Annotated in this window: 54 protein-coding genes, 2 tRNA genes and 2 pseudogenes (2 of these 58 cut by a window edge); 24 read left to right on the top strand and 34 right to left on the bottom strand. The window is 67.6% G+C overall.

Annotated features, from left to right (window positions below; translation table 11 throughout):
• Positions 1-334: the 3' portion of a DUF190 domain-containing protein gene (locus tag WS92_RS24410; RefSeq protein WP_006025568.1), read on the top strand. 23 nt of this gene lie to the left of the window's left edge; the window shows 334 of its 357 coding nt (coding positions 24-357); its start codon lies beyond the left edge, outside the window; the stop codon is at positions 332-334.
• 13 nt (positions 335-347) lie between these two features.
• Here WS92_RS24410 and WS92_RS24405 read toward each other — a convergent pair whose 3' ends face one another.
• Together WS92_RS24405 and WS92_RS24400 are read right to left on the bottom strand one after the other, a co-directional pair.
• Positions 348-911, bottom strand: a complete 564-nt coding sequence (locus WS92_RS24405; RefSeq protein WP_009917458.1) for a YggT family protein — start codon at positions 909-911, stop codon at positions 348-350.
• Positions 912-993: 82 nt separating this feature from the next.
• A complete protein-coding gene (locus WS92_RS24400; RefSeq protein WP_059931384.1) occupies positions 994-1,998 on the bottom strand; it encodes a Rossmann-like and DUF2520 domain-containing protein in 1,005 nt (334 codons plus the stop codon).
• Positions 1,999-2,400: 402 nt separating this feature from the next.
• Between WS92_RS24400 and WS92_RS24395 the strand changes: the two genes are divergently transcribed.
• Positions 2,401-2,697, top strand: a complete 297-nt coding sequence (locus WS92_RS24395) for a hypothetical protein (protein WP_009913340.1) — start codon at positions 2,401-2,403, stop codon at positions 2,695-2,697.
• Between the two features lie 163 nt (positions 2,698-2,860).
• Positions 2,861-3,844, top strand: a complete 984-nt coding sequence (locus WS92_RS24390) for a threo-3-hydroxy-L-aspartate ammonia-lyase (RefSeq protein ID WP_015601167.1) — start codon at positions 2,861-2,863, stop codon at positions 3,842-3,844.
• A 187-nt stretch (positions 3,845-4,031) separates the two neighbouring features.
• Here the strand turns inward: WS92_RS24390 and WS92_RS24385 are convergent, their stop codons facing one another.
• Both WS92_RS24385 and WS92_RS24380 read right to left on the bottom strand, forming a co-directional pair.
• On the bottom strand, positions 4,032-4,706 hold the full coding sequence (locus WS92_RS24385; RefSeq protein WP_059931398.1) for a LysE family translocator: 675 nt from the start codon (positions 4,704-4,706) through the stop codon (positions 4,032-4,034).
• A 40-nt stretch (positions 4,707-4,746) separates the two neighbouring features.
• Positions 4,747-6,306 carry a UbiD family decarboxylase gene (locus tag WS92_RS24380; protein ID WP_059931386.1) on the bottom strand — a complete coding sequence of 520 codons (1,560 nt, stop codon included), beginning with the start codon at positions 6,304-6,306 and terminating at the stop codon, positions 4,747-4,749.
• A gap of 579 nt (positions 6,307-6,885) precedes the next feature.
• Between WS92_RS24380 and WS92_RS24375 the strand changes: the two genes are divergently transcribed.
• A complete protein-coding gene (locus WS92_RS24375) occupies positions 6,886-7,983 on the top strand; it encodes a lytic transglycosylase domain-containing protein (protein ID WP_015600530.1) in 1,098 nt (365 codons plus the stop codon).
• Between the two features lie 421 nt (positions 7,984-8,404).
• Here WS92_RS24375 and WS92_RS24370 read toward each other — a convergent pair whose 3' ends face one another.
• From WS92_RS24370 to WS92_RS36790, 10 genes and pseudogenes are all read right to left on the bottom strand, one after another.
• Entirely contained in the window at positions 8,405-9,598 is a 1,194-nt protein-coding gene (locus WS92_RS24370; protein ID WP_015601166.1) for a pyridoxal phosphate-dependent aminotransferase, read from the bottom strand.
• Between the two features lie 64 nt (positions 9,599-9,662).
• Entirely contained in the window at positions 9,663-10,100 is a 438-nt protein-coding gene (gene nusB / locus WS92_RS24365; RefSeq protein WP_006025577.1) for a transcription antitermination factor NusB, read from the bottom strand.
• Positions 10,097-10,627, bottom strand: a complete 531-nt coding sequence (gene ribH / locus WS92_RS24360) for a 6,7-dimethyl-8-ribityllumazine synthase (protein WP_015601516.1) — start codon at positions 10,625-10,627, stop codon at positions 10,097-10,099. The genes nusB and ribH overlap by 4 nt, the downstream gene beginning before the upstream one ends.
• Positions 10,628-10,706: 79 nt before the next feature.
• On the bottom strand, positions 10,707-11,843 hold the full coding sequence (gene ribBA, locus WS92_RS24355) for a bifunctional 3,4-dihydroxy-2-butanone-4-phosphate synthase/GTP cyclohydrolase II (RefSeq protein WP_006025579.1): 1,137 nt from the start codon (positions 11,841-11,843) through the stop codon (positions 10,707-10,709).
• 223 nt (positions 11,844-12,066) lie between these two features.
• Positions 12,067-12,884, bottom strand: a protein-coding gene (locus tag WS92_RS33220; protein WP_085954781.1) for an IS5 family transposase whose coding sequence is annotated in 2 segments (ribosomal slippage) — positions 12,067-12,536 and positions 12,536-12,884 — 819 coding nt in all. Because the reading frame shifts where the segments join, the coding sequence is not laid out codon by codon here.
• 357 nt (positions 12,885-13,241) lie between these two features.
• Positions 13,242-13,856, bottom strand: a complete 615-nt coding sequence (locus tag WS92_RS24350) for a riboflavin synthase (protein WP_015602247.1) — start codon at positions 13,854-13,856, stop codon at positions 13,242-13,244.
• 14 nt (positions 13,857-13,870) lie between these two features.
• Positions 13,871-14,995: a bifunctional diaminohydroxyphosphoribosylaminopyrimidine deaminase/5-amino-6-(5-phosphoribosylamino)uracil reductase RibD gene (gene ribD / locus WS92_RS24345; RefSeq protein WP_006025581.1), complete on the bottom strand. Its 1,125-nt coding sequence runs from the start codon at positions 14,993-14,995 to the stop codon at positions 13,871-13,873.
• A gap of 28 nt (positions 14,996-15,023) precedes the next feature.
• Complete coding sequence (hemL, locus tag WS92_RS24340; RefSeq protein ID WP_059934115.1) at positions 15,024-16,307, bottom strand: glutamate-1-semialdehyde 2,1-aminomutase; 1,284 nt, start codon at positions 16,305-16,307, stop codon at positions 15,024-15,026.
• A gap of 276 nt (positions 16,308-16,583) precedes the next feature.
• The gene (locus WS92_RS24335; protein ID WP_006025583.1) at positions 16,584-17,042 is read right to left on the bottom strand and encodes a hypothetical protein; all 459 of its coding nucleotides are present in this window, start codon (positions 17,040-17,042) and stop codon (positions 16,584-16,586) included.
• 89 nt (positions 17,043-17,131) lie between these two features.
• Positions 17,132-17,471: pseudogene (locus tag WS92_RS36790) on the bottom strand (hypothetical protein); the annotation flags it as partial.
• A 220-nt stretch (positions 17,472-17,691) separates the two neighbouring features.
• Here WS92_RS36790 and WS92_RS24330 point away from each other — a divergent pair.
• Entirely contained in the window at positions 17,692-18,927 is a 1,236-nt protein-coding gene (locus WS92_RS24330) for a Bcr/CflA family multidrug efflux MFS transporter (protein WP_015601338.1), read from the top strand.
• A gap of 146 nt (positions 18,928-19,073) precedes the next feature.
• Here WS92_RS24330 and WS92_RS24325 read toward each other — a convergent pair.
• The 3 genes and pseudogenes from WS92_RS24325 to WS92_RS24315 all read right to left on the bottom strand — a co-directional run.
• Positions 19,074-19,312, bottom strand: a pseudogene (locus WS92_RS24325) (ATP-binding cassette domain-containing protein); the annotation flags it as partial.
• 59 nt (positions 19,313-19,371) lie between these two features.
• Positions 19,372-20,031 carry an amino acid ABC transporter permease gene (locus tag WS92_RS24320; RefSeq protein WP_006025587.1) on the bottom strand — a complete coding sequence of 220 codons (660 nt, stop codon included), beginning with the start codon at positions 20,029-20,031 and terminating at the stop codon, positions 19,372-19,374.
• Positions 20,032-20,116: 85 nt separating this feature from the next.
• Positions 20,117-20,917, bottom strand: coding sequence for a transporter substrate-binding domain-containing protein (locus WS92_RS24315; protein WP_006025588.1), 801 nt, complete (start codon positions 20,915-20,917; stop codon positions 20,117-20,119).
• Here WS92_RS24315 and WS92_RS35965 point away from each other — a divergent pair.
• Both WS92_RS35965 and WS92_RS24310 read left to right on the top strand, forming a co-directional pair.
• Positions 20,892-21,272 (top strand): hypothetical protein, encoded by a 381-nt coding sequence (locus WS92_RS35965; protein WP_171845238.1) that lies wholly within the window; start codon positions 20,892-20,894, stop codon positions 21,270-21,272. The genes WS92_RS24315 and WS92_RS35965 overlap by 26 nt on opposite strands.
• Positions 21,273-21,403: 131 nt before the next feature.
• Complete coding sequence (locus tag WS92_RS24310; RefSeq protein WP_009913328.1) at positions 21,404-21,634, top strand: hypothetical protein; 231 nt, start codon at positions 21,404-21,406, stop codon at positions 21,632-21,634.
• Between the two features lie 123 nt (positions 21,635-21,757).
• Here WS92_RS24310 and WS92_RS24305 read toward each other — a convergent pair whose 3' ends face one another.
• The 3 genes from WS92_RS24305 to zwf form a co-directional block, all read right to left on the bottom strand.
• A complete protein-coding gene (locus tag WS92_RS24305; protein WP_015602046.1) occupies positions 21,758-23,677 on the bottom strand; it encodes a bifunctional transcriptional regulator/glucokinase in 1,920 nt (639 codons plus the stop codon).
• Positions 23,655-24,335, bottom strand: coding sequence for a 6-phosphogluconolactonase (gene pgl / locus WS92_RS24300; protein WP_015600696.1), 681 nt, complete (start codon positions 24,333-24,335; stop codon positions 23,655-23,657). Before pgl ends, WS92_RS24305 begins: the two co-directional genes overlap by 23 nt.
• A gap of 90 nt (positions 24,336-24,425) precedes the next feature.
• Positions 24,426-25,895: a glucose-6-phosphate dehydrogenase gene (gene zwf / locus WS92_RS24295; protein WP_006025591.1), complete on the bottom strand. Its 1,470-nt coding sequence runs from the start codon at positions 25,893-25,895 to the stop codon at positions 24,426-24,428.
• A gap of 458 nt (positions 25,896-26,353) precedes the next feature.
• On the opposite strand from zwf, the gene WS92_RS24290 reads away from it, so the two are divergent.
• The 4 genes from WS92_RS24290 to ugpC all read left to right on the top strand — a co-directional run bounded on the left by WS92_RS24290 (position 26,354) and on the right by ugpC (position 30,749).
• The gene (locus tag WS92_RS24290) at positions 26,354-27,601 is read left to right on the top strand and encodes an ABC transporter substrate-binding protein (protein WP_009913323.1); all 1,248 of its coding nucleotides are present in this window, start codon (positions 26,354-26,356) and stop codon (positions 27,599-27,601) included.
• 143 nt (positions 27,602-27,744) lie between these two features.
• Positions 27,745-28,683, top strand: coding sequence for a carbohydrate ABC transporter permease (locus WS92_RS24285; protein ID WP_006025593.1), 939 nt, complete (start codon positions 27,745-27,747; stop codon positions 28,681-28,683).
• The gene (locus tag WS92_RS24280; RefSeq protein WP_009913322.1) at positions 28,673-29,530 is read left to right on the top strand and encodes a carbohydrate ABC transporter permease; all 858 of its coding nucleotides are present in this window, start codon (positions 28,673-28,675) and stop codon (positions 29,528-29,530) included. The genes WS92_RS24285 and WS92_RS24280 overlap by 11 nt, the downstream gene beginning before the upstream one ends.
• A gap of 100 nt (positions 29,531-29,630) precedes the next feature.
• On the top strand, positions 29,631-30,749 hold the full coding sequence (ugpC, locus tag WS92_RS24275) for an ABC transporter ATP-binding protein (RefSeq protein ID WP_009913321.1): 1,119 nt from the start codon (positions 29,631-29,633) through the stop codon (positions 30,747-30,749).
• Positions 30,750-30,952: 203 nt separating this feature from the next.
• On the opposite strand, the gene WS92_RS24270 is transcribed toward ugpC, so the two are convergent.
• Positions 30,953-31,690 carry a Smr/MutS family protein gene (locus tag WS92_RS24270; RefSeq protein ID WP_006025596.1) on the bottom strand — a complete coding sequence of 246 codons (738 nt, stop codon included), beginning with the start codon at positions 31,688-31,690 and terminating at the stop codon, positions 30,953-30,955.
• Positions 31,691-31,866: 176 nt separating this feature from the next.
• Positions 31,867-32,829, bottom strand: a complete 963-nt coding sequence (gene trxB, locus WS92_RS24265) for a thioredoxin-disulfide reductase (protein ID WP_059934113.1) — start codon at positions 32,827-32,829, stop codon at positions 31,867-31,869.
• Positions 32,830-33,146: 317 nt separating this feature from the next.
• Between trxB and WS92_RS24260 the strand changes: the two genes are divergently transcribed.
• The 3 genes from WS92_RS24260 (at position 33,147) to WS92_RS24250 (ending at position 37,735) form a co-directional block, all read left to right on the top strand.
• Positions 33,147-35,453, top strand: coding sequence for a DNA translocase FtsK (locus tag WS92_RS24260; protein WP_006025598.1), 2,307 nt, complete (start codon positions 33,147-33,149; stop codon positions 35,451-35,453).
• A gap of 57 nt (positions 35,454-35,510) precedes the next feature.
• Positions 35,511-36,221, top strand: coding sequence for an outer membrane lipoprotein chaperone LolA (gene lolA, locus WS92_RS24255; RefSeq protein WP_006025599.1), 711 nt, complete (start codon positions 35,511-35,513; stop codon positions 36,219-36,221).
• A 203-nt stretch (positions 36,222-36,424) separates the two neighbouring features.
• Positions 36,425-37,735: a replication-associated recombination protein A gene (locus WS92_RS24250; RefSeq protein WP_059934111.1), complete on the top strand. Its 1,311-nt coding sequence runs from the start codon at positions 36,425-36,427 to the stop codon at positions 37,733-37,735.
• A gap of 40 nt (positions 37,736-37,775) precedes the next feature.
• Here WS92_RS24250 and WS92_RS24245 read toward each other — a convergent pair whose 3' ends face one another.
• A complete protein-coding gene (locus tag WS92_RS24245) occupies positions 37,776-38,042 on the bottom strand; it encodes a DUF2164 domain-containing protein (protein ID WP_006025601.1) in 267 nt (88 codons plus the stop codon).
• A 157-nt stretch (positions 38,043-38,199) separates the two neighbouring features.
• Here WS92_RS24245 and serS point away from each other — a divergent pair, with 157 nt between their 5' ends.
• Both serS and WS92_RS24235 read left to right on the top strand, forming a co-directional pair.
• Positions 38,200-39,501, top strand: coding sequence for a serine--tRNA ligase (serS, locus tag WS92_RS24240; RefSeq protein WP_059934109.1), 1,302 nt, complete (start codon positions 38,200-38,202; stop codon positions 39,499-39,501).
• Between the two features lie 110 nt (positions 39,502-39,611).
• A tRNA-Ser gene (locus WS92_RS24235) sits at positions 39,612-39,702 on the top strand.
• Positions 39,703-39,928: 226 nt separating this feature from the next.
• Here the strand turns inward: WS92_RS24235 and WS92_RS24230 are convergent.
• Positions 39,929-40,159, bottom strand: coding sequence for a hypothetical protein (locus WS92_RS24230; RefSeq protein ID WP_059934107.1), 231 nt, complete (start codon positions 40,157-40,159; stop codon positions 39,929-39,931).
• A 1,031-nt stretch (positions 40,160-41,190) separates the two neighbouring features.
• Here WS92_RS24230 and WS92_RS24220 point away from each other — a divergent pair.
• The 5 genes from WS92_RS24220 (at position 41,191) to WS92_RS24200 (ending at position 44,296) form a co-directional block, all read left to right on the top strand.
• A complete protein-coding gene (locus WS92_RS24220; protein WP_006025604.1) occupies positions 41,191-41,688 on the top strand; it encodes a GNAT family N-acetyltransferase in 498 nt (165 codons plus the stop codon).
• A 153-nt stretch (positions 41,689-41,841) separates the two neighbouring features.
• Positions 41,842-42,618 carry a septum site-determining protein MinC gene (minC, locus tag WS92_RS24215; RefSeq protein WP_059934105.1) on the top strand — a complete coding sequence of 259 codons (777 nt, stop codon included), beginning with the start codon at positions 41,842-41,844 and terminating at the stop codon, positions 42,616-42,618.
• Between the two features lie 58 nt (positions 42,619-42,676).
• Positions 42,677-43,492, top strand: a complete 816-nt coding sequence (gene minD / locus WS92_RS24210; protein ID WP_059934103.1) for a septum site-determining protein MinD — start codon at positions 42,677-42,679, stop codon at positions 43,490-43,492.
• Positions 43,493-43,504: 12 nt separating this feature from the next.
• Positions 43,505-43,759, top strand: a complete 255-nt coding sequence (gene minE / locus WS92_RS24205) for a cell division topological specificity factor MinE (RefSeq protein WP_004186076.1) — start codon at positions 43,505-43,507, stop codon at positions 43,757-43,759.
• Between the two features lie 120 nt (positions 43,760-43,879).
• Positions 43,880-44,296, top strand: a complete 417-nt coding sequence (locus tag WS92_RS24200) for a YXWGXW repeat-containing protein (RefSeq protein ID WP_006025607.1) — start codon at positions 43,880-43,882, stop codon at positions 44,294-44,296.
• 117 nt (positions 44,297-44,413) lie between these two features.
• Here WS92_RS24200 and WS92_RS24195 read toward each other — a convergent pair whose 3' ends face one another.
• Positions 44,414-46,111 carry a chloride channel protein gene (locus tag WS92_RS24195; RefSeq protein ID WP_061083880.1) on the bottom strand — a complete coding sequence of 566 codons (1,698 nt, stop codon included), beginning with the start codon at positions 46,109-46,111 and terminating at the stop codon, positions 44,414-44,416.
• A 125-nt stretch (positions 46,112-46,236) separates the two neighbouring features.
• Between WS92_RS24195 and waaC the strand changes: the two genes are divergently transcribed.
• On the top strand, positions 46,237-47,259 hold the full coding sequence (gene waaC / locus WS92_RS24190; protein WP_059934099.1) for a lipopolysaccharide heptosyltransferase I: 1,023 nt from the start codon (positions 46,237-46,239) through the stop codon (positions 47,257-47,259).
• Positions 47,260-47,275: 16 nt separating this feature from the next.
• On the opposite strand, the gene WS92_RS24185 is transcribed toward waaC, so the two are convergent.
• From WS92_RS24185 to WS92_RS24175, 3 genes are all read right to left on the bottom strand, one after another.
• Entirely contained in the window at positions 47,276-47,458 is a 183-nt protein-coding gene (locus WS92_RS24185; RefSeq protein ID WP_009913304.1) for a hypothetical protein, read from the bottom strand.
• Between the two features lie 140 nt (positions 47,459-47,598).
• Complete coding sequence (locus WS92_RS24180) at positions 47,599-48,912, bottom strand: MFS transporter (protein WP_059934097.1); 1,314 nt, start codon at positions 48,910-48,912, stop codon at positions 47,599-47,601.
• A 388-nt stretch (positions 48,913-49,300) separates the two neighbouring features.
• Positions 49,301-49,795, bottom strand: a complete 495-nt coding sequence (locus tag WS92_RS24175) for a TonB family protein (protein WP_015601272.1) — start codon at positions 49,793-49,795, stop codon at positions 49,301-49,303.
• 289 nt (positions 49,796-50,084) lie between these two features.
• On the opposite strand from WS92_RS24175, the gene WS92_RS24170 reads away from it, so the two are divergent.
• Positions 50,085-50,507 (top strand): GFA family protein, encoded by a 423-nt coding sequence (locus WS92_RS24170; protein WP_006025612.1) that lies wholly within the window; start codon positions 50,085-50,087, stop codon positions 50,505-50,507.
• 88 nt (positions 50,508-50,595) lie between these two features.
• Here the strand turns inward: WS92_RS24170 and WS92_RS24165 are convergent, their stop codons facing one another.
• From WS92_RS24165 to rph, 6 genes are all read right to left on the bottom strand, one after another.
• Entirely contained in the window at positions 50,596-50,970 is a 375-nt protein-coding gene (locus tag WS92_RS24165) for a hypothetical protein (RefSeq protein ID WP_059934095.1), read from the bottom strand.
• A gap of 118 nt (positions 50,971-51,088) precedes the next feature.
• Complete coding sequence (locus tag WS92_RS24160; protein WP_059934093.1) at positions 51,089-51,364, bottom strand: hypothetical protein; 276 nt, start codon at positions 51,362-51,364, stop codon at positions 51,089-51,091.
• A 780-nt stretch (positions 51,365-52,144) separates the two neighbouring features.
• Positions 52,145-52,232 (bottom strand) — tRNA-Ser (locus WS92_RS24155).
• 110 nt (positions 52,233-52,342) lie between these two features.
• Positions 52,343-53,560, bottom strand: a complete 1,218-nt coding sequence (gene hemW / locus WS92_RS24150) for a radical SAM family heme chaperone HemW (RefSeq protein ID WP_059934091.1) — start codon at positions 53,558-53,560, stop codon at positions 52,343-52,345.
• Positions 53,557-54,183 carry an RdgB/HAM1 family non-canonical purine NTP pyrophosphatase gene (gene rdgB, locus WS92_RS24145; protein WP_059934087.1) on the bottom strand — a complete coding sequence of 209 codons (627 nt, stop codon included), beginning with the start codon at positions 54,181-54,183 and terminating at the stop codon, positions 53,557-53,559. The genes hemW and rdgB overlap by 4 nt, the downstream gene beginning before the upstream one ends.
• A gap of 2 nt (positions 54,184-54,185) precedes the next feature.
• A complete protein-coding gene (gene rph / locus WS92_RS24140) occupies positions 54,186-54,917 on the bottom strand; it encodes a ribonuclease PH (protein ID WP_059934085.1) in 732 nt (243 codons plus the stop codon).
• Between the two features lie 171 nt (positions 54,918-55,088).
• Between rph and WS92_RS24135 the strand changes: the two genes are divergently transcribed.
• Positions 55,089-55,623, top strand: partial view of a YicC/YloC family endoribonuclease gene (locus WS92_RS24135; protein ID WP_006025618.1) — the 5' portion only. Its footprint extends 389 nt past the window's final position; only the first 535 of its 924 coding nucleotides appear in the window; the start codon lies at positions 55,089-55,091; its stop codon lies beyond the right edge, outside the window.

Genomic DNA, 55,623 nt, shown 5'->3' with positions numbered 1-55,623 from the left:
CTACGTACACGAGAATCACCGGCTGCACTGGAAGCCGCTCTGGGAGTGGCTGCTGGAGGAGGCGAACCGGATGGGCGTCGCGGGCGGCTCCGCGTTTCGCGCGATGGCGGGGTTCGGCCAGCACCGGGTGCTGCACGAGGACCGCTTCTTCGAGCTGCAGGGGTCGCTTGCGATCGAGGTCGAATTCGTCGTCACGGAAGACGAGGCGCGGCGGCTCATCGAGCGCGTGTCGCGCGAGAAGGTGCGCGTGTGCTACGCGACGATTCCCGCGCGTCTCGGCGTGATCGACAATCTCGGCGACGGCGCGCCCGGCGCCGCGCCGCCTGCCGCATAGCGCTTGCCGCCGGTCAGATGCCGAACAGCGTGAGCGACACCGCCGCGCGCGTGACGATCATGATCAGCACCTGAACGATCACGAACAGCAGGATCGGCGACAGGTCGATGCCGCCCAGATGCGGGATCAGCCGGCGCAGCGGGTTCAGGAACGGCGCCGTCAGTTGATACAGGATCGCCATCGCGGGGGAGCGCGGGTTCAGCCACGACAGCAGCGCCATCAGGATCGTGAGCCACAGCACGAGATTGAGCGCCCACTTGACGACGGTCAGCAGCGCGACGACGAGGATCGTCGGGATGATCGACAGCGCGTCGACGCCCGCCATCGTCACCATCAGCGCGACGTAGACGAGCGACGTGACGACGGCCGCGACGATGCTCGCCCAGTCGACGCCGCGCACGCCCGGGACGATGTGCCGCAGCGGCAGCACGAGCCAGTTCGTCACCTGCAGCACGGCCTGCGTGACGGGGTTGTACGGCGGCACGCGCACAGCCTGCAGCCAGACGCGCAGGATCAATGCGGCGCCGAACAGCGTGAAGATGGTATTGAGCAGAAAACGGGCGATCTCGCCGAACATCTTTGAATCCTTTTCGTTATCCAGTCCAGTCGGGTAGCGTGCCGACGCCGCCTTCGGGCGGCGTGCATCGGGCGTCACCTTATCACGGCTCGTCGCGGGCGGGGCGCGCGAGGTCGAGCGAACGGGCGAGCGATGCGTCGAGCGCGTGCTCTAGCGCGTCGAGTGACGGGGGCGGCGACGCGCGCCTGCGCGCGAGCGCGACCGCGCGGCGGGTGTGGAGCGCGTAGAACGCCGCGTGGTCGCCGCCGCGCGATTCGAGCAGCGCGAGCTGCCGCTCGACGATGCCGACGTCGCCGCGCGACACGGGCCCGGCGAGCGCGTTCGCGAGCCCCTTGTCGCGCGCGGTCTCGATCGTGCCGGCGAGCATCGGCAGCAGCGCGCGCAGCGCCTCGTCCTCGGCGAAGCCGAGCGCGCGCCACAGCTCGACGCATTCGGCGAGGTTGCAGAGCGCGAAGCTCGCCGCGTAGTTCGCGGCCGCGTGGTAGAGCATCCGGCCGCCCGCCGGGATCGACAGCGGATGGCAGCCGAGCGCCGCGGCGAGTGCGGCGAGCACGTCCTTCAGCGCGCCGTCGGCTTCGATCGTCACCGAGCACCCGTCGATTCGCGCGAGATCGGCGTCGCCGCCGCCGAACAGGTAGAGCGGATGGAAGCCGCCCGTCGCCGCGCCTTGCGCGCGCGCGGGATCGAGCAGGTCGACGCCCGACGCGCCGCTGCAATGGACGAGCGCCTGGCCGCCGGCGCGCGCGGGGGCGAAGCGCAGCTCGGCGGCGATTCGGCCGAGCGCGTCGTCGGGCGTGGTGACGAAGATCAGGTCGGCTGCGTCGACGACTGCCTGCGGCGTATCGAGCGCGGCGCAGCGCGTGCGGCCGCGGTCGGCGTCGGAAGCGGCGTGCGGGGCGGCACGCGCGGCGGCGGCGTGCGCGGCTCGCTCGGCGTCGATTTGCGCGGCGAGCGCGGCGGCCGACGCGCTTGAGCGGCTCGTGATCGCCGCGACGTCATGCCCGGCGCGCGCGAAGCGGCGGGCAACGCAGCGGGCGAGGCGGCCGGCGCCGATGAAGCCGATGCGGGGCGTAGCGGAAAGGGACATGGAAGCGATCCGTCATCTGCGGTAAACCATCAGTATCGCGTATTCGGCCGTGACGGCGTTCGGTCTGGCCCCAAATATGCATCGATGACGGGGGCGGAGCATGCGGCGGCGTCCTTCCGTGTCGCGCCGTCCGCATACTGTCTCTAATTTGTAATCGTTCATTACCGCGCGCCGAACGAGCGGCGCGGCGGCGTCCGCGGCGGCGCCCGCGATGTCTCGCGATCCGCCGAACGGCCGCCGGACCGCGCCCGCGCCGCCGTGCCGCAGAGCTTTGTGCAATTGCAATTTGCAACAAATGGGCGTGGCTCGCGATTCCGGATTTCGCTACATTCGTCTCATACGGCAAGGATGCCGTCGCTGTCGATACGGCGAGCGCCGCCGCCCGCCGTCAGGAGAACCAAAGTGAAAAAGCTCATTCCGTTGATCGCCGTCGCAGCACTGGGCCTCGGAGCTGCGAGCGCCGCCCAGGCGCACGTGTCGATCGGTGTCGGCATCGGGGTGCCGATCGCGCCGGCGTATCCGGTCTACGCGCCGCCGCCGCCCGTTTATTACGCGCCGCCTCCGCCCGTCGTCTACGCGCCAGCGCCCGTGTACTACGGGCCGCCCGCCGTCGTGGTCGGCGGCGGCTATTACGGCTACGGCCGTCCGTACTGGCACCATCACCGCGGCTACTACGGCCGTCCGTACTGGCGCTACTGATTGATGACGTCGACGCGCCGCCTGGCGGGCGGCAGCGTCTGACGCTGCGGCGCGTCACGGCGAAGTCCGTGCCGCGCCGTTTTCTTTTCCGGTTGCTGCGCGAGTCGAGCGAAGCTGGGACAATGGCCGCTTCCTTGTCCAATGCGTTTTCGCACTCGCTGCCATGCCTGTTCAATCCGCCTCCGACCTCGTTCTCCCGACCTTCGACGACGTGACCGACGCAGCCGCCCGGCTCGCCGGCGTCGCGCATCGCACACCCGTCCTCACGTCCAGCACGGCCGATGCGCGCACGGGCGCGACGGTCTTCTTCAAATGCGAGAACTTCCAGCGGATGGGGGCGTTCAAGTTCCGCGGCGCGTACAACGCGATCTCGCACTTCGACGCCGAGCAGCGCCGCGCGGGCGTGCTCACGTATTCGTCGGGCAACCATGCGCAGGCGATCGCGCTCGCCGCGCGTCTCGCGGGCATTCGCGCGACGATCGTGATGCCGCACGACGCGCCGGCCGCGAAGGTCGCGGCCACGAAGGGCTATGGCGGCGAAGTCATCACCTACGATCGCTATACGGAGAGCCGGGAGGAGATCGGCGCGCGGCTCGCGCAGGAGCGCGGCATGACGCTCGTGCCGCCTTACGATCATCCGCACGTGATCGCCGGGCAGGGGACGGCCGCGAAAGAGCTGATCGAGGAAGTCGGCGAGCTCGACATGCTCGTCGCGCCGCTCGGCGGCGGCGGGCTGATGGCGGGCACTGCGCTGTCGGCCGCCGCGCTGTCGGCGGGCTGCGCGGTGATCGGCGTCGAGCCGGAGGCGGGCAACGACGCGCAGCAGTCGCTCGAGCGCGGCGAGGTCGTGCGCATTCCGGTGCCGCGGACGATCGCGGACGGCGCGGCGTCGACGCACGTCGGCGCGTACAACTTTCCGATCCTTCAGCGGCTCGTCAAGCGAATCGTCACGGCGAGCGACGCGCAACTCGTCGACACGATGCGTTTCTTCGCGGAGCGGATGAAGATGGTCGTCGAGCCGACCGGCTGCCTCGGCGCGGCCGCGGTGCTCGACGGCGTGCTGCCCGTCGCGGGCAAGCGTATCGGCGTGATCCTGAGCGGCGGCAACGTCGATCTCGCGCGCTACGGCGAGTTCCTGCGCGGGTGAGCGTGGATGCGGACGGCTGGCGGCGTGCGTTGCCGCGCCGGCCGGAATGCGTTGCGTCGATTCAGGATTGCGGCGCGCGCCTGACCCGATCGGCCGGCGCGCGCGGGCGAGCCGTGCCGCGCGCGCACGCTCACCGACGCGCATCGCGCCGCCCGCCCGCGAGGGCGGCGAGCCGCGCCGCATTGCATCAAGCCGCCGCGTTCAGGATCAGGTCGCGATAGCCGCCGACGATCACGCTGTACGAGAAGTACGCAAAAAGCAGCGCCGACACGACGTGGCACGCGCGCATCAGCCCCGCGCCCGCGCGCTTGCGGCCCTGGCTCGCGAGCGTGCAGAGGAAGAGCGTCCACGCGAGCCCGCCGAGGAAGAAGCCCGACAGGAACACCGATGCGGTCGCGGGCGTCGTCGCGCCGGCCTTCGCGATCAATGCGCCGCCGACCGCCGCGAACCACAGGATCGCCGACGGCGACGACATCGCGAGCAGCATCCCGCGCGCGAAGTTGCGCCACGTGCCCTTCCGGGCAAGGGCGGCGGGCGCATCGTCGCCGATGTCGCGCGCCGGCTCGGGAAGGAGCGCCTCGCGCGCCATCTTCCAGGTGAGGAACAGCAGCGCCGCGCCGCCGCCGAGCCACACGACCCAACGCACGGCCTCGAACTGCAGCAGCACGGCCATGCCGGCGAGCGCGAGCGCCGCATAGACGAGATCGCCGACGCACGAGCCGACGCCGAGCCAGAAGCCCGGTTTGAATCCGTGCGACAGCGTGAGCGACAGCATCGCGACATTCACGAGGCCGATGTCGAGACACAGGGAAAGCGACAGGAAAAAGCCGTCGGACAGCATCGACGTGGGGGTGAAGCTCATCATGTGCGGTTGTTATTGAACATGTTCGACGCGCGAGCGTTCACGACAGGCCGATTTCGGTCCACAGACGATCGACGCGCGCTTTCACGGCGGCGTCCATCTCGATCGGCTGGCCCCATTCGCGCTGGGTTTCGCCCGGCCACTTGTTGGTCGCGTCGAGCCCCATCTTCGAGCCGAGACCGGCGACGGGCGACGCGAAGTCGAGATAGTCGATCGGCGTGTTCTCGACGAGCACCGTGTCGCGCGCCGGATCGACGCGCGTCGTGATCGCCCAGATCACTTCCTTCCAGTCGCGCACGTTCACGTCCTCGTCGACGACAACGATGAACTTCGTATACATGAACTGCCGCAGGAAGCTCCAGACGCCGAACATCACGCGCTTCGCGTGCCCCGCGTAGCTCTTCTTCATCTGGACGATCGCCATCCGGTAGCTGCAACCCTCGGGCGGCAGATAGAAGTCGGTGATCTCGGGGAACTGCTTCTGCAGCAGCGGCACGAACACCTCGTTCAGCGCGACGCCGAGCACGGCCGGCTCGTCGGGCGGTTTGCCGGTGTACGTCGAGTGATAGATCGCGTCGCGGCGCATCGTGATCCGCTCGACCGTGAAGACCGGAAACCACTCCTGCTCGTTGTAGTAGCCGGTGTGGTCGCCGTATGGGCCTTCGAGCGCATGCTCGTAGCCGGCCGCGGCGCCCGCCGTCGGCCTCGGCGGCGCGCCTTCCGGCGCCGGTGCGGGCGCGCCCCGCTGCGGATGAATGAAACCTTCGAGCACGATCTCCGCGCGCGCCGGCACCTGCAGCGTGTCGACGCCGGGCGTCAGGCATTTCGCGAGCTCGGTGCGCGCGCCGCGCAGCAGGCCTGCGAACTGGTATTCGGACAGCGTGTCGGGCACGGGCGTGACGGCGCCGAGCGTCGTCGCCGGATCGGCGCCGAGCACGACGGCGACGGGATAGGATTGGCCCGGATGCTTCAGCGCGAATTCGCGGAAGTCGAGCGCGCCGCCGCGATGCGCGAGCCACCGCATGATCAGTTTGTTGCGTCCGATCAGTTGCTGCCGATAGATGCCGAGATTCTGGCGCGTCTTGTTCGGCCCGCGCGTGACGGTGAGGCCCCACGTGAGAAGCGGCCCGGCGTCGCCCGGCCAGCAGGTCTGGATCGGCAGCTTGTGCAGATCGACGTCGTCGCCTTCCCAGACGATCTCCTGGCACGGCGGCGCGGACACCGTCTTCGGGCCCATGTCCCACACGGCCTTCGCGAGCGACAGCAGCTTGCCCGCGTCCTTCAGGCTCTTCGGCGGATCGGGCTCCTTGAGCGCCGACAGCAGGCGGCCGATGTCGCGCAGCGACGCGAGCGCCGCGTCGTCGGCGGCGTCGACGCCCATCCCGAGCGCGACGCGCCGCGGCGTGCCGAACAGGTTGCCGAGCACCGGAAACCGGTAGCCGGCCGGCGCGTCGAACAGCAGCGCGGGACCGCCGGCGCGCAGCACGCGGTCGCAGAGCTCGGTCATTTCGAGGACGGGCGACACGGGTTGCGTGACGCGCCGTAATTCGCCGCGCTGCTCGAGGCTGTGAATGAAATCGCGTAAATCTTTGTATTTCATGAAGGATGTCCAGGCCGCGCGCGACAGGCGGCGGCGGTGGGGGCTGGGCACGGAGCACGCCCGAACGAGCGCCGATTTTACCCGGCCGGACGGCCAGGCGATGAAAACGTAGAAAATGGCGGCGGATCCGAACGCCAGACGGCATGCGGTTTCCGATTCCGATCCGTAACAAATCATTACTTTTTGTTATGAAATTGCATTTCTATAGTGTTGACGATCTATAAAACCCTGCTAGAATCCGCTCACATTGGTTGCAGGCCCCTGTAGTTGAACCATCAATCCCCGGCCCTATAGACGCAGCGCGTCGCCGTCCGCCGATACCTGCACGGCCTTCTGACGGTCTGTTTGTTGTCCTAGCCAGCGCCCAGTCGACGCTGGTTTTTTGCGTAGGAGCCTCGCGCGTCCGCCTGCCGCAAGTGCAGGCCCTGTTTCGACGTGGCTCCGAACGGTACTTATACCGTTTCTCCGATACCGAGGCGGTCCGACCAAGACGCTCGGTGTCTTGATTCCGCGGCAGCGCGCCATGTCTCGCTTCGAGCGCCGAGCGAGCCGCACGAATCATGTCCGTGGAGGATCTGAATGAACGCTTGGTTAACGTGGCGTCCCAATGAGCGGCATGCGCAGATGTTGCGCGCAGCGCTGCGTCGCGGGACGCGTGTCAGTCACCATCTATTCAGCGTGGTCGGTTGCTGCGCGGTCGCGATCGCGCTGGCGCTGTGGCTGCTGCCCAATGTGCGCGGCACGCTCGCGGCCAAAGTGATGCCGTTCGTGTCGGCCGCGGTCCAGGCCGGTCCTGCGCGGCTGCTGAGCGGCCATCCGCTGCCGACTTTCGGCCCGGCGAACGCCGACGAGAGCGAGTCGATCAATGCGGACGCGTCGCCTTCGACGGCAGCTACCCCGGCCGACGCCGGCGCGACGTTCGACGCGACGCGCATCAGCCCGTCGCCCGTGTCGCTCGCGAAGCTCATTCCGACGCAGCGCGTCGCCGCCGACGCGCGCGACGACCGCGCGCTCGCGTCGAACCGCGAACAGGCGCTCGTCGCCACCTATCTCGCGCGCCGCTACCGTGTCGCGCAGGAGCCCGTCGGCCAGCTCGTGAAGGCGGCGTTCCAGACGGGCCGCGACGTCGGGCTCGACCCGCTCCTGATCCTCGCCGTGATGGCGATCGAGTCCGGCTTCAATCCGTATGCCGAAAGCGGCGTCGGGGCCCAGGGGCTGATGCAGGTGATGTCGAAGGTTCATTCGGACAAGTTCGAGTATTTCGGCGGCACCGACGCGGCGCTGCAGCCGGTCGTCAACATCCAGGTCGGCGCGCTCGTGCTGAAGGACTGCATCGCGCGCGGCGGCTCGCTCGCGGGCGGGCTGCGTCTGTACGTCGGCGCGACGACGCCCGACGACGGCGGCTACGGCGGAAAGGTGATCGGCGAACGCGACCGGCTGCGCGATGTCGCGCGCGGCCGCAAGGTGTCGATCTATGCGTCGCAGCAGCCGGCGCAGGGCGCGGTGACGACGGTGTCGACTTCGGGCGCGACGCAAAAGCGCGTGCGCACGACGCTCGACGGCGCGCACCCGCTGACGATCAAGGCTGCCGCCGCGCCGAAGGCGCCGCAGCAGGACGACGCGAGCGTCGACACGACATCGAAGCACGAAGCCTCCGCCTCGGAGCTCGGCACCTGACGACGCGGATCGGCGCGTGCCGGAGCGGTTGGCCGCCTCGGCTGCGATGGCCGCCGGGCATCGAAGACTGGGAATCATTGAAAAAGCCGGGTCCTGCGTTGAGCGGGACCCGGCTTTTTTTCGTTTGGGCGAGCGGTGTTTGCAGTATGGTTTTTTTGATGCAACTAACGGCAAGTTTGAGCAGCCGCTGTTGCGGCGGATGGTTATGGCTCGTCGCGCTTGGTGTGGGGCGGGTTCCCGGATTACGCTGAAGTCCGGGGCCGAATCTCAAACCGCATACGCCGACGCCATGCCCGAACGCCGAAGCGTGGCGCTGAGGCGTTGGACGAACGCCGCGCCGCGCGAGACCGGCCGCAACGGACGTCGGCCTCCAGCGCACCGGCTGGAGGCCGAGTGGACGGCGGCGAGGCGTCCTTCCGTCCTATCGACCGAACAGCTTGCCGAGACGCTCGACCGCCTCTTCGAGCCGCGAGTATGCGGTCGCATAGGACAGCCGGATATAGTCGCGCGGCGCATGAACGCCGAAATCCATCCCCGGCACGAGCACGACGCCCGCGTCGTGCAGCATCGCGCTCACGAGCGCGGCGCTGTCTCCCGACGACGGATGCGCGACGCCGCCGCATTGCGCGTAGACATAGAACGCGCCGTCGGGCATCACGGGCACCTTGAAGCCGAGCGATTCGATCGCCGGCACGATGAAATCGCGGCGGCGCTTGAATTCGGCGCGGCGCGCCTCGTAGATCGCGAGCGTGTCCGGCTCGAAGCACGCGAGCGCCGCGTGCTGCGCAAGTGCGGACGGGCAGATGAACAGGTTCTGCGCGAGCTTCTCGAACGTGCCGACGAGTGCCGGCGGCACGACGAGCCAGCCGAGCCGCCAGCCCGTCATGTTGAAGTATTTCGAGAAGCTGTTGACGGTGACGACGTCGTCGCCGAACGACAGCGCCGACACGGGCGCGCCGTCGTAGCTCAGGCCCTGGTAGATCTCGTCGACGATCGAGAAGCCGCCGCGTGCGCGAACGGCGTCGACGATCCGGCCGAGCTCGGCGGGTTCGAGCGACGTGCCCGTCGGGTTCGACGGCGACGCGAGCAGCACGCCGCGCGTGCGCTCGCCCCAGCGCGCCTTCACGTCGTCCGCGGTCAATTGGAAACGGGTTTCCGGGCCGCTCGGCACGAGCACCGCGCGGCCCTCGGCGGTCGCGACGAAGTGGCGGTTGCACGGATACGACGGGTCGGGCATCAGCACTTCGTCGTCGCGGCCGACGAGCGCGAGGCACGCGAGCAGCAGCGCGGCCGAAGCGCCCGCCGTCACGACGATGCGCTCCGGCTCGATCGCGAGCCCGTACGCACGCGCATAGTGCGCGGCGATCGCCTCGCGCAGCGGCGCGATGCCGAGCGCGCCCGTGTATTGCGTGACGCCGCGGCGCAGCGCTGCGGCGGCCGCGTCGACGACGGGCTCGGGCGCCGTGAAATCCGGCTCGCCGATGCTCATATGGATGACGTCGCGGCCTGCGCGCTCGAGCACGGCGGCCTCCTTGACGATTTCCATCACGTAGAACGGCTCGATCGCGTCGACGCGCGACGCGAGTCTCAGGAGCGAATCGGCAGCGGCATTCATCGTCGAATCAAAACGGTGGGGAAGGTGAAAAGCGGGCGCGCGCCGCGCGCCCGCGAACGGAGGATTACGCGTTGCGCCGCGCCTGCGTTTCGGCCGGGCGCAGCTTGACAGCCAGCTTGTCGAGCACGCCGTTGACGTACTTGTAGCCGTCCGAGCCGCCGAACGTCTTCGCGAGCTCGACGGCTTCGTTGATGATCACGCGGTACGGCGTTTCGATCTGGTGCGTGAGCTCGTACGTCGCGATCAGCAGCACCGCCCGTTCGACGGGCGACAACTGATCGATCGGACGGTCGAGGCTCGGCGAGATCGCCTCGGCAAGCGTCGCATGCTCGCGGATCACGCCATGCAGGATCGTGTCGAGCAGCGTCTTGTCGGCCTTGTCGTAACCCAGCGCGCCGCGCAATTGCGCGTCGATCTCGCCCGGCGCCGCGTTCGACAGCAGCCACTGATACAGGCCCTGCGTCGCCAGCTCGCGCGATTGTCGGCGGGCGCTCTTCTTCATGCGCGCTCCTCTTCGTCTTCGTCGTCCTCGTCCTCGTCCTCGTCTTCGTCCTCTTCGTCGTCGCTCAGTTGATCGAGCGTCATCGTGAGGTTCGCCATCTCGATGGCGACGCGCGCGGCATCGCGCCCCTTTTCGGTCATCCGCGCGATCGCCTGCTCGTCGGTCTCGGTCGTGAGCACGGCATTCGCGATCGGCGTGTTGAAGTCGAGCGCGATGCGCGTGATGCCCGCGCCGCTCTCGTTCGACACGAGCTCGAAGTGATACGTCTCGCCGCGGATCACCGCGCCGAGCGCGATCAGCGCGTCGAACTGGTTGCTTTCCGCGAGCTTTTGCAGCGCGAGCGGGATTTCGAGCGCGCCCGGGACGGTCACGAGCAGCACGTCTTCGCCGGAGACGCCGAGGCGCTCCAGCTCTTCGACGCATGCGTCCGCGAGGCCGTTGCAGACAGGCTCGTTGAAGCGCGATTGAACGATGCCGATACGCAGGCCATCGCCTTCGAGGTTCGGTTGATATTGTCCGATTTCCATATTCTTTCCGTAGAGTGGATGAGCGGTGATAGGGGCTGCAGCACAGGCTGACAACAGTACGGCGATGACGCGAAACCCGCTATGCGGCGTCGGACGCGGACGTTGCGCTCCCCGGCATCGGCGCGAAGCCGGTGACTTCGAGCCCGTAGCCCGACATGCTGCCGAGCTTGCGCGGATTCGACAGCACCTGCATCTTGCCGACACCGACGTCGCGCAGGATCTGCGCGCCGATGCCGAACGTCTTGAAATCGACCGGCCGGCGCTTGAGCTCGGCCGCCTTTTCCTTCTCGTCGAATGCGAGGAACACGTCGACGAGATGCTCCTTCGTGTCGCCGCAATTCAGGAGCACGATCACGCCGAGCTCACGTGCGGCGATTTCCTTCATTGCGGCGTCGAGCGTCCACGAGTGGGTCGACACGCCGGTCTCGAGCAAGTCGAGCACGGACAGCGGCTCGTGCACGCGCACGGGCGTCTCGTCGTGCGGCGCGGGCGTGCCGCGCACGAGCGCGATGTGCGGCGAGCCAGTCGGGTGGTCGCGATACAGCACCGTCTTGAACGGGCCGTGCGCCGTCTGCATCGTGCGCTCGGCGACGCGCTCGACGATCGATTCGGTGCGGCTGCGGTAGTGGATCAGATCGGCGATCGTGCCGATCTTCAGGCCGTGCTCCTTGCCGAATTCGAGCAGGTCCGGCAGGCGCGCCATCGTGCCGTCGTCCTTGATGATCTCGCAGATCACGGCGGCGGGCGTGAGGCCCGCGAGCGCCGTCAGATCGCAGCCCGCCTCGGTGTGGCCCGCGCGCACGAGCACGCCGCCCGGCTGCGCCATGATCGGGAACACGTGGCCCGGCTGCACGATGTGCTCCGGACGCACGTCGTGCGCGACCGCGGTTGCGATCGTGCGCGCGCGGTCCGCGGCCGAGATGCCCGTCGTCACGCCTTCGGCCGCCTCGATGCTGACCGTGAACGCGGTGCCGTACTGGGTGCCGTTGCGATACGTCATCAGCGGCAGGTTGAGCTGCTTGCAGCGCTCCTGCGTGAGCGTGAGGCAGATCAGGCCGCGGCCGTAGCGAGCCATGAAGTTGATCGCTTCCGGCGTGACGAACTCGGCGGCGAGCACGAGGTCGCCCTCGTTCTCGCGGTCTTCTTCGTCGACCAGGATCACCATCCGGCCGGCTTTGAGCTCGGCAATGATGTCGGGCGTGGAGGCGAGCGTCATAAAAAGATCAGGGGGAAGGGAAAGCGCGTATTTTACGCCACGCGCGGCGGGTTTTAGCCGGACGCGGCGTGACGGGCGGCCGCGTTGGCCGGATGGCCGATGGCGGGGCGCCGGGCGGCGCGTCCGGATCGACGGGCAGCGGCCTTTCGGCGGGCGCCGGCGGATATTGGCGCGGTATCCGGCGCGTTTTCCGGTGCGTTTTCCGGTGCGGTAAGAGACGGTTTCATAAAGACTGCTGGGCTCGCCGCAGGGTATTCCAGCAGATCAGGCAGCAGCCGAGTTTGAGGAACGCTTCGTGAATGTCGGCGCGACGTTCAAAGCGAATACGTAGACGGCGGAAATGATGCAGCCAAGCATGAGTACGTTCGACGACCCAACGGACTTTTCCAAGGCCACTACCGTGCGGCTGACCGCGCCGCGCGATGCTGGTGGGGATGTTGCGCTCGTGAAGGATGCGTCGGTATTTGTCGTGGTCGTAACCACGGTCGGCGTAGACGCGGGCAGGACGGCTCAGAGGCCGTCCACGCACCCCGCCGATCGGCACAATGGCCTCGATCAGCGGAACCAGTTGGGTGACGTCGTTACGATTGGCGCCGGTCAGGATTGCCGCGATCGGCGTTCCGTTGGCGTCGGTGGCGATGTGGTGCTTCGACCCGGGTCGAGCTCGATCGGTGGGGTTCGGGCCAGTTTTTCGCCCGCCCCAACCGCACGAATCGACGATGAGTCGACGACCACACGGGAGAAGTCGATCTTCTCGGCTGCTCGCAGTTTCGCCAGCAGCACCGCGTGCAGTCGATCCCACACACCGGCTTGCTGCCAATCGCGCAGCCTGCGCCAACAACTTACGCCTGAGCCGCATCCCATTTCGGACGGTAAGTCGCGCCAACGAATGCCCGTCTTCAGCACAAAAAGGATGCCCGTCAAAGCCGCACGGTCCGCTACCGGCTTGCGACCGGGGTACTTGAAGCGGCGCGGCTTTGGCGGAGGTAGCAGTGCTTCGATCAGTGCCCACAGTTCGTCATCAATGATTGGCTTACCCATCTCCTTGGCCCGTCTGTCACGACGGCCAAGGTTAACAGGATGCTGAAAAAGTTAACAGCCCCTTGGACTCTTTTTGAAACCGTCTCTAAGGGCGCAGCGGTTGCGGCGCGGCGGTCAGGCGCGAAGAGGGCCGAAACGGGGCCCAAAGATGCCCCAAGCAGGCCACACGCAGGCCCCAAACGAGGCCCCGAAAAACGGGCCCGAAAAGGCGCAAATGCGCGGGCCGGACTGCTGCTCGCTCGAGCATCAGCTCGTCCGATCGATCGTCGGATAGCCGTCCGGGAGTCGGATCGAACGAACGCGCGTCGCGCTGCGGCAATTCCGGCCGCCCGACGCGCGTGCCGTGCCGATCCGCGCTTATTTCGGCGCGTTCGTCATCCGCTCGACGTACCGCGCGATCATGTCGATCTCGAGATTGACCTTCGCGCCGGCCGTCAGATGCCGCAGCGTCGTCACCTCGACCGTGTGAGGAATCAGGTTGATCGAGAATTCGCAGCCGTCGTCGCGGTCTTCGACCGAATTGACGGTGAGGCTCACGCCGTTGACGGTGATCGAGCCCTTGTACGCGAGATAGCGGCCGAGCGCGCGCGGCGCGAGCACGCGCAACTCGTGCGATTCGCCCACGGGCGCGAAGCGCGTGACGGTGCCGAGTCCGTCGACGTGCCCGGACACGATGTGGCCGCCCAGGCGATCGTGCGCGCGCAGTGCCTTTTCGAGATTCACGTCGCCCGGCTCGGCGAGGCCGACCGTCTTGTTCAGGCTTTCGCGCGACACCTCGACGTCGAACGTGCCGGCCGTCTTCGCGACGACCGTCATGCACGCGCCCTGGATCGCGATGCTGTCGCCGATCGCGACGTCGGCGAGGTCGAGCCCGCCCGCGCGCAACGTGAGGCGCACGCCCGCGTCGGGCGCGGAGGCGATCGGCTCGATCGTTTCGATGCGGCCGACCGCCGCGACGATTCCGGTAAACATCGTGTCGGATTCCGTTATGAATGGGTAGGGGAGGCGTTCGCGAAGCGCGCGAGGATGCGCAGGTCGTCGCCGACGCGCTCGACGCTATGGAACGCAAGCCGCGTGCGGTCGACGAGCGACGCCGGCGCGGCGAGATCGAACATCGCTGCCGCGTCCGCGCCGAGCAGGCTTGGCGCGAGATAGACGAGCAGCTCGTCGACGCAGCGCTCGCGCAGCAGCGAGCCGTTCAGCTTGTGGCCCGCCTCGACATGCAGTTCGTTGATGCCGCGCTCGCCGAGCGCGGCGAGCATCGCGGGCAGATCGACCTTGCCGCGCGCGTTCGCGAGCGGCACGATTTCCGCGCCGCGCGCGCGCAGCGCCTGCGCTCGCGCTTCGCTTTGCGAATCGAGCGCGCCGCAGAAGATGAGGAGCGAGCCGCCTTCGAGCAGGCGCGCGGCGAGCGGGATGTCGAGACGGCTGTCGATCAGCACGCGGCGCGGCTGGCGCGGCGTGTCGACGCCGCGCACGTTGAGCTGCGGATCGTCTTCGCGCACGGTGCCGATGCCCGTCAGGACCGCGCAGGCGCGCGCGCGCCATTTGTGGCCGTCTTCGCGCGCGGCGTCGCCCGTGATCCATTTGCTTTCGCCGGACGCGAGCGCGGTGCGGCCGTCGAGCGACGCGGCCGTCTTCATCCGTACCCACGGCCGGCCGCGCGTCATCCGCGACACGAAGCCGATGTTCATTTCGTGCGCCTCGTGCGCGAGCAGGCCGCAGCGCACGTCGATGCCCGCGTCGCGCAGCATCGCGAGGCCGCGTCCGGACACCTGCGGGTTCGGGTCTTCCATCGCCGCGACGACCTTGCCGACGCGCGCGTCGATCAGCGCGTGCGAGCACGGCGGCGTGCGGCCGAAGTGGCTGCACGGCTCGAGCGTCACGTAGACGGTCGCGTCGCGCAGGTCGTTGCCGCGCGCGCGCGCGTCCTTTAACGCCTGCACCTCCGCATGATCCTGGCCCGCCGGCTGCGTGAAGCCCTCGCCGATCACGACGTCGTCCTTGACGATCACGCAGCCGACGCGCGGATTCGGCGTCGTCGTGTACATCCCGCGCGCGGCGAGCGCGAGCGCGCGCTGCATGTGGGTGAAGTCGCTTTCCGAGAACATCGGTTCGTCCTGTCAGTCGTGCGGCGGATCAGGCTCGCAGCGCGGCGAATGCGCGGCGCGCGGCGTCGAGCGTCGCGTCGAGCGTCGCGTCGTCGTGCGCGCTCGACACGAAGCCCGCTTCGTACGCGGACGGCGCGAAGTACACGCCGGCGTCGAGCATCAGATGGAAGAAGCGGTTGAAGCGCTCGATGTCGCTCTTCGTCACGTCGGCGAAGCTCGCGGGCACCTGCTCGGTGAAGTAGAGGCCGAACATCCCGCCGATCGCGTCGGCCGAGAACGGCACGCCGGCCGCGCGCGCCTCGGCCGCGAGGTCGTCGGCGAGCCGGCGGGTCTTGTCGGCGAGCGCGTCGTGAAAGCCCGGCGCCTGGATCAGCCTGAGCGTCGCCAGGCCCGCCGCGACCGCGACCGGGTTGCCCGACAGCGTGCCCGCCTGATAGACGCCGCCGAGCGGCGCGAGGTGCGACATGATGTCGCTGCGGCCGCCGAACGCGGCGGCCGGCATGCCGCCGCCGATCACCTTGCCGAGGCAGGTCAGGTCCGGCTTGATGCCGTAGTGCTGCTGCGCGCCGCCCAGCGCGACGCGAAAGCCGCACATCACTTCGTCGAAGATCAGCACGGCGCCGTGCTTCGTGCAGAGCGCGCGCAGCGCGTTCAGGAATGCGGGCGTGCCGCGCACGAGGTTCATGTTGCCCGCGACGGGCTCGACGATCACCGCCGCGATCTCGTTGCCGAACGCGGCGAATGCCTCTTCGAGCGCCGCGACGTTGTTGTACTCGAGCACGGTGGTGTGCTTCGCGACGTCGGCCGGCACGCCTGCCGACGTCGGATTGCCGAACGTGAGAAGGCCGGAGCCCGCCTTCACGAGCAGGCTGTCCGCATGGCCGTGATAGCAGCCTTCGAACTTGACGATCCGGCTGCGGCCGGTGAAGCCGCGCGCGAGGCGCAGCGCGCTCATCGTCGCTTCGGTGCCGCTCGACACCATCCGCACCTGCTCGATCGACGGCACGAGCTTGCAGATCTCCTCGGCGATCTCGATTTCGGCTTCGGTCGGCGCGCCGAACGAGAAGCCGTCGGCGAGCACGCGCTGCACGGCCGCGAGCACGTCGGGGTGCACGTGGCCGACGATCATCGGGCCCCACGAGCCGATGTAGTCGATGTAGCGCTTGCCGTCCGCGTCCCAGAAGTACGCGCCCTGCGCGCGGGCGACGAAGCGCGGCGTGCCGCCGACCGAGCGGAACGCACGCACCGGCGAATTGACGCCGCCCGGAATGGTCCGCTGAGCGCGTTCGAAGAGAGTTTGATTGTTCGACATGAATTTGGACCTGCGAGAGAGTGCGCGCGAGCGGCGAAGCGCTGCGGCTCGCGTCGGGCGTATCGATCCGACTGATTGTACCGGAGACGCGGGGAGCGGGTTTCGCCGGTGATTCGTCGGCGCTTCGTCGTCTTGTGGTATCGGCGGTTATCGGCGGTTGGGTGCGACGCGGCACGGCGGCGTCCGCCGAGATTCGTCGCCGTGACGCGCGGGGCGAGATGCCCCCGGCACATGCGCTCCCGCGCGTGCTTCGCGCGTCGCGGCGGGCTACGCGGGCTACGCGCGTTTCGGCGGCTTGCGCCTGCCGGTGAGTTCGGCCCAGCGCTTTTCGAGCGCGCCTTCGGCGACCGGCTTGATCGAGATGCCGGACGTCTGCGCGTCCCACGTCTGGACCGAGAACGGATGCGCGCGCAGCGCGTCGCGCGGGATCACCACTTCGCGGTGGCCGTCGACGAGCCAGTCGTAGACGAAATCGATGCAAAGCCGGTAGCCGCGCTTCATCTGCGGATCGGCCACCTCGTACGGCCCGCGCGCGACGTAGCCGGAGCCGAACACGCCCTTCGGCTCCTTCGCGACGCGATGCAGGAACACCCGGTCGCCCGGCAGGATGCTGCGCGAGAAGCCGCAACCCCAGACGTCCGCGACCGCTTCGCCCGCCTTCACGCGCGCGGCCATCTCGGGCAACTCGGGCCACGGCCATTTCTTGGGGCTCCAGATCAGCAGGAAGGCGGTCATGTCGCTCACTCGAACAGATGAATTGAATGGAAAGCGCGAGCTTGACCGGAGCGCCGGCAAGCTCGCGCGCGGCGCGCGGCGGATCGTTGGCCCGTCAACTGGAACCCGAGCGGCATCCCGCTCAGAATGCTCATGGCGGCGCCGTCGAGGCGCGACTGTCCGGGCGCGATGAGCGGGTTGACCACCGCCGCTTCCCCGACGCACAGCCGGTAGGCGCAGGAAAAAAGCGAACTTGATCGCATGCACGGAACCGCCCGACACCGCCGCGACAACCGCCACGCCGGCGACGACCGACGCGGCGGTCACGGCGAACGACGCCGCCCGTTGCGCGACGTGGGCGATCAGCTTGCCGGGCGTCGGGAATTCCCGTTTGCGCTTGATGCGCAGCCACTCGGCCGGATCTCGGACGAGCCGGATTGCGGATATCGCTGCTCGTCGGCATCCAGCGCGTCTGCCGCCCGCCTTTCATCGCGATTCTCCCGTCGCTTCGTGTCGAACCCGCAATATACCTGTTGGCGGCGCGTTCGGCGGCCGGGCGAAGGCACGCGTACAATCAGGACCTTTCGGCGTCGACCCGACCGGCCGCCGTCCTCCTTGTCTGACCGTCTGCGCGCCACCGGCGCGAGGCGCCGCTTTTCGTGGAATTCCAATGCCTCACGTCGCAAGACGCCGGCCCGACGGCCGGCTGATCCTCTTGCTCGGCGCGCTTGCCGCGTGCGGGCCGATCGCCACCGACATGTATCTGCCGAGCCTGCCCGCGATCGCGGACGGCTTCGGCGTGACTGCCGCCGCCGCGCAGCGCACGCTGACGAGCTTCATGGCCGGCTTCTCGATCGGCATGCTGCTCTACGGCCCGCTGTCCGACACTTACGGCCGCCGTCCCGTGCTGCTCGGCGGCATCGCGCTCTTCACGCTCGCGAGCATCGGCTGCTTCGTCGCCGCATCGATCGACATGCTGATCGCCGTCCGCTTCCTGCAGGCGTTCGGCGCGGGCGCCGCGTCGGTGCTCGCGCGCGCGATCGCGCGCGACGCGCACGAGCCCTCCGACGCCGCGAAGGTGCTGTCGATGGTCGCGATCGTCACCGCGATCGGGCCGCTCCTCGCGCCGCTCGTCGGCGGGCAGGTGCTGCGCTTCTCCGGCTGGCGCGGCGTGTTCGTGGTGCTCACGCTGTTCGGCGCGGTCTGTGCGACTGCCGCGTTCCTGCGCGTGCCCGAGACCTGGCCGCGCGAGAAGCGCGCGAGCTCGGCCGTGCTGAATTCGTTCGCCGCGTATGGACGCATCCTCGTCGATCCCGTCGCGTGGGGCCATATGCTGTGCGGCGGAATGGCGTTCGCGTCGATGTTCGCGTACATCACCGCGACGCCGTTCGTCTACATCGACTACTTCCACGTGTCGCCGCAGCATTACGGGCTGCTGTTCGGGCTGAACGTCGCCGGCATCATGACCGGCAACCTCCTGAACACGCGCCTCGTCGGCCGTGTCGGCTCGCTGAAGATCATCGCGGGCGCATCGCTGCTGAGTTGCGCGGCGTCGTTCTGCGTTGCGTTCTTCGCGCTGACGGGGCTGGGCGGACTGTGGTCGATCGTCGCGAGCCTCTTCTTCGTCGTTGGCGTGGTCGGAATCCTGTCCGCGAACTGCACGACCGACCTGATGCTGCGCTATCCGCACAATGCGGGCGCCGCGGCCGCCGTGTTCGGCGCGATGCAGCTCGCGCTCGGCGCGCTCGCGAGCGTCGCGATTGGCGCGCTCGCCGACGGCACCCCGTTCGCGATGGGCGTGACGATCGGCGTCACCGGGCTGCTGTGTCTCGGCGGGCGGGCGCTCGTGCTGCGCTGGCACGGCCGGCCGGTGAAGGGCAGGCTCGGTAGCGCCGACGTCGCGTAACGCGGCCGGCGGCGCGGGCGCGCAGGCCGGCGATGTGCGCCCGCGCCGCGCGTCATCGGTTCGCGCGGCACGCGTCCTGATACGCGAACAGCGCGGGCGCGCCGCCCGTATGCACGAACAGCACCGGGCCGTTTCCTTCGATGCGGCCGCGCGCGCAACCGCGCGAGCTCGACCGACGGATCGCCGAGCCGCGCGCCGTCGACGGTGATGCTGCCTTTCTGGAACGGCTCGAGGCCGTTGATCGGATCGTCTTGATGAGCGTCGACTTGCCGGAGCCGGACGGCCCGCAGACGACGACCACTTCGCCTTTCGAGACGGCCGCGCTGCAATCGGCGAGGACCTGATGCGAGCCGTACCACTTCGATACGTTGTCGAGCGTGATCATGTCGGGATTCTTCGCGAGATGGGGCGGGCGCGGCCGGGACGGGCGGCCCCCGTGCGCGTTCAGTGCGCGGACGGCAGCGCGCAGCGCGTTTCGATGCGGCCCTGGAGCCGCGCGAGCAGCGTGCTCAGCGCCCAGTAGATCGCGGCGGCGGCGAGGTACAGCGGCAGCGGCTGGAAGGTCGACGCGATCACTTCCTGCGTCGAGCGCAGCAGCTCCGTGACGGTGATGACCGAGACGAGCGACGTGTCCTTGATGAGGCTGATCAGCGTGTTGCCGAGGCTCGGCACCGCGAGGCGCAGCGCCTGCGGGCAGATCACGTGGCGCAGCGTCTGCACATGCGTGAGGCCCAGGCTGTGCGACGCGGCCCACTGGCCGCGGCCGATGCCGAGGATCGCGCCGCGCATGCTTTCGGACAGGTACGCGCCCGCGTTGAGCGTCAGCGTGAAGATGCCGGCGGCCGTCGGGTCGAGCGAGATGCCGATGTCGGGCAGCCCGTAGTAGACGACGAACATCTGCACGAGGAGCGGCGTGCCGCGCATCAGGCTCACGTAGCCCTGCGCGATCGCGCAGAGGAACCGGTTGTCGCCGATCCGCACGATCGCGACGACGAGGCCGACGATCAACCCGAGCACCATCGCCGCGACCGCGAACTTCATCGTGAGGACCGCGCCTTTCGCGAGGACGGGGAGGGTGTGCACGACCAGATCGAACGCTTGCATGAACTTGTCTCCAGATCGTTGACGGGCGCGCCGTCGGCGGCATGCGCGCCGGCGCGCGCGGCGCGTTCGGGCGGCGCGCGGCCGGTCATTGCGCGGTCGGGGTCGACGTGTCGACGCCGAACCAGTGCACGGAGATCTTCTTGAGCGTGCCGTCCGCGCGCATCGACGCGAGCGCGTCGTCGATCGCCTTCGCGAACTTCGGATTGCCCTTGCGGAACGGAATGCCCATCTGTGTCTCGCCGCCCTTGATCGTCGCGCCGGGCCGCAGCGGCATGTGCGCGTTCTTGATCAGATACGGCAGCATCAGCCGGTCGTCCATGCTGACGTCGATGCGGCCCGCGGCGACGTCGCGCAGCTTCTCCGGCGCGCCCGGATAGGTCTTCACGTCGACGCCTTGCAGCGTCTTCGCGAGATCGGCGAAGTTGGTGCCGAGCGTGACGCCGATCCGCTTGCCCTGCAACGCGCCCGGCGCGCCGTAATCGTGCTTGTCGTCCGCGCGCTGGATCAGTTGCGCGGCCGAGTACACGTACGGCTGGCTGAAGTCGAGCGCCTGCTTGCGCGCGGGCGTGATGCCGACCTGGTTGACGATCACGTCGAACTTGCCCGCCTGCAGGCCGGCGAGAATCCCGCTCCACTCGGTCGTGACGAATTGCGGCTTCACGCCGAGCCGCGCGGCGACTTCCTTCGCGACGTCGACGTCGAAGCCTTCGAGCTGGCCGTCGCCGTTGCGGTAGTCGAACGGAGGGTAGGTGCCTTCGAGCGCGATCTTCAGCACGCCGGCCTGCCTGACGTTGTCGAGCAGATCGGCCGCGTGCGCGGACGCGGTTGCGATGCCGAGCAGCGCGGCGACGAGTGTTGACGTGAACATCGGTTTGAATGCCTTCATCTTTGATCTCCGTGGGGGAAAACCGAGCGAGCGATTTCGAGACCGCATCGTCATGTCGACGGCGCTCGCCGCGAACGCCGATCTTGCGGCATGCGCGCGGCGCGGGCGCCGTTCGGCACGCTGCAAATGCGTGACGATTGACGGCAAGCTTAATTTCGCCAAAATGGAAAATGTTTCCAAAGAAGTACGGATTTACAGCGCCGCGTGGAAAGTTTTTCTATCGTTTGCGCGGGTTGCGCAACCGGTGCGATCGGGGCGGCGCCGCGTCGTCGCGGGTCTCGTAAGCGATGAATCATTGCGACTTGTGCCGTGTGCCGGCGGCGACGTTCCGGTCAGCCGCGCTTGCTCTTTTTGAAACATCCTCGAAAACGGATCATCGGGCCGAGGCAAACGCTATTCGGACGCTAACGGTTCATCGGCGATCGAACGGGTTCGCCAATCGGCATCACTTGTGCCCTGATCAAAACGTATCGGCGCGATGTCCGGATGTTCGCCGAGCCGGGCGGCCAGGAAGTCCATGAGCAGGCGGCTTCGTCGCGGTACGTGCGTTCGCTGCGGCATGCACAGGTAGAGCCCGTAACGGCAGGTGACGTGCCGGGTCAGCAGCGGCACGAGGCGGCCGACGCGTTCGCCGCGCTCGAGCTGACGCTTGACGACGACGAAACCGCGCTGCTCGAGGCTGCGTTCGAGCGCACGCTTGAACCGGCGCAATGGTGAGGGCTGCGGCGCCCGTCAGGTCGGATGCCGCGCGGCTAGTGTCGCGTGCCGGAAATTCACTGGATAAAAAAACCGGAGCGCGAAGGCTCCGGCATGGCTGCAAGCCGCGACGCGCAACGCGCGTCAGTCTTTCGCCGCGGGCGCCGCGCCGTGGCTCAGCCAGTCGAGCACGTCGGCGGCCTCGTCGCCCGCGCCCGCGCGCGCTTTCGCGCGCGCCATCGCCTCCGCGAGCTCGGCGTTCGGCGCGGCGCGGCGGATCGCGACGCCGACCGCGAGGATGTCGATCATCACGAGATGCAGGATCCGCGAGATCATCGACAACTGCGACTCGCGCATCTCGATGTGATCGGTCTCGAGCGCGACCGTCGCGCGCTTGGCGAGCGGCGTGTTGCTCGACGTGATCGCGATCACCTTCGCGCCCGCCTGCATCGCGACGTCGAGCACGCGCAGAAGCTCCGGCGCGCGTCCCGACTTCGACACCGCGACGATCACGTCGCCCTTGCCGAGCAGCGCGGCCGACGCCGCCTGCATGTACAGGTCGCCGTAAGCGATCGTCGGGATGCCGAAGCGGAAGAACTTGTAGTGCGCGTCCTGCGCGACGATGTTCGAATTGCCGAGCCCGTAGAACTCGATGCGCCGCGCGTTGTTCAGGATGTCGATCGCCTGCTCGACGTGCTCGAAGTTCAGGTGCTCGCGCAACTGAAGGATCGCCGACACCGTGTTGTCGAGCACCTTCGCGCCGAAGTCGGTGGCCGTATCGCCGAGATGCACCTGGCTGTGGCTCATCGGGATCGTGCCCGTCAAGCCGGTGGCGAGCTTCAGCTTGAAGTCCGACAGCCCCTGGCAGCCGAGCGAGCGGCAGAAGCGGATCACGGTCGGCTGGCTCACGTCGGCCTTGCGCGCGATGTCGACGATCGGATCGTTGATGATCGAGCGCGGATGATTGAGCGCGAGATCGGCGACGCGCCGCTCGGCGGGCGTCAGCGCGTCGCGCATCTGGCGGATCCGCTCGAACACGGCCGACGACGCGCCGCCCGTGCGGTTCGACAACTGCTCCGCGAGGATCGCCGATACGCCGAGGAACGCCGGATACTCGGCTGTGATCAGGTAAGTCGGGATGTTTGCGAGATACGCGTCGAAGCGGCCCTTCGCCTCGAAGCGCGCGCGAAACGACGAGCGCATGAACAGCTCGCCCAGCTTCGGCACGACGCCGCCGCCGATGTAGATGCCGCCCAACGCGCCGAGCGTGACCGCGAGGTTGCCGGCGAACGTGCCGAGAATCCCGCAGAAGCACTCGACCGCTTCGAGCGCGAGCGCGTCGCCCGCGTGCGCGCGCTCGACGATGTCGGCCGTGTCGACGTTCGCGGCGATCCGCTTCTTGTCGCGCGCGGCAAGCGCGCGATAGATGATTTCCATGCCCGGGCCCGCGCACACGCGCTCGAACGACACGTGCGGGTACTTGCGGCGCGCGTACTGCAGCACGAGATCCTCGCGCTCGTCCATCGGCGCGAACGTCGCGTGGCCGCCTTCGCTGCCGAGCGCGATCCAGCGGTCGTCGGCGGGGATGAGGCCCGACACGCCGAGCCCCGTGCCCGGCCCCATCAGGCCGATCACGCTGTTCTGCCGGCGCGCGCCGCCGCCGATCTGCACGCGCTGCGCGTCGGTCAGGCCGGGCAGCGCCATCGCGAGCGCGGTGAAATCGTTGACGACGAGCAGCGTGTCGAAGCCGAGCGCGCGGCGCGTCGCCTCGATCGAGAAGCTCCAGTTGTGATTCGTCATCCGGACCTGATCGCCGTCGACGGGATTCGCGATCGCGATCGCCGCGTGATTCACGCGGCCGATCTTCGCGTCCTTCAGATACCTGCGGATCGCGTCGGTGAGCGTCGGATACTCGGCGCCGGGGTACACGCGGATCTGCGAGATTTCGCCCGGACCCGTCTCGAGCGCGAAGCGCGCGTTCGTGCCGCCGACGTCGGCCAATAGGCGCGGCCCGTCCGCATGCTGGCTCGCCGCAGCGGCCTTAGTTTGCGCACCAGTAGACATCGAGCTTCGTCCCGTTGTGGTTGGCCAGTTGCGAAATCGCGTTCTTCTGCGACGCGGCCGCGGCCGCCTCGAGCACCGCGCGCTTGCGGCTTCCCGCGATCAGCAGGAACAGCCGATCGATGCGCTTGAGCGCGCTGAGCGACAGGCTCACGCGCGCATGGGGCGCGGCGCCAGGGTGGACGCCGACGAAGCGCTCGGTCGTCGCGATCGCGTGGTCCCATTCGGGCGCGTCCGCGAAGATCGACGCGGTGTGGCCGTCCTCGCCCATGCCGAGCACGGCGACGTCGGGCAGCGGGTGCGCGGGGCTCTGGTTGAGCGCGGCGACTTGCGCGTCGAGCGACTCGCGCATGTCGACGAGCGGCGCGAAGCGCGCGTGCGCGGCCGTGTTCTGCAGCAGCGTCTCGCGCACGAGCTTCGCGTTGCTTGCGTCGTCGGTGTCGGGCACCCAGCGGTCGTCGACGAGCGTCACGTCGATCCGCGGCCAGTCGAGCGCGGCGCCCGACAGCGTTTGCAGGAACGGCCGCGGGCTCGTGCCGCCCGACACCGCGAGCGTCGCGCGCGCGCGTTGCGCGAGCGAAGCCGCGAGCGCTTCGCCGACCGCTTGCGCGAGCGCTTCGGTTTGCGCGCGCGGGGTTTCGAAAGCGTGAACCTCGATCACTTCTCCTCCAGACTGCCTTTATTGAATGGATTGAATTCGATGGGGACATCGGGCGGCGCGCGGACGAAGCCGCCCGCGCGCCGCGTTGCATCAGTTTTCTTCTTCGAGCCAGCAGGTGCCGTGCTGCGCGAGCATCGCGCTCGCCGCGGCCGGCCCCCACGTGCCGGCTGCATACGGCTTCGGCGGCTTCAGCGAGCGCGCCCATTCGTTCAGGATCGGCTCGACCCAGCGCCATGCGGCTTCCTGCTCGTCGCGCCGCACGAAGAGGGCGAGGCGGCCGTTGATCACGTCGAGCAGCAGGCGCTGGTACGCCTCCATCTGGCCTTCCTTGAAGAACTGGTCGAACGCGAGGTCGAGGTGCACGCTCGCCAGATTCATCCCTTCGCCAGGCTGCTTCGCGAGGCAGTACAGGCGAATCGATTCGTTCGGCTGCAGCCGGATCACGAGGCGGTTCGCGCCCGCGCGCAGCGCGGTCGGCCCGAGCGCCGAGTGCGGCACCGGGCGGAAGTTGACGACGATCTCCGCGACGCGGTCGGCGAGGCGCTTGCCGGTGCGCAGGAAGAACGGCACGCCGGCCCAGCGCCAGTTCTCGATCTCGACCTTCAGCGCGACGAACGTCTCGGTCTGGCTGTCCGCCTTCACGCCGGGCTCGGTCGCGTACGCGGGCACCTGCGCGCCCTTGATCACGCCCGCGTGGTACTGGCCGCGCACCGCGACCTTGCCGATGTCGCGCGGCTCGACGGGCTTCAGCGCGCGCAGCACGCGCAGCTTCTCGTCGCGCACCGAATCGGAATCCATCGAGTGCGGCGGCTCCATCGCGACGATCGACAGGAGTTGCAGCAGGTGGTTCTGCACCATGTCGCGCAGCGCGCCGGTATTGTCGTAGAAATCGCCGCGCGCCTCGACGCCGAGCTCCTCGGCGATCGTGATCTGGATGCTCTCGACCCATTCGCGGCGCCACAGCGGCTCGAACAGCGCATTGCCGAAGCGCAGCGCGAGCAGGTTCTGCACCGGCTCCTTCCCGAGGTAATGGTCGATCCGGTAGATCTGGTCTTCGGCGAAGATCTCGCCCACCGCGTCGTTGATCGCGTTCGACGAGCGCAGGTCGTAGCCGAGCGGCTTCTCGAGCACGATCCGCGCGCCCTCGTTCAGGCCCACGGCGGCGAGCGCCTTGCAGATCGGCACGAAGAGCGACGGGCCCGTCGCGAGATAGAACACGCGGATGCCCGAGAGCTGGCCGACCGTGTCGCGCAGCAGCGCGTAGTCTTCCGCGCGGCCGAGGTCGAGCTTCACGTAGACGATGCGCTCGAGGAAGCTTCGCCAGACCGCTTCGTCGAACGCGCCGCCCGCCGCCTTCGCCGCGTGCGGCTTCACGTGCTCTTCGACCCACTGCAGGTAGCCGTCGCGGTCCGCCGCATGGCGGGCCACGGCAACGATCCTGCCGGCTTCCGACAGCATGTTCGCGCGATGCGCCTCGAAGAGCGCGGGGAGGATCTTGCGCATCGACAGATCGCCGGTGCCGCCGAAGAGAACGAAGGTGAAGCTCGAATCGGTATGCATGTGTCTCCGCCGTTTGGGGATGCCCGCGACGCGGGCCGTAGTGCGATAAAAATATTTTTGACACTGAATTGTAGTTTAACTACAATCCGCCGCAAGGGGTAGCACCCGAACGAAGAAAAGAAGCGCACGGCATGAAGAGGCGCGAACTTCGGGCGGGCCGTGCGGCGTGTGAGCCGCACGCGGCAAATGTTATCGGACATTGATGAAGCGCATGTTCGCGCGCGTCGCTGCCCCGGGTTCGAGCCATGCGGCGGCGGAACCGGATAGCCCAAAGAGGAGACGGTCGTTGAATCTCGAGTCACTCAGTTCCTGAGCCCGCGGCCGGCATCGGCCCGAACGCATCGATCATGCGTCGTTCGCGGCTCGATTTCCCGTGTCGTTCCGTAGCAAAGCCGGCTTTCGCGCATCCGCGCAGTCGAAAGCCTGACGAATCGATCCAAATCTGGAGGAGATAACTGATGAAAATTCGCGCGATCATGGGCGCGCTCGGCGCCGCAGGCCTGCTGTTCGGCGCTGCCGCGGCGCAAGCGGCAGAGAACGTCACGGTGCTGCACTGGTGGACGTCGGGCGGCGAATCGAAGGCGGTCGGCGTGCTGAAGGACGACCTGCAGAAGCAGGGCTACGTCTGGAAGGACTTCGCGGTCGCGGGCGGCGCGGGCGCCGCGGCGATGACCGCGCTGAAGACGAAGGTCATCAGCGGCGACGCGCCGTCGGCCGCGCAGATCAAGGGCCCCCTCATCCAGGAGTGGGCGGACCAGGGCGTGCTCGTGAACATCGACTCCGCCGCGGGCGACTGGAAGCAGAACCTGCCGCCCGAGATCGACAAGATCATCAAGTACAAGGGCAACACCGTCGCGGCGCCGTTCTCGGTGCATCGCGTGAACTGGCTCTACATCAACAAGGCCGCGCTCGACAAGATCGGCGCGAAGCCGCCCGCGACGTGGCCCGAATTCTTCCAGATCGCCGACAAGCTGAAGGCGGCGGGCATCCAGCCGGTCGCGATGGGCGGCCAGCCGTGGCAGGACCTGACGCTGTGGGAAGATGTCGTGCTGTCGCAAGGCGCCGACTTCTACAGGAAGGCGCTCGTCGACCTCGACCAGAAGACGCTCACGTCGGACAAGATGCTCGACGTGTTCAACACGGTCCGCAAGATCCAGGGCTACTTCGATTCGGGCCGCAACGGCCGCGACTGGAACCTGGCCACGGCGATGGTCATCAACGGCCGCGCGGGCATGCAGTTCATGGGCGACTGGGCGAAGGGCGAGTTCGAGGCGGCCGGCAAGAAGCCGGGCAAGGACTACATCTGCGCGGCGGTGCCGGGCACGGCGAATGCGTACACGTTCAACGTCGACTCGTTCGTGTTCTTCCAGCAGAAGGGCCAGAAGGCGGCGACGCCCGGCCAGATCGCGCTCGCGAAGACGATCATGACGCCCGCGTTCCAGGAGCAGTTCAGCTTGCTGAAGGGCTCGATCCCGGTGCGCCTCGGCGTGAAGATGGACAAGTTCGACGATTGCGCGAAGAAGTCCTACGCTGATGAACAGACGGCGATCAAGTCGAACGGCTACGTGCCGTCGCTCGCGCACGGCATGGCGCAGGGCGACGCGACGGCGGGCGCGATCTCCGACGTCGTGACGAAGTTCATGAACTCTCAGCAGGATGCGAAGAGCGCGGTTGCCGCGCTCGCGCGCGCCGCGAAGGTGAAGTAACGCACGGCGCGTAACGCACGGCTGCGCCGGGCGCTTCGTGCCGCAGGCGCAGCAAACGGGCCGCGAGCCGGCCCGCGCCGTACCCGCCGCCCGCGCCGGCTTCGCGCCCGCGCGCGGCGGCCTCGTTCCAGGAGTCGAAATACGTGGCTGCCCCTCTTAGCGGAAACGGAACCAGCGCGGCTGACGCGCACCGCACGTCGCCGCTGTCGGCGTTCGCCGACCGCTGGATTCCGAAACTGGTGCTCGCGCCCAGCATCGCGATCGCCTTGGTTTTCATCTACGGCTTCATCGTCGTCACCAGCTATCTGTCGCTGACGAATTCCCGGCTGCTGCCGAACTACGAGTTCGACGGCTTCGGCCGCTATTCCGACTTGTTCCAGAACGACGTCTGGTGGACGTCGGCCGCGAACCTCGGCTGGTTCGGCATCCCGTTCATCGCGATCTGCGTCGCGCTGGGCCTCTTCCTTGCAATCCTGCTCGATCAGAAGATCCGCAACGAAGGCGCGCTGCGCGCGGTGTTCCTGTATCCGATGGCGCTGTCGTTCATCGTCACGGGCACCGCGTGGCAGTGGATACTGAACCCGGGCCTCGGCCTCGAGAAGGTGATGCACGACTGGGGCTTCACGAACTTCTCGTTCGGCTGGCTCGACGATCCGGACAAGGCGATCTTCTGCGTCGTGATCGCGGCCGTCTGGCAATCGACGGGCTTCGTGATGGCGCTCTTCCTCGCCGGCCTGCGCGGCGTCGACAGCGAGATCTTCAAGGCCGCGCAGGTCGACGGCGCGACGCTGCCCACGATCTACCGCAAGATCGTGATCCCGAGCATGCGCCCGGTGTTCTTCTCGGTGCTGCTGATCCTCTGCCACATCACGATCAAGACCTTCGACCTCGTCGTCGCGCTGACGGCGGGCGGGCCGGGCACGTCGTCGTCGCTGCCCGCGATGTTCATGTACACGTATTCGTTCAACCGCGGGCAGCTCGGCGTCGGCGCGGCGTCGTCGGTGATGATGCTCGCCACCGTCGTCGCGGTGCTCGTGCCGCTCATGTATCTGGAATCGAGGAGCACCCGCAATGCAGCCTAAGATGACACTCAGTCGGGCGGTCATTTACGCGGCGCTGATCCTGTTCGCGCTGTACTTCCTGTTCCCGATCTACGTGATGCTGTCGACGTCGTTCAAGGATCTCGACCAGTTGCGCACGGGCAACCTGCTGACGCCGCCGTCGAGCTGGACGGTCGCGCCGTGGGTGAAGGCATGGGGCGAGGCGTGCACCGGCGTGCGCTGCGACGGAATGAAGCCGTTCTTCTTCAACTCGATCAAGATGGTGATCCCGGCCGTGCTGATCTCGTCGCTGATCGGCGCGTTCAACGGCTACGTGCTCACGCACTGGCGCTTTCGCGGCGCGGATGCGCTCTTCACGATGCTGCTCGTCGGCTGCTTCATCCCGTTCCAGGTGATCCTGCTGCCGATGGCGCGCCTGCAGGGCTACTTCGGGATGGCCAACACGATTCCCGGCCTCGTGTTCGTGCACGTCGTGTACGGGATCGCGTTCACGACGATGTTCTTCCGCAACTTCTACGTGAGCGTGCCGGCCGAGCTCGTGAAGGCGGCGCGCATCGACGGCGCGGGCTTCTTCACGATCTTCACGAAGATCCTGCTGCCGGTGTCGCTGCCGATCTTCATGGTGTGCCTGATCTGGCAGTTCACGCAGATCTGGAACGACTTCCTGTTCGGGATCGTGTTCTCCGGCGTCGATTCGATGCCGATCACGGTCGCGCTGAACAACCTCGTGAACACGTCGACGGGCGTGAAGGAGTACAACGTCGACATGGCGGGCGCGATCATCGCCGCGCTGCCGACGCTCGTCGTCTACGTGATCGCCGGCCGCTACTTCGTGCGCGGCCTGACGGCGGGCGCGGTCAAGGGGTGAGCGCGGCGCGCACGACGCGAACACGGGCGCCGCGCGCGGCGCAACGATACGAGACATGACGCGGCGCACGCGCGCCGCAATGAGACAGAGGATTCACAGCATGGCAAGCCTTTCCATCCGTGACGTGTACAAGACCTACCCGAACGGCGTGCCCGTCCTGAAGGGCGTCGACATCGACATCGAGGACGGTCAGTTCCTGATTCTCGTCGGCGGTTCGGGCTGCGGGAAATCGACGCTTCTCAACATGATCGCGGGCCTCGAGACCGTGACGAAGGGCGAGATCCGGATCGGCGAGAAGGTCGTCAACGATCTGTCGCCGAAGGATCGCGACATCGCGATGGTGTTCCAGTCGTACGCGCTCTATCCGTCGATGACGGTGCGCGAGAACATCTCGTTCGGCCTGAACATCCGCAAGGTGCCGAAGAACGAGCAGAAGAGCATCGTCGAGCGCGTCGCCGCGATGCTGCAGATCGAGCACCTGCTCGATCGCAAGCCGGGGCAGCTCTCGGGCGGCCAGCGGCAGCGCGTCGCGATGGGCCGCGCGCTCGCGCGCGACCCGGCGCTCTTCCTGTTCGACGAGCCGCTCTCCAACCTCGACGCGAAGCTGCGCATCGAGATGCGCGCCGAGATCAAGCTGTTGCATCAGCGCCTCGGCACGACGATCGTCTACGTGACGCACGACCAGATCGAGGCGATGACGCTGGGCGACCGGATCGCGGTGATGAAGGACGGCGTCGTCCAGCAGTTCGGCGCGCCGCAGGACATCTACGATTCGCCGTCGAACCTGTTCGTCGCGGGCTTCATCGGCGCGCCGCCGATGAACTTCATCAACGGCAAGCTCGTCGAGCAGGGCAGCGGCGTCGGCATCGAGCTCGACACGGGCGCGATGCGCGGCGTGCTGAACCTGCCGTTCGACGCGAAGCGGATGAACGGCCACGTCGGCCGCGACGTGATCCTCGGCCTGCGGCCGGAGCGGATCACCGACGCGAGGAGCGCGCACAACGGCGAGAGCTCGCGCCTGCAGCCCGTCGACGTGACGGTCGACGTGACCGAGCCGACGGGCCCCGATACGCATGTGTTCGCGCAGGTCAACGGCAAGCGGATCGTGAGCCGCGTGCATCCGGCCGCGAACCCGCAGCCGCAGCAGAAGCTGTCGCTGTTGTTCGATGTGTCGAAGGCGGTGCTGTTCGATCCGTCGACGGAGGCGCGCATCGCGTGATCGCGCGCGATCACGCGCGCGGGCGGCGGCGCTGGATCGCGGCGCGGCTCGCGCGGGCGTGACGTCGCCATTCGGCGCGCGCGGACACGGCGATCGACCGGGATGATTCGGGCGATCCGGACGATGGTGGAATCAAGGAGGGAAAAGGGCGGCCGCCTTCGTGCGCCGCCCTTTTTGCGTCTCGTGTCGCGTGCGAGTTGAGGCTAGGCCGGCTGCAGCAGCACGAGCACGGCGCCCGCCCCGCCGTCATGGCCGCGCGCCTGACAGAACGCGATCACCTCGTCCTTCTGCACGAGCCACGCGCGCACCTTGCCCTTGAGCACCGGCTCCTTGCCGATCGAGCCGAGCCCCTTGCCGTGGATCACGCGCAGGCAGCGCAGGCCTTTCTTGCCCGATTCGCGGATGAATTCGGCGAGCGCCTCGCGCGCCTCGTCGCGCCGCATTCCGTGCAGATCGAGCTGCGCCTGGACGATCCATGCGCCGCTTCTGAGCTTGCGCACGACGTCGCGGCTCACGCCGGGGCGGTGGTAGTACAGCGTCTCGTCGGTATCGAGCAGCGTCTCGGGATCGAATTCGTCGGACAAGGTCTCGGACAGCACCGCCTCCTCGTCCTGCTGCGTGTGCTTCGGCACGGGCGCGGGCGCCGGGCGGCCGCCCGCGGCGCGCGGCGGCGCCGCGAGCGGCGTGATCGCGCCGATCTCGCGGCGAAAGAGGTCGGCGTCGGCGTTGGCCTGACGGGCCGCCTGCTTCGCCTGCACCGCTTCGCGCGTGCGACGCTCGGATTCGCCGGCGAGGGTGGCGCGCAGCGCGTCGAGCCCGGCGAGGCCCTGGCCGCGCAGCGCGGCGGGCGCGGGAGGCGGGCTTGCGGGCGCGGGCGCCGGCTCGCGGGCGGCGGCTTGCCGCTTCGCGGGGTCGCTCGGATGAGGCTGGTTCTTCGCCATGATGAATCGGATACGAAAAGGGCGGGCGCGCCGACGCTGCGGTTCGGCCCGACGGACGTGAAAAAGCCGCTGCGCGGGGCACAGCGGCTGCGGTGTGTCAGACCCGTCAGTCAGACCCGTCAGTCAGACCCGTCAGGCGGCGCGCGGCGACGCCATTGTAGCGCCCGCGCCGCTTCTTACTTGTGGTCGTGCAGGCTTTCGAGATAGCGCTGCGCGTCGAGCGCCGCCATGCAGCCCGTGCCCGCGCTCGTGATCGCCTGGCGGTAGACGTGATCCTGCACGTCGCCCGCCGCGAACACGCCCGGCACGCTCGTGCCCGTCGCGTTGCCCGACAGGCCGCTGTTCGTGATGATGTAGCCGTCCTTCATCTCGAGCTGGCCCTTGAAGATGTCGGTGTTCGGCTTGTGGCCGATCGCGATGAAGAGGCCCTGCACCGCGACGTCCTCGGTCGCGCCCGTCGCCACGTGCTTGATGCGCACGCCCGAGACGCCCGAATCGTCGCCCGTCACCTCGTCGAGCACATGGTTCCACTTGATCTCGACGGCGCCTTCCTTTTCCTTTTCGAGGAGACGATCGACGAGGATCGGCTCCGCGCGGAACTTGTCGCGGCGGTGGATCACCGTGACCTTCTTCGCGATGCCCGTCAGGTAGAGCGCTTCCTCGACGGCCGTGTTGCCGCCGCCGACCACCGCGACGTTCTGGCCGCGATAGAAGAAGCCGTCGCAGGTCGCGCACGCCGACACGCCGCGGCCCATGAACGCCTCTTCCGACGGCAGGCCGAGGTATTGCGCGGACGCGCCCGTCGCGATGACGAGCGAGTCGCACGTGTATTCGCCCGCGTCGCCGACGAGGCGGATCGGCTTCTCGTGCAGCTTCGCCGTGTGGATGTGGTCGAACACGATCTCGGTGTTGAAGCGCTGCGCGTGCGCGAGAAAGCGCTGCATCAGCTCGGGGCCCTGCACGCCGTCCGCGTCGGCCGGCCAATTCTCGACGTCGGTCGTCGTCATCAGTTGGCCGCCTTGCGCGATGCCCGTGATCAGGAGGGGCGACAGGTTCGCGCGGGCCGCGTAGACGGCCGCCGTGTAGCCGGCGGGGCCGGAACCGAGAATCAGGACTTTCGCGTGTTTGGGCGTGGACATGAGCAGGATCCGTAAAAAGCGGCCGGCCGGGCGGACGATGCTGCCGGGCGGCCCGTTGCGAGCGGGATACCGTCGCAGATGGGTGCAAAGCCCGCATTATAAAGGGCTGCCTGCTGCGCCGCCGAATGGACTTTTCAATCGGCGCGATAGCGTCGCGCGGCGCGGTTGTGGCGGCGCGCGCACATTTCGGCGCGACTCGGCCCGCGCGTTACCGTCATTTACACTTGGCGCGGCGGCGCAGCGTTTACAATAGATCGGATCGAACGATCGGCGGTCCTGCCGCGCGCAGCCGCCTCATCGCCCCTTTTGACGGATTCATGGCAAAAGCACCTTATACCGCTCAGGCCCAGGCACTGCCGCACCGGATGTCGCGCCTGCTGACCGAGATCCGCTGGATTCTCCAGGTCGCGCTGCTCGCCTTCCTGCTGATGGCGCTTCTGAGCTACAGCCGGCGCGATCCGAGCTGGACGCACGCCGCGCAGGTCGACCACATCGCGAACTGGGCAGGGCGCGTCGGCGCGTGGACGGCCGACATCATGCTGCTCCTCTTCGGCCTCTCCGCGTATTGGCTCATCGTGCTGCTCGGCCGGCGCGTCGCCGCGAACTATCGCCGCATCACCCGGCACGACGCGCTGCCCGACGAGCCGGAAAAGCCGGCCGGCTGGCTCGCCGAAGGCTTCGCGTTCGTGCTCGTGCTGCTCGCGAGCGACGGCATCGAGGCGTTGCGGATGTGGTCGCTGAAAGTGCAACTGCCGCGCGCGCCGGGCGGCGTCGTCGGCGAGGCGGTCGCGCGCGGCGTGTCGCACGCGTTCGGCTTCACGGGCGGCACGCTCGCGCTCCTGATCGCGCTCGCGATCGGGCTGTCGCTGTATTTCCGCTTTTCGTGGCTGTCGGTCGCCGAGCGCGTCGGCGACGCGATCATCAACGCGTTCACGCTCGCGAAGCTGCGCCGCGAGGCCGAGCGCGACCGCAAGCTCGGCGAGGCCGCGGCCGTCAAGCGCGAAGGCAAGGTCGAGGAGGAGCGCGTGCGCATCGAGGAGCACGAGCCCGTCACGATCGTGCCGCCCGTCGTCACGCCCGCGAAATCCGAGCGCGCCGAGAAGGAGCGCCAGCAGCCGCTCTTCACCGATCTGCCCGGCGATTCGACGCTGCCCGCGATCTCGCTGCTCGATCCCGCGCCGGCGTCGCAGGAGACGATCTCCGCGGACACGCTCGAATTCACGTCGCGCCTGATCGAGAAGAAGCTGAAGGATTTCGGCGTCGAGGTGAGCGTCGCCGCCGCATACCCGGGCCCCGTCGTCACGCGCTACGAGATCGAGCCCGCGACGGGCGTGAAGGGCAGCCAGATCGTCAATCTGTCGAAGGATCTCGCGCGCTCGCTGTCGCTCGTGTCGATCCGCGTCGTCGAGACGATTCCCGGCAAGAACTGCATGGCGCTCGAATTGCCGAACCAGCGCCGCCAGACGGTGCGGCTGTCCGAGATCCTCGGCTCCGAGGTCTACGCGGACGCGCCGTCGATGCTCACGCTCGGCCTCGGCAAGGACATCGGCGGCAAGCCGGTGTGCGCGGATCTCGCGAAGATGCCGCACCTGCTCGTCGCCGGCACGACGGGCTCGGGCAAGTCGGTCGGGATCAACGCGATGATCCTGTCGCTGCTCTACAAGGCGAGCCCCGAGCAGGTGCGTCTGATCCTGATCGATCCGAAGATGCTCGAAATGAGCGTCTACGAAGGCATTGCGCATCTGCTGTGTCCGGTCGTCACCGACATGCGCCAGGCGGGCCACGCGCTGAACTGGACCGTCGCCGAGATGGAGCGCCGCTACAAGCTGATGAGCAAGCTCGGCGTGCGCAATCTCGCCGGCTACAACAACAAGATCGAAGACGCGAAGAAGCGCGAGGAGAAGATCCCGAATCCGTTCAGCCTGACGCCGGACGATCCGGAGCCGCTCGGCCGGCTGCCGAACATCGTCGTCGTGATCGACGAGCTCGCCGATCTGATGATGGTCGTCGGCAAGAAGGTCGAGGAGCTGATCGCGCGGATCGCGCAGAAGGCGCGTGCGGCGGGCATCCATCTGATTCTCGCGACGCAGCGCCCGTCCGTCGACGTGATCACGGGCCTCATCAAGGCGAACGTGCCGACGCGGATCGCGTTCCAGGTGTCGTCGAAGATCGATTCGCGCACGATCCTCGACCAGATGGGCGCCGAATCGCTGCTCGGCCAGGGCGACATGCTGTACCTGCCGCCCGGCACCGGGCTGCCCGTGCGCGTGCACGGCGCGTTCGTGTCGGATGACGAGGTGCACCGCGTCGTCGAGAAGCTGAAGGAGCACGGCGAGCCGAACTACATCGAGGGCCTCCTCGAAGGCGGTACGGTCGACGGCGACGAAGGCTCGGCCGCGGGAACGGGCGACGCGAACGGCGAGTCTGATCCGCTGTACGACCAGGCGGTCGAGATCGTCATCAAGAACCGGCGCGCGTCGATTTCGCTCGTGCAGCGCCACCTGCGCATCGGCTACAACCGCGCGGCGCGGTTGCTCGAGCAAATGGAGCAGTCGGGGCTCGTGTCGGCGATGTCGTCGAGCGGGAATCGCGAAATCCTCACCCCCGCGCGCGACGCGGAGTGAATCCGCGCCGGCGCGCCTGCCGAACGCGCGCCGGCCCTCTACGGAGAAAACCACAGCATGCAGCATCAGTCGTTGGCAGTTCATACCGGTTCGGGTTCCGCGCCGAAGCGCGGGTTCGCGCGCACGCTGCGCGCCGCGCTCGCGGGCGCCGCGCTCGCGCTCGTCGCGTCGCGCGCATTCGCGAGCGGCACCGAGCAACTGAAGGCGTTCGTCGCGAAGGTTCACGCGGCGAGGGGCGACTTCACGCAGCAGATCGTCAAGGCGCCGTCGAAGGCGGCGAGCGGCGCGGTGCCGACCGTGAAGCCCACCGACAATTCGAGCGGCAGCTTCGTGTTCTCGCGGCCCGGCAAGTTCATCTGGACGTATCAGAAGCCGTACCAGCAGGTGCTGCAGGCCGACGGCGACAAGCTCTACGTGTACGACAAGGATCTGAACCAGGTCACCGAGCGCAAGCTCGCGGGCGCGCTCGGCGCGAGCCCCGCCGCGATCCTGTTCGGCAGCAACGATCTCGAGAAGAACTACACGCTGCGCGACGCGGGCGAGAAGGGCGGGATCGACTGGCTCGAAATGGTGCCGAAGGCGCAGGACACGCAGTTCCAGCGGATCGGCATCGGCTTCAGGAACGGTATGCTCGCCGCGATGGAGTTGCATGACGTGTTCGGCAACGTGACGCTGCTCACGTTCACGAACATTCAGACGAATCCGCCGCTCAAGGCCGATCAGTTCAGGTTCGTCGTGCCGAAGGGCGCGGACGTCGTTACCGGCTGAGCGCGGCGGCCGCATCGATTCGCGACCGGGCCCGCCAGCGATGGCGGGCCCGATTCGTTTCTTCGGCGCGGCGCGCCGCCGCCTCGAGAGGCGGCCGTCGCGCCGCTGTCCGGCGCGCCGTGGCGTTGCGCCGCGCGGCTGTCATAATGTCCGGTCCGGCGGCGCATGCGTGCCGCCATCGTTTTTCGTGGGAGCCAAGGTCCATGTCCGACCTGTTTGCAGTCGAACCGCGCCGGCCGCTCGCCGAGGCGCTGCGCCCGAAGACGCTCGCCGACGTGATCGGGCAGACGCATCTTCTCGGCGAAGGCAAGCCGCTCAAGCTCGCGTTCGAATCGGGCAAGCCGCATTCGATGATCCTCTGGGGGCCGCCCGGCGTCGGCAAGACGACGCTCGCGCGCCTGACCGCGCTCGCGTTCGATTGCGAGTTCATTGCGCTTTCGGCGGTGCTGGGCGGCGTGAAGGACATCCGCGAGGCGATGGAGCAGGCGCGCGATACGCTGAACCGCACCGGCCGCCACACGATCCTGTTCGTCGACGAAATCCACCGCTTCAACAAGGCGCAGCAGGACGCGCTGCTGCCGTTCGTCGAATCGGGGCTCGTCACGTTCATTGGCGCCACCACCGAGAATCCGAGCTTCGAGGTGAACTCGGCGCTGCTGTCGCGCGCGCAGGTGTACGTGCTGAAGTCGCTGACGGAAGACGAGTTGCGCCAGTTGCTCAAGCGCGCGCAGGACACGGCGCTCGACGGGCTCGCGTTCGACGGCAAGGCGGTCGACACGCTCGTCGGCTACGCGGACGGCGACGCGCGGCGTTTTCTGAATCTGCTCGAGCAGGCGCAGACGGCGGCGACGTCCGCGGGCGTGACGACGATCGACGCGGCGTTCGTCGAGAGCGCGATGACGATGAACGCGCGCCGCTTCGACAAGGGCGGCGACAATTTCTACGACCAGATCTCCGCTCTGCACAAGTCGGTGCGCGGCTCGAGCCCGGACGGCGCGCTGTACTGGCTGTGCCGGATGCTCGACGGCGGCGCGGACCCGAAATACCTCGCGCGGCGCGTCGTGCGCATGGCGTGGGAGGACATCGGCCTGGCCGACCCGCGCGCGATGCAGATCGCGAACGATGCGGCGCAGACCTACGAGCGGCTCGGCTCGCCGGAGGGCGAGCTCGCGCTCGCGCAGGCGGTGCTCTACCTCGCGTGCGCGGCGAAGAGCAACGCCGGCTACAACGCGTACAACGAGGCGATGGCGTTCGTGCGGCAGGACAAGTCGCGCGAGGTGCCGGTGCATTTGCGCAACGCGCCGACGAAGCTGATGAAGGAGCTCGGCTACGGCCACGCGTACCGCTACGCGCACGACGAGCCGAACGCATACGCGGCGGGCGAGACATACTTGCCGGACGGCATGCGCGAGCCGCGCTGGTACAAGCCGGTGCCGCGCGGGCTCGAGACGAAGATCGCCGACAAGCTTGCATGGCTGCGCGAGCTCGACCGCGAAGCGGGCAAGAAGGACTAGCGAGGCCGGCGCGGGCGGCGGCGGTCGTCCGTCGGCTGCTTCAGCGTTTGCGCGCCGGCTGCTTCTTCCAGTAGTCGAACGGCTCCTGATGGCAGTCGATGTCGAGTTCGGCGACGCGCGTGTGCAGGCTCGACTGCGCGTCGGCGATCGCGAGGTTGTAGATCGCCGGGCCGATTTCCTCGACGAAGAAATTCAGCAGCGCGCCGGCCTGGATATTGCCGATCGGCTCCTCCAGGTTTTCGGTGAAATAGCGTTGCAGCGACGCGATTGCGCGATCGCGCACGTCCTTGTCCAATTCGATGGCCATCGATTCTCCTGTGAAGCGGATGTGGACCGGCGCGCATGCCGGCAACGCGATACTGCCACGGACGCCCGGTTTGCGACACCGGCCGTTTGGCCGACGCCGTGGCGGACGCGCGGTGCGTTAGAATTCCCCTCTTACACAACGATTTTCCTGTTCTCCCATGCTCGACATCCAGTTGCTGCGCAAAGACCTCGACGGCGTCGCGAAACGCCTCGCCGATCGCGGCTACACCCTCGACGTCGCCGCGTTCTCCGCGCTCGAAGCGGAACGCCGGGCGATCCAGACCCGCACCGAAGAACTGCAGGCGCGCCGCAACAGCCTGTCGAAGCAGATCGGCGCGATGAAGGGGCGGGGCGAGGACACGACGGCGGTGATGGCCGAAGTGGGCGGCATCGGCGACGAGATGAAGGCATCGGCGGTGAAGCTCGACGAGATCCAGGCGCGCGTGTCCGACCTGATGCTGCAGATGCCGAATCTGGCGCACGAGAGCGTGCCAGTCGGTAGCGACGAGACGGAGAATGTCGAAGTGCGCCGCTGGGGCACGCCGCGCCAGTTCGATTTCGACGTGAAGGACCACGTCGACGTCGGCACGCCGCTCGGCCTCGATTTCGAGACGGGCGCGAAGCTGTCGGGCGCGCGCTTCACGGTGCTGCGCGGCCCGATCGCGCGCCTGCATCGCGCGCTCGCGCAGTTCATGCTGGATACGCACACGCTGCAGCACGGTTACAGCGAGACGTATACGCCTTACATCGTGAATCCGGACGTGCTGTACGGCACGGGCCAGTTGCCGAAGTTCGCGGAGGACATGTTCCGCGTCGAGAAGGGCGGCGCGGAGAACACGGTGACGCAATACCTGATCTCGACATCGGAGATCTCGCTGACGAACACCGTGCGCGATTCGATCGTCGAGGCGTCCGCGCTGCCGATCAAGCTGACCGCGCATTCGCCGTGCTTTCGCTCGGAAGCGGGCTCGTACGGCCGCGACACGCGCGGGATGATTCGCCAGCACCAGTTCGACAAGGTCGAGATGGTGCAGATCGTCACGCCGGAAGCGTCGTACGCGGCGCTCGACGAGATGGTCGGCCATGCTGAGGCGATCCTGCAGAAGCTCGAACTGCCTTACCGCGTGATCACGCTGTGCACGGGCGACATGGGCTTCTCGGCGGCGAAGACGTTCGACCTCGAGGTATGGCTGCCCGCGCAGAACACGTATCGGGAGATCTCGAGCTGCTCGAACACCGAATCGTTCCAGGCGCGCCGGATGCAGGCACGGTTCCGCAACGCGCAGGGCAAGCCGGAACTCGTGCATACGCTGAATGGCTCGGGGCTCGCGGTCGGCCGTACGCTCGTCGCGGTGCTGGAGAACTACCAGAACGCCGACGGCTCGGTGACGGTGCCCGTTGCGCTGCGGCCTTACATGGGCGGCGTCGAGCGGATCGACGCGCCTTCGAGCGCGGCCTGAACGGGCGTCCGAGCGGCTTCGAAAAGTTTTTGAAGAAAAAACTTGGAAGTCCGCGAAGAGTTGTTCTATAATCTTCGCTTCGCCGGGATGACCTGCCGGTGAGCGAAAAAGGAAAGGTGGCAGAGAGGTCGAATGCGCCGGACTCGAAATCCGGTATACGGTTATACCGTATCGTGGGTTCGAATCCCACCCTTTCCGCCAGATACACAGGAAACCCCCGCAACGCCAAAAGGCTTGCGGGGGTTTTTCTATTGCGTCACGGGAATCGTGGCTGAGCGGCGCATCAACAATCCGTTCCGATCGGGCAATGTGGTTGCACGCCGTGAGCGGTCAACGTCGATGATGCGCTCGGCTTGTTCCGCGCGTCGCGCCAATCGGCGCCCTGGTGCCGTTCAGAGGCCAATGTGCCCGGTTTCTTGTCGCGCGCTCAGCCAAAACGCTTGTTTGCGGGAAGGAGCGTTTGCCCGCTATCCGTCACCTTGTCGTCGTAGATCACGATATTGCTGGTGCTCAGCACATAGTACGGCATCGCCGACCCGCCCAACTGCACATACATGACGTAGCCGCGAAAGTCGGTGCAATTCCAGGAATCGCTGGCTCCGGGCGCCATCTTGAACGGCTTGGTGTCGCCGTCCGTTCCCCAGTGATTGATCGACACTTCAACCGTGTTCGATGCGCTGTTTTTGACGCTTATCGCATGATTTCACCTCGGTCTATCAGTCTGTTTTAGTCGGATTCCCATAACGAAATTTCTCTTTCTGAAATTCGTTAAAGGACTGGGTCAATCGAAATGCGCGGGTAATGGCAGATCGACCGCAAACAATAATAAATTAATCGATCCGAGACTAAACACCCAGATTTGGTAGGCGTGCCGGCAATTGAACAAGGGGGTTGCGAAATCGGACTCATGCCATTGCTGTTTATAGTTCGACTCAATGCCGGAATTTGAAAAATCGTCTCGAATCTTTGAAGTTTAAGACACGACGGAACGTTGACGTTCGTCGTCGGCATGTGTGCATGTCGAGCAGACACGAGAGCCGAGTGGAGATCGTCGTGCGTCGCCGGCGCATCGGGAGGGTGTTTCGGTAATCGTTGTCGGACAGATATGCCTGCGCCAACGAGGCGGCGGCATATTGATCGAGGGGATCGATTATTGGGATGATTTGATCCTTGGATCGGCGTGAGATTTTTTTCGGCGATGCGGAGTGCGCCTCGATGAAGGTATTGGGCGATTGGAGATGCGGGAGCGCCGTGACCGAAGCGAATGAATCGAGGTGCGCGGGTGGACACGTTCGACCGCTCGATCGATGTCGAAAGACGCGGCTCGGGCCGGGGCAAGACGGTAGCCGCCGCCGATGCGCGCACAGGTTTTCCCGACTCGCTCCGATCGAACGGACTGCATAAGAACTGAACGGCGCGACCAATCGGAGCCATGCGCGCACGACGTGCGAGGCGAACGCGTCGACTGATCAAACCCATGACGTTGATGCCCGTTTTCGCGCGGCACGTCCCGTCGACCGACCGCCGCATATTGCTGCGCTGCCGCATAAGCGCGAAATTGCGCTCGATATCGCGTTTATCGACGACATTTCGCAGCCATTCAAAAATTACGATTTGACTCATGCCCCGCTTTCGGTTGAAGCTAACGGCTTGCTGTCCGAAGGGGGCTGTGCCTGCATGAGTTCGACCTTGACTGTTCGTCGTATTGCCGCGGATCAGGGCGGCGTGTATCGCGAACTGCGCGCGGCCTCGCTGCGCGAGCCCTATGCGAGCGGCGAGACGCCGGAAGCCGAACTGGCCGTCGACGCCGCGCGAGCGGCCGCGATCGCGCAGCAGCGCGCGGCGTCCGATGAATCGACCACGTTCGTGCTGTACACCGAAGGCCATCCGGCCGGCATGATCGGCGCGTATTTCGACAGTACGCCCGCGCGCCGCGCGTTCGTGAGCGAGCTGTGGGTCGCGCATGCGGTCCGTCATCTGCGCGGCGGCGTGCTGCTCGTCAACACGGCGCGCGCGTGGCTCGCCACACGCGGCGCCGGCGAGATCTACGCGTGGATCGCCGACCAGAACCGCAGCGCGATCCGTTTCTATGAGCACGTCGGTTTCGCCGACACCGGCGAGCGTGCGCCGATCACCCGCGTGCCGGGTGCGATGAAGTCGCTGTTCGTCTGGCGCGAGCACGCGTAAGCGGCGTGCGAACCGGTCCCGGACCTTCCTTGCCGCGCCCGGACGGGGTGCCGCGGGCAGGCCGGCCGCCGCGCGCGCATTCGGCGCGCCCGAAAATGATGGCCCCGGGCGCGGACGCCTGTAAAATACGCAAAATTTTTTTGCAGAACGTCCATGTCGCTTAAAAAATCGCCATTCTTCGAACTGCGCAGCGGCTCGGTCGACACGTTGCTGTTCATCGTGAAAACCGCCGACCTCGATGCGTTGCGCGCCGAGTTGGTCAAGCGTTTCGAAGCGACTCCCGAATTCTTTGCGGATGACGTCGTCGCGATCGACGTGCGCCGGCTCGCGGATAACGAGCGCGTGCCGCTCGACGACATCCGCGGGATGCTGAGCGACGTGCGGATGCGCGCGATCGGCGTCGTCGCGCAACCGGGGCAGCACGTGTGGGCGGCGGGCGCGGGTCTGCCGCTGCTCGAGGCGCGCGACCGGCGCGCGCCGGCGCCGAAGGCGGAGGACGACGCGCCCGCGCAGCAGGCGGAGCCGCCCGCGCCGGCCGGCGCCGACGCGGGCGAGCCGCCGGCCGTGTCCGCCGCGCCCGCTGTCGCGGCGCAGTCGGCGACGCTCGTCATCGACAAGCCGCTGCGCTCAGGACAACAGATTTACGCGAAGGGAGATCTCGTGGTGCTCGGCCCGGTCAGTTACGGCGCCGAGGTCATCGCGGAAGGCAACATCCACATCTACGCGCCGTTGCGCGGCCGCGCGCTCGCGGGCGTGCACGGCAATCACGACGCGCGCATCTTCTGCACGTGTCTCGAACCGGAACTGATCTCGATCGCGGGCATCTATCGGACCACCGAGAACCCGCTGCCGGCCGACGTGCTCGGCAAGTCGGTGCAGATCCGGCTGGAACAGGAAAAACTGATGATCGAACCGCTGCGTCTCACGTGACACGCGTGGCGCGACAAACGGGTCGGTCGGTCCTCATTGACGAACACAGGGTAGGTAAATGGCAAAAATCATCGTGGTGACTTCGGGCAAGGGCGGCGTGGGCAAGACGACGACGAGCGCGAGCTTTGCTTCCGGTCTCGCGCTGCGCGGCCACAAGACGGCCGTGATCGATTTCGACGTCGGTCTGCGCAATCTCGACCTCATCATGGGCTGCGAGCGCCGCGTCGTGTACGACCTCGTCAACGTGATCCAGGGCGAAGCGAACCTGAACCAGGCGCTCATCAAGGACAAGAAGTGCGAGAACCTGTACATCCTGCCCGCGTCGCAGACGCGCGACAAGGAAGCGCTGACGCGCGAGGGCGTCGAGAAGGTCATCAATGACCTGATCGGGATGGACTTCGAATTCATCGTCTGCGATTCGCCAGCGGGCATCGAGTCGGGCGCGCTGCACGCGATGTACTTCGCGGACGAGGCGCTCGTCGTGACGAACCCGGAAGTGTCGTCGGTGCGCGATTCGGACCGCATCCTCGGCATCCTGTCGTCGAAGACGAAGCGCGCGTCGGAAGGCAAGGATCCGATCAAGGAGCACCTGCTCATCACCCGCTACAACCCGAAACGCGTGACCGAAGGCGAGATGCTGTCGCTCGACGACATCAGCGAGATCCTGCGCATCAAGCTGATCGGCGTCGTGCCGGAGTCCGAAGCGGTGCTGCACGCGTCCAACCAGGGCCTGCCCGCCGTCCACCTCGACGGCACCGACGTCGCGGAGGCGTACAAGGACATCGTGTCGCGCTTCCTCGGCGAGGACAAGCCGCTGCGTTTCACCGACTATCAGAAGCCGGGCCTGCTGCAGCGCCTCTTCGGCTCCAAGTAACGGAGGCGCGTCATGTCGATTCTGTCGTTTCTACTTGGTGAGAAAAAGAAATCCGCGGCCGTCGCGAAGGAGCGCCTGCAACTCATCATCGCGCACGAGCGCGTGGGCGGCCGGCCGCCCGCCGATTATCTGCCCGCGTTGCAAAAGGAACTCGTCGCGGTCATTTCGAAGTACGTGAAGATTTCGAACGATGACATCCGCGTGAGCCTCGAGCGCCAGGACGATCTGGAAGTGCTCGAAGTGAAGATCGAGATCCCGCAAGCCTGACGCGTTTCCCGTCTCATCGCGCGCGGCGCGCCGCCGCCGCGCGCGCCTTTACTTCTCGTTGCACTTTCGGGCCTCCGGTAACGCAGCGCCTGTCCGCCGTTACGCCTTCCTGAGCATTGAATGGATACGCTCTCGTCGCGTGTTCAATCGTTCATGGAGGCCGTGATGTCTTTCTCTCTTCATCGTGTCGTGCTGCCGTTCGCCGTCGCGGGCGCGGGCGTTTGCGCGCTCGCCGCGCCGCTTGTCGCGAGCGCCGACGAAATCGTCGTCGCGCAGGCGGCGCCCGTCGTCATCGAGCCGGCCGTGCGCGAAGTCGTCGTCGTCGCGCCGAGCGCGCCGCCGCCCGTGCGCCACGAGGTCGTGCCCGAGCCGCGTGTCGGCTACGTATGGGATCGCGGCCACTGGCGCTGGGATCACGACCGCTATGTGTGGATCGCCGGGCATTGGGAAATCGAGCGCGTCGGCATGCACTGGGAGCCGGGGCACTGGTCGCAGCGCGGCCCGGGCTGGGTCTGGGTTCGCGGCCACTGGGCCTGAGGAGGGGCGAGCGATGAAACGGACCCTGTTCGCCCTCGCGCTCGTCGCGCTGACGCTGGCCGGCTGCGTCGTCGTGCCGGCGCGGCCGGTGTATTACCGGCCGGCGCCTGTCGTCATCTATTGAGCGGGACGATGCCGCGGCTCGCGATGCGCGGTGTCGCCCGGCGGCGACGTCGAGCCGTCGGCGCGCGCATTCGGCTCGTCGGCCGCGCCGGGCGTCGATACCGAGCCCGCGTGGGGCGGCGAGGCCGCGCGTTCGGCATCGGCCGCGGTCATCGACGCGTCGTCGGCGCGCGCCGCCGCATCCGCGCCGACATTGCCGTCGGCGGCGCTCGCATCGTTCGCCGCGTTTGCTTGCGCGTCGTCCGTCGCTTCGTCGCGCAGCGTGTCGAGCGGATCGGCGGGCGCCGATTCGGCGTCTTCCGGCATCCTGACCGCCGCGATGCCAGCGTGTGCGGGAGCGGGGGCGGGCGCAGCCGTCGCGCGCTTCGGCTGCGGCGGCTTCAGGTAGCGCTCGGCGAGCGTCTCGTAGAGCGGCGGCACGAACAGGCGCGATACGCGGCTTGCGATCAGCGCGGTCGCCATCAGCGAGATCACGAGCGCGTGGCCGTTGATCATCTCCATCACGATCACGAACGACGTGATCGGCGATTGCGTGACGGCCGCGAGATAGCCGACCATCGCGAGCGCGATCAGCATCGGCAGATGCATGCCGCTGAACACGAAATGCAGCAGATTGCCGAAGCCCGCGCCGATCGACAGCGACGGCGCGAAGATCCCGCCCGGAATGCCGGGCAGATACGACGCGACCATCGAGATCATTTTCAGGAACGGATACAGGACGGACAGTTGTTCGCGGCCGTCGAGGAGCCCGCGCGCCTCCGCATAGCCGCTGCCGAACGTCGTGCCGCCGGACGCGACGCCGACGGCGGCGATCGCGAGGCCGCATGCCGCCGCGAACACGATCGGCCGCTCGCGGTAGAGCGTGAGCAGCCTTGCCGGCAGCCAGCGGCCGGTGTTCAGCAGCAGCCAGCCGAACAGCCCGCCTGCGACGCCCGTGACGAGCGCCGTCAGCAGCACGGCGGCCGCGAGCATTTTCGGAAAATGCTGGCCGATCTCGATCGTGCCGAAGTACGTGTAGTTGCCGTTCAAGCCGAGCGCGATCACGCCGGCGATGATGATCGCGGTGATCAGCACGCCGCTCGCGCGCGCCGAAAAGCTGCGGCTCAATTCCTCGATCGCGAACACGACGCCCGCGAGCGGCGTGTTGAACGCCGCGGACAAGCCGGCCGCCGCGCCCGCGAGCACGAGCTGGCGTTCAATCAGCGCGTTCGAGCGCGGGTAGAAGCGGCGCAGGTTGAACATCAGCGACGCGCCGATCTGCACGGTCGGCCCTTCGCGGCCGATCGTGAAGCCGCCGACGATCCCGAGCAGCGAGATCAGGATCTTGCCGAACAGGATGCGCAGCGTCAGCAGCCGCGAGCCGAACGCGCTCGGCTGCGCATGCAGCGTCGCAATCACCTGAGGAATCCCGCTGCCCTCGGCGCCCCGGAAGAAGCGGCGCGTGAGCCACACGGACAGCGCGGCGAGCGCGGGCGTCAGCACGAACGGGAGCCACGGGCGGCCGCCCTCGAGCGAGCGGAACGCTTCGTAGCCCCAGTCGATGAGTCGCGCATATGTCACGGCCGTGAGACCGACCACGATCGCGCCGAGCCAGAACACGCCATATTGGCGCCAGATGCGCTGCGTGCGGCGGGTGAGGGTCGGGAACAGGCGAGGGCGTTGCATGGGCGTCGGCGCGTAAAAAGGTGACATTATAATTGCGCGCTTAGCACGATATCGGCGTGGGGACAAATGTAAATTCTTCGCAATTTGTGCTGTTTGTGACGTTCTGTCTATTTAGAATGCCCAACTAACGAGTTGGATACATCCATATAAAAATGAAACGTATTCTCATTGTGAAGGTCACGTCGCTAGGCGATGTCGTGCAGACGCTGCCCGTCGTAGCGGACCTCCACCGCGCGTTCCCCGGCGTGCAGGTGGATTGGGCCGTCGACGAGTCGTGCGCCGACGTCGTGCGCTGGAACACCGGCGTGAGCCGCGTGTTGTGCGCGCCGCTGCGTCGCTTCAAGAAGGCGCGCAGCCCGGCCGACCTGAAGGCGATCGCGGCTTCGATCAGCGGGTTGCGCGCGTATCGCTACGATGCGGTGATCGATCTTCACGGTGTTTACAAGAGCGCGATCATTTCATTTCTTGCACGCGCGCGGCGGCGCTACGGCTACCGGAACCAGGATCTCGGCGAGCTTGGCGCAATGTTCGCGTACAACGGCCGCTTCGGTCCGCGTCCCGCCTGCGACGCGTGGCACGGCATGCGCGTGAGCGCGGGCGAGGCGCTCGGCTACGAGCCGCAGGGCCGCGCCGATTACCTGCTCGACGTGCCGCCGGAATCGCGCGAGCCGCATACGGCGCCGCTCGCCGCGCTCGCGGAGCCGGCCGGGCCGTACGCGCTGTTCTTTCATGCGACGTCGAACGATGACAAGCGCTGGCCGACCGATCACTGGAGCGCGGTCGCGCGCGAGATGCGCGCGCGCGGGCTGCACGTGCTGCTGCCGTGGGGCAGCGAGCACGAGCGGGAAGAGGCGCAGCGGATCGCGGCGTGCGCGCCGGGCGCCGTCGTGCTGCCCAAGCTGACGCTCGCCGACGTCGCGCGCAAGATCGATCGCGCGACGCTCGTGGTCGGCGTCGATACCGGTTTCGTGCACATGGCGCATGCGCTCGAGAAGCCGACGGTCATGATCTTTCGCGCGACGTCGCGCCAGCATCTGGGCGTGAGCGGCGCGCCGCACTCGCTGTCGATTGGCGACGAAGGGGCGACGCCGGGCGTCGGCGACGTGCTCGGCGCGATCGAGCGTGTTTATCCGACGGGCGTCATCGAGCAGCCGCGGCGCGTCGCTGCGATGTGAGCGTGCGCCGGCGCGCTCAGGACAGCAATAATTCGAACGCGATCACGGCCGCAATGGCCGCGAGATTCGCCGCGAGCGCTTCGACCGCGATGCCGAGCCAGCTTTTCGGCTTGAAGCGCACGGAAAGCAGCAGCGCGCCGCCGAGCGACAGCGCAACGATCAATACGAGGTCGGCGTTCTGCAGGCGGATCAGATCCATCTCGACGGCTCCTGTCGGCTGATGCCGAAAGCGTTGCGCGCGCCGCTGCGCGGCAGGCGCCCGTGCAATCGAGTATAGACACGACGAATCGCGCCGGATGACGCGGGCCCGCCCGCGTCAGTGCGTTCGCGCCGGCTTGTTCACGTCAGCTTCGCGTCGCGCGTCTCGCGCATCAGCAGCACGCCGACGAGGCTGATCGCCGCCGCGACCGACACATATCCGCCGACCCACGCGAGCCCGCCGCGCGCGGCGAGCAACTGCGCGATGTAAGGCGCGATCGACGCGCCGAGAATGCCGCCGAGGTTGTACGCGACGCCCGCGCCCGTATAGCGCACGTTGGTCGGAAACAGTTCCGGCAGCAGCGCGCCCATCGGCGCGAACGTCACGCCCATCAGGAACAGCTCGATCGTCAGGAACAGCGCGACGAGCGCCGTCGAGCCGCTGCCGAGCAGGGGCGCCATCGTGAAGCCCGACAGCAGCGCGGCGATCGCGCCCGCGATCAGCACCGGCTTGCGGCCGAAGCGATCGGCGGCCGCGGCGGCGAGCGGCGTTGCGAGCGCCATGAACAGCACCGCGAAGCACAGCAGGCCGAGGAAGCTCTGGCGCGAGAAATGCAGCGTCGACACGCCATACGACAGCGAGAACACCGTCGAGATGTAGAACAGCGTGTAGCAGACGACCATCGCGAGCGCACCGAGCAGCGTCGGCCGCCAATGGTGCGCGACGAGCGCCGCGACCGGCACGCGCACGCGCTCGTGCCGGTCGAGCGCAGCCTGGAACGCGGGCGTCTCGGCGATCTTCAGGCGCACGTACAGGCCGACCGCGACGAGCGCCGCGCTCACGAGAAACGGAATGCGCCAGCCCCACCCGCGAAACTGCTCGTCGGACAGCGTGAGCGCGAGCGCGAAGAACAGGCCGTTCGACGCGAGAAAGCCGATCGACGGGCCGAGCTGCGGAAACATCCCGAACCAGCCGCGCTTGCCGGCGGGCGCGTGCTCGGTCGCGAGGAGCGCGGCGCCGCCCCATTCGCCGCCGAGGCCGATGCCCTGACCGAACCGCAGCACGCAGAGCAGCATCGGCGCGAGCGCGCCGATCGCGTCGTAGCCGGGCACGAAGCCGATCGCGGTCGTCGAGACGCCCATCACGAGCAGCGACGCGACGAGCGTCGATTTGCGGCCGATCCGGTCGCCGAAGTGGCCGAACAGGAACGAGCCGATCGGCCGCGCGATGAATGCGATGCCGAACGTGACGAATGCGGACAGCGCCTGCGCGGTGGCCGAGCCGTGCGGGAAGAAAACGGGGCCGATTACGAGCGCGGCGGCCGTCGCGTACACGTAGAAATCGTAGAACTCGATCGCCGTGCCGATGAAGCTCGCGAACGCGATGCGACGGTGGCTCGTCGTGTCGGCGGCGCGCGGCGCGGCGGCGGAAGCGGAAAGACGGGTATCCGACATGCGGGTCTCCGGTGGTTGTGGCGGCGCAGCGTTCGCTCGAGCGCGCGTCGCTCGTCGCGCGCGGTCGGCGGTCGTTGCCCCTTTGTTCGAATCGAGAGTCGGGCGCGACGCGGCACTCGGCGCATGCCGGCGGTTCGCGCGCAGCAATGCGAAAGTGCACGCGGCGCCCACGCGGGCCGTCGCTTGCCCGCGAGCCGGCCGCGTATCGTGCGGCCGCGTGTCGTCGATGCGTTGCGCGGCCCGCCGGGTGGGCGCGCCGCGCAAGCGGGCCTTGCGGCCGAATGCGGATGCGGGAAATTATAGCGACGCGGCCGCGAGCCGTCGCGCGTTGTCGCGCGCCGCGTGCGAGAGCGCGGTGGATCGCGCGCGAGTGCGTGCGTGTTCGCGTTCAGTTGAGCGTCTGCGCCTGCGGCGCCGCTTTCGTGCGCAACTGGAATTGTCCGTTGTCGTTGAAGAGCCAGCTTTCCATCATTTCGATCTGGCCGCGCCCGTCGAGCAACTTCGCGGGAGGCGGCGGCAATGGCGCGGCGCGGCGCAGCGACGCGAGCGCGATGCCCTCGGCTTCGTCGTCGCCGTTGCTGCGGTAGACGGCCGACTTCACGAGCTGCCCGTTGCGATCGACGGTGAACGCGACGACGACGAGCGAGCGCAGCATGGCTTGTGGCGTGCCGTGCAGGATGCGGTCCGAATTGCTGTCGGCGATGCGTTGCGCGACGGCCGCGCGGTATTCGGTCGTGCTCATCGACGAGACGCTCGGCACGACGACCGCGCCGTGCGGCGGCGGCAGCGTGATCGTGCAGGCCGCGAGCGCGGCCGCGCACGCGGACAGGACAGCGCCGCGCCATGCGGCCCGGATTCGGAGGAACTCGTCGCGCGTCGTCATGATCGCCTCCCGGAAGATCGGCAGAGCGCAGATTTCATGATAGGTCTGAGCGTATCGCTGTGCATCGGGACAAACGATCTCCGTTCTCCGGGGAGCGGTTTCGGCGCCGCGCGATGGCGGCGTGGTGACGATGCGAAGCCGCCTCGCGCCGGATTTCGGCGCATGCGAACTGCGTTGATTGTGTGTTCCGGTCCGTAATATGATTTCGTCTCTTTGAATGCCCACTGCCAAAGAGCGTGCGATGGACGACTGGAAATTGCCCTGGACGGGAGGATGTCGCTGTGGACGATTGCGCTTCGAGATCACCGCGCCGCCGCTGCTGACGATGGCGTGCCACTGCACCGGCTGCCAGAGGATGAGCGCAAGCGCCTTTTCACTCTCGATGGCGATTCCGGAAGGCGGCTTTCGCGTGACGGCCGGCGAGCCGGTCGTCGGCGGCGCGCATGGCGCGGAGATTCATCACCGGCATTGCGACTGGTGCAAGAGCTGGGTGTTCACCGAGCTCGAACCCAGCATGGGATTCGTCAACGTCCGCCCGACGATGCTCGACGATTGCGGATGGTTCAAGCCCTATATCGAAACCTATGCCAGCGAGGCACTGCCTTGGGCGAAGACGGGCGCCGCGCACAGCTTCGACCGATTCCCGGCGATGGGGGCGTATGGCCCGCTCGTCGCCGAGTTCGCGGAGAAGAGTGCGCGCCCCGGGCGGTAGAAGGCGACGCAGGCCGTTTCCGAATCGCCGGCCGGCAGCCGAACGGCGGCACGACGCCGAATTGCCGTCGCGCCGCCTTCTTTCATGCCTATTCGCAGCGCTTCATTTTCAGGACGCGCGAAACCTGGCCGATCGTGAATCCGCTGTTGCGCACATAGGGCGTGTAATCGAGCGGCGCGATCAAGGATTCGCTGACTGCAAACAGGCCGACGAACCGAAACGCGTCCGTCTCCATCTTGATGAACACGGGGATCGTACCGCCCTGACCGGCGAGCGTTTTGCCTGCGGCGCGCGCTGATGCGCTGCCGTCGCAGATGATGACGTCCGGCGCTTGCGGATTGAGATCCGTTCGCAGGCAGGCGGCCACGACCTTGCCGTTCTTCGTCGGCAGAAAGGCCTGCTTGCTGCCGCCGCAGGCGGTGTGGATGAATTCGCGCGTGTAATGCTTGTTGAGTTCAAACATGTCAGGACTCCAGTTCGTCATTGCAATGCATGCAGGCGGGCATGCCCGTGGATCAAAGCGTGTTCGCGCCGACGTGCGTGGGGTAGCGGCTCGCGCGTTTGGCGAGACGCTCGCGAAATCAGGACCGATACGCCGCTGAGGCGATGCTTTCCCGTGGGACCAGCACGCTCAGGATTCGCAACAGGACCTTGCCCTTTCGCGTGATGGAGAACTTGGGCTCACCCTTTTCCCGATCGACCAGTTCCGCCAGCCCTGCGTCGCGGAGCGTGGTCATGTCGAGCGTTCCCTGCTCGACCTCGACGGGCGCATGTTCGAGCAGCATCAGTGCGGCCATTTCATGCGCGCTCAATCGCGGCATGCTGGTCGGTGTCGCCGTTCCATGAAGCTCGTTCATCAGTCATCCTTTCTTCTTCGGTGCAGATGGCGCGCGTGCTCGCGCATCATCCGCTGCGTGCAAGCGAGGTGAAGTTCGAAAGGGCGGGCGAAGCACAGGGGGACGCACCGGCCATCGCGGCCGGGCGCGTCACATCCCGAATCGCTGCAATCGCGGCTCCGGGTATGCGCAAAGGCACTCGAAAAGGTTGCTACGGGCGCGCGTCGTCCGCCTGTCGGCAGGGCGACCGCTCGAAGAAAAGAGCCGGCGTCCTGCCTGTCAGGTCGCGATGCAACTTGGGGGACGAGGACATCGAATGGTCATGTCGCCGGCTCTCGGTGGGATTACAGGGATATTTTATTGAGCCGCCATCCGGTTACAAGTAAAAAGGTCGTAAAGGGCGGTCGGTTGAAGCGCGTTCATCGGTGTCGAAGCCGGTGTTCGTGCCGGTCGGCCTCGGTGTCGACTCGACGAATATCGCGGGCCGCCGTCCACGTGCCGACACGGAATGACCGTGGCGAGCAGCAGTGACCCGACTCGGCCTTGGAGCGCACGGGTCGACGCGTCGAGCGCACTTGCTCCATCGCAGCACGACTTCAGGCGCGTGCGTGTCCGGCTCGAACGCCTTGGCGTCGTGAGCGGGACGATGCATCGATGAAAGCGTCGTTCGCATTGTCTGGCATCGACAGATTCAAAACGCTTCCTGGCGGCGCGTCTTGTCTTGATGAAGGCCATGCGTTGAAGGTCACGCGTGCGGGGAGGTGCCTGCCGGATCGATTCGGAGACGGCGAGAGGAGGACTTGGCGGAAGCGGTGAGATTCGAACTCACGGACAGTTGCCCGTCGCTGGTTTTCAAGACCAGTGCCTTAAACCACTCGGCCACGCTTCCAAGGTCGAGCATTGTAACCGAAACGGCGCGCGAATCGTCGCGTCGCGGCGTTCGATTCGCGCGTGCGCGCCTGAGCGCGCACGCGTCGGTTCACGCCGGTCGGTCGCCCGTCATTCGTCGCGCAGGAAAAGCGCCTGCAGATCGTTGAGGAAGCGCTGGCCGAGCGGCGTCGGCGCGATGCGCGTGTGATCATGCACGATGAGGCCGCGCCGCTCGGCTTGCGCGAGCGCGGGCCCGATCGAGGCGAGCGACATGCCGGTGCGCTCCGCGAAGCTGTGCGTGGGCACGCCTTCGACGAGCCTCAGCGCGTTCAGCATGAACTCGAACGGCAGATCGTGCGGGCCCACTTCCCGCTCTTCCTGCACGGCCGTGCCGGCTTTCGCCTGTTCGATGAACGTCGCCGGATGCTTGTAGCGCGCCTGGCGCAGGATCCGGTTCGGAAACGACAGCTTCGTGTGCGCGCCGGCGCCGATCCCGAGATAGTCGCCGAAGCGCCAGTAGTTGAGATTGTGCCTGCACTGCCGATGCGGCTTCGCATATGCGGACACCTCGTAGCGCGCGTAGCCCGCCTGCGCGGTGCGTTCGTGCAGCCAGTCCTGCATGTCGGCCGACGTGTCGTCGTCCGGCACGGTGGGCGGGAACTTCGCGAAGTACGTGTTCGGCTCGAGCGTCAGGTGATAAAGCGACAGATGCGGCGGCGCGAACGACAGCGCGGTTTCGAGATCCGCGCGGCATTCGTCGAGCGTCTGGTTCGGCAGCGCGAACATCAGGTCGAGGTTGAAGTTGTCGAACGTGCGCGCGGCGATCTCGGCCGCGGCGCGCGCCTGCGTGGCGTCGTGGATGCGCCCGAGCGCCTTCAAGTGCGCTTCGTTGAAGCTCTGGATGCCGATCGACAGACGATTGACGCCGCTCGCGCGGAATTGCGCGAACTTCGCCGCCTCGAACGTGCCCGGGTTCGCCTCGAGCGTGATCTCGGCGTCCGCGTCGAGCGGGAGCAGCGCGCGCACGTCGGACAGCAGCCGGTCGAGCCCCGCCGCCGACAGCAGGCTCGGCGTGCCGCCGCCGATGAACACCGTGTGCACCTGGCGCCCCCAGACGAGCGGCAGCGCGTGCTCGAGATCGGCGCGCAGCGCGTCCAGATAGTCGCGCTCGGGCAGCGCGCCGCCGTCCTTCCATTCGTGCGAATTGAAGTCGCAATACGGGCACTTGCGCACGCACCATGGGAAGTGCACGTACAGCGCGAGCGGCGGCAGCGACGCGAGCCGGATCCGGCCGGGCGCGGCGAACGTCGCGACGACGCGCGCACCGTTGGCGGCCGCGTCGCTCATCGAATCTCTCCGAGCCGCGCGACGAGCGCCTTCAGCGCGAGCGCGCGATGGCTCACCGCGTTCTTCGCGGCCGGATCGAGCTCGGCCGCCGTCGCGCCGAGCGCCGGCACGAGGAAGTGCGGATCGTAGCCGAAGCCGTGCGCGCCGCGCGGCGCATCGACGATCTCGCCCGCCCAGCGGCCTTCGGCGATGATCGGCTCCGGATCGTCCGCGTGGCGCACGAGCGCGAGCACGCAGCAGTAGTACGCGCGCCGGTCGGCGACGTCGTGCAGTTGCTCGACGAGATACGCGTTGTTCGCCGCGTCGCTCTTCTCGCGCCCGGCGCGCTGCGCGTAGCGCGCCGAGTAGACGCCCGGCGCGCCGCGCAGCGCGGGCACGCACAGGCCGGAATCGTCGGCGACGGCGGGCAGGCCCGTCGCGCGCGACGCATGGCGCGCCTTCGCGAGCGCGTTCTCGACGAACGTCACGTGCGGCTCGTCGGCTTCGGATACGCCGAGCTCGCCTTGCGGCACGATATCGATGCCCGCTGTCGAGAAGAGGGCGGCGAACTCGCGCAGCTTGCCCGGATTGTTCGACGCGAGGACGATGCGCGAGCGCGCGGCGCCGGGCGATGCGTGCGACATCGTCAAGCCTCCAGCGCGGCGCGCTGCAGCCGCACGAGTTCGCCGATGCCGGCTTGCGCGAGGTCGAGGAGCGCGTTCATCTCGGCGCGCGAGAACGGCGCGCCTTCCGCGGTGCCCTGCACCTCGACGAAGCCGCCCGCGCTTGTCATTACGATGTTCATGTCGGTGTCACACGCGGAGTCTTCGTCGTAGTCGAGATCGAGCACCGGCGCGCCGCCGAATACACCCACCGAGATCGCCGCGACGTAGTCGGTGATCGGCGAGCGCGCGATCTTGCCCGCCGCGACGAGCTGTGTCACCGCGTCGTGCGCGGCGACGAACGCGCCCGTGATGCTTGCCGTGCGCGTGCCGCCGTCGGCCTGGATCACGTCGCAGTCGAGGTGCAGCGTGCGCGGGCCGAGCGCGTTCAGATCGAATACCGCGCGCAGCGCGCGGCCGATCAGGCGCTGAATTTCCTGCGTGCGGCCCGTCTGCTTGCCGCGCGCCGCTTCCCGGTCGCTGCGCGTGTGCGTCGCGCGCGGCAGCATGCCGTATTCCGCGGTGAGCCAGCCCTGGCCGCGCTCGCGCAGGAACTCGGGCACGCGCTCGGCGACGCTTGCCGTGCAGATCACTTTCGTGTCGCCGAACTCGACGAGCACCGAGCCTTCCGCATGCTTCGTGTAGTGGCGCGTGATGCGCACGTCGCGCAGTTGGTCGGCGCGGCGGCCGCTCGGGCGTGGGGAGGAATTCGTCATCGGGGCAATCTGCTGAGGAGAAACCCGAATTTTACCGCGCGCGCGGCACATCGGCCCGGCGGGTCCGGCCCGCAAAAATGGGATAATGACCGTTTCGCGCCCCGCGCCTCGTAAGCGCCGGGCGTCTCGAATCCTTCCGGCCCGCTGGGCCATCAAACGACGGGACGAACGATGATCTACAGCATGACGGGCTATGCGAGCGCGACGCGCGATCTCGCGACGGCCTCCGGCAATGGCGGCACGAGCGTATCGGTTGAACTGCGGACCGTGAATTCGCGGTTCCTCGACCTGAATTTCCGGATGCCGGACGACGTGCGCGCGTGCGAACCGGCGCTGCGCGAGATGCTGATGAACAAGCTGTCGCGCGGCAAGGTCGACGTGCGCATCAACCTGCAGCGCGGCGATCAGAACGTGAACGCGGGCGCGCTGAACCGTGCGGCGCTCGGCCAGCTCGCGGAGCTCGAGCGCGCGGTGCTCGACGCGTTTCCGGGCGTGGGCCGCCTGCGCGCGGGCGAGATCCTGCGCTGGCCGGGCGTGCTCGCCGAGAGCGGCGTGTCGGCCGACGCGCTGCGCGAAGCGGTGCTCGCGTGCGGCAAGGAGGCGGTCGGCGAGCTTGTCGTCGTGCGCTCGCGCGAGGGCGCGCAGCTCGCGACGATGTTGCTCGCGAACGTCGCCGAGATGGAGGCCATCGTCGCGCGCATCGCGC

The sequence above is a fragment of the Burkholderia sp. MSMB1588 genome, from assembly GCF_001546925.1.
GTDB classification, from domain to species: Bacteria; Pseudomonadota; Gammaproteobacteria; order Burkholderiales; family Burkholderiaceae; genus Burkholderia; species Burkholderia humptydooensis.
This window is presented reverse-complemented; position numbering and strand designations above follow the sequence as displayed.

What these genes read in the sequence shown, in the direction of transcription:
- WS92_RS24200 (WP_006025607.1), top strand. Translation starts at nt 43,880, where the DNA reads ATGGATACGCTCTCGTCGCGTGTTCAATCGTTCATGGAGGCCGTGATG.
- WS92_RS24405 (WP_009917458.1), bottom strand. Translation starts at nt 911, where the DNA reads ATGTTCGGCGAGATCGCCCGTTTTCTGCTCAATACCATCTTCACGCTG.
- waaC (WP_059934099.1), top strand. Translation starts at nt 46,237, where the DNA reads ATGAAACGTATTCTCATTGTGAAGGTCACGTCGCTAGGCGATGTCGTG.
- WS92_RS24270 (WP_006025596.1), bottom strand. Translation starts at nt 31,690, where the DNA reads ATGGCGAAGAACCAGCCTCATCCGAGCGACCCCGCGAAGCGGCAAGCC.
- WS92_RS24385 (WP_059931398.1), bottom strand. Translation starts at nt 4,706, where the DNA reads ATGAGCTTCACCCCCACGTCGATGCTGTCCGACGGCTTTTTCCTGTCG.
- ribH (WP_015601516.1), bottom strand. Translation starts at nt 10,627, where the DNA reads ATGGAAATCGGACAATATCAACCGAACCTCGAAGGCGATGGCCTGCGT.
- zwf (WP_006025591.1), bottom strand. Translation starts at nt 25,895, where the DNA reads ATGCATACCGATTCGAGCTTCACCTTCGTTCTCTTCGGCGGCACCGGC.
- WS92_RS24375 (WP_015600530.1), top strand. Translation starts at nt 6,886, where the DNA reads ATGAACGCTTGGTTAACGTGGCGTCCCAATGAGCGGCATGCGCAGATG.
- WS92_RS24245 (WP_006025601.1), bottom strand. Translation starts at nt 38,042, where the DNA reads ATGGCCATCGAATTGGACAAGGACGTGCGCGATCGCGCAATCGCGTCG.
- hemW (WP_059934091.1), bottom strand. Translation starts at nt 53,560, where the DNA reads ATGAGCGACGCGGCCGCCAACGGTGCGCGCGTCGTCGCGACGTTCGCC.
- ugpC (WP_009913321.1), top strand. Translation starts at nt 29,631, where the DNA reads ATGGCAAGCCTTTCCATCCGTGACGTGTACAAGACCTACCCGAACGGC.
- WS92_RS24290 (WP_009913323.1), top strand. Translation starts at nt 26,354, where the DNA reads ATGAAAATTCGCGCGATCATGGGCGCGCTCGGCGCCGCAGGCCTGCTG.
- WS92_RS24185 (WP_009913304.1), bottom strand. Translation starts at nt 47,458, where the DNA reads ATGGATCTGATCCGCCTGCAGAACGCCGACCTCGTATTGATCGTTGCG.
- hemL (WP_059934115.1), bottom strand. Translation starts at nt 16,307, where the DNA reads ATGTCGAACAATCAAACTCTCTTCGAACGCGCTCAGCGGACCATTCCG.
- lolA (WP_006025599.1), top strand. Translation starts at nt 35,511, where the DNA reads ATGCAGCATCAGTCGTTGGCAGTTCATACCGGTTCGGGTTCCGCGCCG.
- ribD (WP_006025581.1), bottom strand. Translation starts at nt 14,995, where the DNA reads ATGTTCTCGGAAAGCGACTTCACCCACATGCAGCGCGCGCTCGCGCTC.
- WS92_RS24370 (WP_015601166.1), bottom strand. Translation starts at nt 9,598, where the DNA reads ATGAATGCCGCTGCCGATTCGCTCCTGAGACTCGCGTCGCGCGTCGAC.
- WS92_RS24335 (WP_006025583.1), bottom strand. Translation starts at nt 17,042, where the DNA reads ATGACCGCCTTCCTGCTGATCTGGAGCCCCAAGAAATGGCCGTGGCCC.
- WS92_RS24195 (WP_061083880.1), bottom strand. Translation starts at nt 46,111, where the DNA reads ATGTCACCTTTTTACGCGCCGACGCCCATGCAACGCCCTCGCCTGTTC.
- rdgB (WP_059934087.1), bottom strand. Translation starts at nt 54,183, where the DNA reads ATGTCGCACGCATCGCCCGGCGCCGCGCGCTCGCGCATCGTCCTCGCG.
- WS92_RS24160 (WP_059934093.1), bottom strand. Translation starts at nt 51,364, where the DNA reads ATGAACGAGCTTCATGGAACGGCGACACCGACCAGCATGCCGCGATTG.
- WS92_RS24350 (WP_015602247.1), bottom strand. Translation starts at nt 13,856, where the DNA reads ATGTTTACCGGAATCGTCGCGGCGGTCGGCCGCATCGAAACGATCGAG.
- WS92_RS24390 (WP_015601167.1), top strand. Translation starts at nt 2,861, where the DNA reads ATGCCTGTTCAATCCGCCTCCGACCTCGTTCTCCCGACCTTCGACGAC.
- WS92_RS24175 (WP_015601272.1), bottom strand. Translation starts at nt 49,795, where the DNA reads ATGACGACGCGCGACGAGTTCCTCCGAATCCGGGCCGCATGGCGCGGC.
- WS92_RS24330 (WP_015601338.1), top strand. Translation starts at nt 17,692, where the DNA reads ATGCCTCACGTCGCAAGACGCCGGCCCGACGGCCGGCTGATCCTCTTG.
- minE (WP_004186076.1), top strand. Translation starts at nt 43,505, where the DNA reads ATGTCGATTCTGTCGTTTCTACTTGGTGAGAAAAAGAAATCCGCGGCC.
- WS92_RS24180 (WP_059934097.1), bottom strand. Translation starts at nt 48,912, where the DNA reads ATGTCGGATACCCGTCTTTCCGCTTCCGCCGCCGCGCCGCGCGCCGCC.
- WS92_RS24165 (WP_059934095.1), bottom strand. Translation starts at nt 50,970, where the DNA reads ATGTTTGAACTCAACAAGCATTACACGCGCGAATTCATCCACACCGCC.
- WS92_RS24320 (WP_006025587.1), bottom strand. Translation starts at nt 20,031, where the DNA reads ATGCAAGCGTTCGATCTGGTCGTGCACACCCTCCCCGTCCTCGCGAAA.
- ribBA (WP_006025579.1), bottom strand. Translation starts at nt 11,843, where the DNA reads ATGACGCTCGCCTCCACGCCCGACATCATTGCCGAGCTCAAAGCCGGC.
- WS92_RS24305 (WP_015602046.1), bottom strand. Translation starts at nt 23,677, where the DNA reads ATGTCTACTGGTGCGCAAACTAAGGCCGCTGCGGCGAGCCAGCATGCG.
- rph (WP_059934085.1), bottom strand. Translation starts at nt 54,917, where the DNA reads ATGACGAATTCCTCCCCACGCCCGAGCGGCCGCCGCGCCGACCAACTG.
- WS92_RS24315 (WP_006025588.1), bottom strand. Translation starts at nt 20,917, where the DNA reads ATGAAGGCATTCAAACCGATGTTCACGTCAACACTCGTCGCCGCGCTG.
- WS92_RS24310 (WP_009913328.1), top strand. Translation starts at nt 21,404, where the DNA reads ATGTTCGCCGAGCCGGGCGGCCAGGAAGTCCATGAGCAGGCGGCTTCG.
- WS92_RS24250 (WP_059934111.1), top strand. Translation starts at nt 36,425, where the DNA reads ATGTCCGACCTGTTTGCAGTCGAACCGCGCCGGCCGCTCGCCGAGGCG.
- WS92_RS24380 (WP_059931386.1), bottom strand. Translation starts at nt 6,306, where the DNA reads ATGAAATACAAAGATTTACGCGATTTCATTCACAGCCTCGAGCAGCGC.
- serS (WP_059934109.1), top strand. Translation starts at nt 38,200, where the DNA reads ATGCTCGACATCCAGTTGCTGCGCAAAGACCTCGACGGCGTCGCGAAA.
- WS92_RS24400 (WP_059931384.1), bottom strand. Translation starts at nt 1,998, where the DNA reads ATGTCCCTTTCCGCTACGCCCCGCATCGGCTTCATCGGCGCCGGCCGC.
- trxB (WP_059934113.1), bottom strand. Translation starts at nt 32,829, where the DNA reads ATGTCCACGCCCAAACACGCGAAAGTCCTGATTCTCGGTTCCGGCCCC.
- WS92_RS24280 (WP_009913322.1), top strand. Translation starts at nt 28,673, where the DNA reads ATGCAGCCTAAGATGACACTCAGTCGGGCGGTCATTTACGCGGCGCTG.
- minC (WP_059934105.1), top strand. Translation starts at nt 41,842, where the DNA reads ATGTCGCTTAAAAAATCGCCATTCTTCGAACTGCGCAGCGGCTCGGTC.
- WS92_RS24260 (WP_006025598.1), top strand. Translation starts at nt 33,147, where the DNA reads ATGGCAAAAGCACCTTATACCGCTCAGGCCCAGGCACTGCCGCACCGG.
- minD (WP_059934103.1), top strand. Translation starts at nt 42,677, where the DNA reads ATGGCAAAAATCATCGTGGTGACTTCGGGCAAGGGCGGCGTGGGCAAG.
- nusB (WP_006025577.1), bottom strand. Translation starts at nt 10,100, where the DNA reads ATGAAGAAGAGCGCCCGCCGACAATCGCGCGAGCTGGCGACGCAGGGC.